Source organism: Aliiruegeria sabulilitoris (assembly GCF_001558155.1).
Lineage (GTDB): Bacteria > Pseudomonadota > Alphaproteobacteria > Rhodobacterales > Rhodobacteraceae > Tropicimonas > Tropicimonas sabulilitoris.
This window is the reverse complement of record NZ_LOAS01000012.1, coordinates 114,557-170,267: the sequence shown is the minus strand read 5'-3', so window position 1 is coordinate 170,267 and position 55,711 is coordinate 114,557. Positions and strand designations below refer to the sequence as shown.

Below are 55,711 nucleotides of genomic sequence, written 5' to 3'. Positions count from 1 at the left end.
GCTGGCGTGGCCCAGGATGCGCGCCCGCACCGGTATACCGCTGTCTTCCGAAGCCAGCACCAACGCCGCAGCACCGTCGGAAATCGAAGAGGCATTGGCCGGCGTCACCGTTCCCCCTTCCCGGAAAGCCGGCTTCAGGAGCGGGATCTTGTCGGGGCGGGCATTGCCCGGCTGCTCGTCAATGTCGATCACGCGGTCGCCCTTGCGGCCACGAACCGTGACCGGAACGATTTCGCCCGAAAAAGCGCCGGATTTCTGGGCCGCCAGCGCGTTGGAAAGAGAGCCAAGCGCATAGGCATCCTGCGCCTCCCGCGTGAACTGGAAATGCTCCGCGCAATCCTCGGCGAATGTCCCCATCAGCCGGCCCTTGTCGTAAGCATCCTCTAGCCCGTCGAGAAACATCGAATCCTGCACCTGGCCATGGCCGATCCGCGCCCCCGAGCGCATCTTTGGCAGCAGGTAGGGCGCGTTGGTCATGCTCTCCATGCCGCCGGCGACAATGGTTTCGGCCTGCCCCAACGCGATCTGGTCGAAAGCGATCATCGCCGCTTTCATGCCCGAGCCGCACATCTTGTTGAGCGTCGTCGCCGGAACATCCTCGCCCAGCCCCGCGCCAAACCCCGCCTGCCGCGCTGGCGCCTGACCCTGGCCATGCGGCAGGACGCAGCCCATCAGCAGTTCCTCCACCTGCTGCGTGCCCGCTTGCTCCAACGCGCCTCGAATCGCAACCGCACCGAGCTCCGGCGCGGAAAGCGAGGCGAAATCGCCCTGAAAACCACCCATCGGCGTTCTGGCGGCGCCCGCGATCACAACTTCTTGCATCAAAATCCTCCCTGTTCGCTCCCACACGCATACCGAATGGTAAGGTTTTTGGTCCAGCCTAGATGCAGATTTGGAAACAGGAGACAGGGCATGGATTTCGAGACCGTCCGGAAGGGCGATACCCTGAAGATCACCGTGCTTGCCGAACGCATTGATGCCGCCTGTGCCGTTCAGTTCAAGGATTGCATCCGGGATATTTGCGGCCAAGAACCAACGCGGGTGGTTCTGGACCTTCAAAGGGTCGATTTTCTCGATTCCTCTGGCCTCGGTGCCGTGGTTGCCGCGATGAAATTTCTTGGCAAGGACCGTCAACTGGAACTGGCCGGGCTTTCGGACAAGGTTTCACGCGTCTTTCGCCTCACCAGAATGGACTCGGTCTTTACGATCCATCCCACGGCAGACGCCGCGATGAGCGCCAGCGCAGCCTGATGAAAACCTTCGAGACCTCTTCCAGATTGTCCGGGAATGGCGGTGCCGATATTTCGGGTTCAAGTCTGGGCACGCCCGAAGGCCCCTCGGTCGAACATAGAACAGGCCGGGCGGAGATAATGGCGACAGATCACATGCTGGCGGAGTCTATCGGCAGCACGGCGGCGGATGTTCGCGATGCGCTGATACGGATCAATGATGAGCTGAAACAGCTGGGTGTCGCCCCCTCTGACAGGGACGCAATCGAAGTCGTCCTGGCCGAGTGTATGAACAATGTGGTGGAGCATGCCTATTGCGAGCGTCCCGGCAGCCGCTTTGAACTCAAACTCCACCTGTGTGCCGACAATCTGTTCTGCCGCGTCGAGGATGACGGCAAGCCGATGCCAGGCCTCGCCCTTCCCGCCGGAAAAACCCACAATCTCTCCGTGGACCTGTCCGACCTCCCCGAGGGTGGCTTCGGCTGGTTCCTGATCCGGGAATTGACGAGTGACCTGCGATACGCTCGGGAACGCGACCGCAACAACCTCATCTTCCAGATTCCTCTCAACCATGGCGAAGGCTAGCAGGGCGATTGCCTGAAACCCGCCCCATTCGTTCCACCTGCACAACAAAAACCTTCGCAATACTGTCTTTGTAGCTGAACAAGGCTTCCCTCGGTGCCGTGTGTCCAGGCCCCCACCCAGAGCACGGTGCCGAGGACCCTTTCTCCCCTCTGGACCTATCTTCTCCAAACGCTATGCATGGACGGCGAAGGAGAATGATATGAGAGATTTCCACAGGGCCGGCCGTTCGACCGTCCATGCCGATCGCGGCATCTGTGCAACATCGCACCCGTTGGCCGCCATGGCGGCAATCGACGTTCTGAAAAAAGGCGGCAACGCGGTCGATGCGGCGATTGCCGGCGCTGTTCTGCTGGGGATTTGTGAGCCGCAAATGACCGGCATCGGCGGCGACTGCTTTGCGCTGGTCAGCCATCCGCAAGACGGTCAGGTCCACGCGCTGAACGGATCGGGTCGCGCCCCCGCCGGGCTCGATGCCGAACAATTGCGCAGCTCGGGGCACAGCAAGATCCCGACGGAAGGCGCCCTCTCGGTAACGATTCCCGGCGCGGTCGCCGGTTTCGAGACCCTCTCCGCCCGCTTCGGTCGTCTCGGCCTTGCCGCGAGCCTCGCCCCCGCCATCGACTATGCCGAGGCAGGCGTCCCCGTGGCCCCCAGGGTCGCCTTCGATTGGGTGGAAGACGCACCCCGCCTCTTCGGCGATGCTCGCAGGCATTACCTCAAGAACGGCGCGCCGCTTGCGCTCGGAGACCTGTTCCGCGCGCCGGGTCAGGCCGAAGTTCTGCGTGCCATCGCCGAACTTGGCGCAAAGGCTTTCTATACCGGTGAGATCGCCGCCGACATGATCGGCGCACTCCGCGCGAATGGCGGCAGCCATACCGAGGAAGATTTCGCGGCTTGCCAAGCCGATTGGACCATTCCGGTCCAAGGCCATTACCGCGGGTTGGACGTGGTCGAGCATCCCCCCAACGGTCAGGGCGCCATTGCGCTGCTGATGCTGCATATGCTGGCCGAGCAGGACCTTTCCGGACTGGACCCGTTCGGCGCAGAGAGGGTGCATCTCGAGGCGCAAATCGCCCGTCTCGCCTATGACGCGCGTGACCGCCTGCTCGCCGATCCAGATTACATGGCGGACACCTCGCGCCTGCACGACCCCGCCTTTGCCCGCGAGCTTCTGAAAGAGTTGGACACGCAAACTGCGCCAGCGGGCATTCAAAGCCCCGACGAGGCCGTGCACCAGGACACGATCCTTATTACTGTCGTCGATCAGGACCGGATGGCGGTATCGTTGATCTATTCGATCTTCCACGGCTTCGGCTCCGGCCTGGCCAGCCCACGCTACGGGATCCTGCTCCAGAACCGTGGCGCAGGCTTCTCCCTCGTGCAGGGACATCCCAACGAGGCCGGCCCCGGTAAACGACCGATGCACACGATCATTCCCGGAATGGCCAAGCGGGACGGTAAGGTCTTCATGCCGTTTGGTGTCATGGGTGGACAATTCCAGCCGACGGGCCATTGCCGCCTGATCAGCAACATGGTCGATTACGGAATGGATCCGCAGGAAGCCATCGACGCGCCGCGGGCCTTTGCCATCGACGGGGAACTCAAGCTCGAACGCAGCTATGGCGCCGCTGTGCGGACGGAACTCGAACGGCTTGGGCACCGAACCGTCATCCCCTCGGCGGGGCTCGGTGGCGCCCAGGCGATCGTGATAGACCAGGAGACCGGCCGCCTGACCGGTGCTTCCGATCCCCGCAAAGATGGCATCGCGCTCGGATACTGAACCATAGGCGCGCGCGAAGCGCGCCACCCCCAACGCTTCAAGGCGCCCGCAAGGGCGTCGTGAAGGGGCGGGAGCGCCCCCGTCCGGCCGTTCGTCTGGATCAGTTCAGCTGGAAATGCAGCGGATAGATTCCGTCCTCGAATTCCCCGAACAGGTCGGGCAGATCGGGATGGTCCACCGGTTCGCCGGAATAATCCGCGACCAGATTCTGCTCCGAAACATAGGCCACGTAATAGCTCTGATCGTTTTCGGCCAGCAGGTGATAGAACGGCTGTTCCTTGGGCGGACGAGACTCCTCGGGAATGGCATCATACCATTCCTCGGTATTGGAAAACATTGCGTCCACGTCGAACACCACACCCCGGAAGGGATGCTTCCGGTGACGGACAACCTGTCCGAGATGATATTTTGCCTGACTCTTAAACATAATTGCAGTCCCCACCATTCCTGCCTAAGCCGTCGGGGCGCTGGAGTCCATCCGAGCGGGCCGAAAACATGGGAAACAGTCTGTGAACCTTGTCCTGACAGTCCTCGAAATCGTCTCACCCGTGTTTCTTCTCGCGGGGTTCGGAACCGCCTGGACACGGGCCGGCTGGGACTATCCCGTGGAGTTCGTGACCCGGCTTGCGATGACGCTCGCCGTGCCCTGCCTGATCTTCACCGCGCTGACGAAGACAGAGGTTGATCCCTCCTCATTGGCGAGCATTTCGTTGGCCGCGGCCCTCTGCTACGGCGCAGTCGCCCTTGCCAGCGCGCTTATCGTACATCTGATGAAACTGGATCAACCCAGCTACCTCGCGCCGCTGACCTTTGGAAATACCGGCAACCTCGGGCTACCTCTAGCCTTGTTCGCCTTTGGCAACGAGGGGCTCGGATATGCCGTTGTCGTTCTCGCCGTCACCACGATCGGAGTGTTCACGGTCGGGATCTGGATGGTTTCGGGCGGCGGAAAACCGGCCCGCGTCCTGCGAGAGCCGATGTTCCTTGCGACAATTCTCGGAGCGCTCTTCCTGTGGCAGGGGTGGCATACGCCGGTATGGCTTACGAACGGGCTCACGCTTGTCGGCCAGATGGCGATCCCGTTGATGCTGCTCACGCTCGGGGTCGCCGTTGGGCGGCTTCGGCCCGGCGAAATGGGTCGATCCCTTCTGCTTTCACTTCTGAAGACGGCGATCGGTGCAATCGCCGCGCTCGGCATCGGGCATGCCCTGGGGCTCTCCGCCATCCCGTTGGCCGTCCTTGTCCTACAGATGATCACCCCCGTGGCCGTAACCTCCTACCTCATGGCCGAACGTTATGGCACGGATTCCGGCGCCGCGGCCGGTCTGGTGGTCGTTTCGACCCTGATTTCGGTGCTCACGCTTCCGCTGGCCCTGGCCTTCCTGCTTTGAAACAAGGATGTGACCAGGTCCGCTAAGGTTGAATGTTTCCTCGCAAGCCGGATTGCCCTAAACTGGTCGCAATAAACGAGCAGAACACAAATTTAAAATCGGACAGGCGGATGACCAGACTTTTCTGCGCCTTTTGCATTCTCGTGGCCTTGGCCGGCTGCGGAGGGGGAAAGAGTTCCCCCAGAAACCTCGACAATGCCTGCAGCATCGTCGACCAGCGCCCGAAATACCTGCGCGCGATGAAAGCCACAGAGCGCAAATGGGATGTGCCCGTTTCCGTACAGATGGCCATCATCCACCAGGAGAGCAAGTTTGACGGCGATGCCCGTACGCCCTACCAGTGGTCGCTGGGCGTGATCCCGATGGGTCGACAAAGCTCGGCCTATGGCTACAGCCAGGCACTTGACGGCACCTGGGACCATTATAGGGACTCCACCGGCAACCGCGGCGCCAAACGCACCAATATCCGCGACGCAACGGATTTCATGGGATGGTACATGAACCAGACCCGGGAGAAGCTGGGCATCTCGCTATCCGACGCGCGCAACCAGTATCTCGCCTATCACGATGGCTGGACAGGCTACAAACGCGGCACCTACAATTCCAAGGGCTGGCTGCTCAACGTGTCGTCCAGAGTCGGAGAGCGTGCAACGATGTATGACCGGCAACTCCGCTCCTGCGGCAAGATCTGACACATCCAGGCCTCGCACGGCATAAATGTAGTGCGAGCCCCCAAGCTGGCATCACCGGATCGACGACGTTCATCGCCGTTCCAACTCCAGTTGGACGTTGAACAGGCTTGCCTGAAGCGCAACGCCCTTGGTCAATTGTCCGAGGATCACGGTCGTTTGCTGGCCACTGCCGTCCGTGATCACCCATTGGCGCAGCTCGATTGGGCTATCGGTGAAGACCAGACGGATATTGCCATATTCGGGATGCTCGGGATCCTGCGCGACAACCGTCGTCTTGCTTCCGTCACTGCTATGGCCAACGACCATGTTGCGGCGCGCCAGGTTCACGGTCTTCTCCAGGATCAGGTTGAGCGGTGTCTGACTCAGCGGAAATTGTTCCGCCGCACTGTTGGACTTCCCGTCAAAGACTGCAACCGTGCCGCCACCGGCGATCACCAGCGACTTCTCGGGAGGGTTGTATTCGAACCGGATGCGCCCGGGACGCTTGATGAACAGTTTCCCTGTCGAGATCGTCCCGTCCGAGTTGATCTGCGTGAACTCGCCCGCAGCGGTCTGGAACGAGTTGAAATAGTTGGAAATGCTGTTCAACGACAGTTTCTCGGCTGCCGCGGGACCCGCAAGCAGAACCGAGGCCGTCAGGGCAAGAAAGGCTCTTCTGATCATGCTTTTTTGCTTATGTCCTGGAGAGCGTCCTGACCAGAGCGAAATCCATCAAAGAGCCGTGACCGGCAAGGCGCCGCCACGTCGCGGGCGAAACAGATCTACAAACGTCACGAAAGGAAACTCCGCCGCTGAACGATCCTTCGGATCGTGCCTCCGGCGGGGATATTTCTTGTCAGAAGAAGTTGGAGAAAGCGCACGGAAGAGCGAGCGGTCAGTCCGGGACAGCCCGAATTGACCGACGCGTTGTCTCGTCAACCCTGCTCCGGAACCAGAATCTCACGCTTGCCGACATGGTTGGAGGCGCTGACCAGCCCCTCGTCTTCCATCTGCTCCACCAGCCGCGCGGCCTTGTTGTAGCCGATGGCCAGCTTTCGTTGGATATAGGAGGTCGAGCACTTGCGGTCCTTGATGACGATAGCGACAGCCTGATCGTAAAGCGCATCCTCACCGTCTGTGTTGCCGCCGAGGCCGAGCACGAGGTCAATATCGCTCTCCTTGTCATCGTCCGGACCATCGACCACCCCGCCGATATACTCTGGCGGACCGAAGGATTTCAGGTGATTGACGATCTCTTCGACCTCCTCGTCCGAGACGAAGGGTCCGTGCACGCGCGTCACCTTGGAGCCGCCAGCCATGTAGAGCATGTCGCCCATGCCCAGAAGCTGCTCGGCGCCCATCTCGCCGAGGATCGTCCGGCTGTCGATCTTCGAGGTCACCTGGAAGGATATCCGGGTCGGGAAGTTGGCCTTGATCGTGCCGGTGATCACGTCCACCGATGGACGCTGCGTGGCCATGATCAGGTGAATGCCGGAGGCCCGCGCCATCTGGGCAAGACGCTGGATGCATGCCTCTATCTCCTTGCCCGCGACCATCATCAGGTCCGCCATCTCGTCCACGACGACGACGATGAAGGGCAGAAGCTCGGGGGCGAACTCCTCGGTCTCGAACACCGGCTCGCCGGTCTCGTCGTCGAAGCCCGTCTGGACCGTGCGCGAGAACATCTCGCCCTTGGCCATCGCATCGCGCACCCGACCATTGTAGCCTTCGATATTCCGCACGCCCATCTTGGACATCTTGCGATAGCGGTCCTCCATCTCGCCCACGACCCATTTCAACGCCACAACGGCCTTTTTCGGATCGGTCACAACCGGCGAGAGCAGGTGCGGAATGCCGTCATAGACGGAAAGTTCCAGCATCTTCGGGTCGATCATGATCAGCCGGCATTCTTCGGGGCTGAGCCGGTAGAGCAACGACAGGATCATCGTGTTAATCGCCACGGATTTACCCGAACCCGTTGTACCGGCGATCAGCAGGTGGGGCATCTTGGCAAGGTTGGCCACGATCGAGGAACCGCCGATATCCTTGCCGAGCGCCAGCGGCAACGGCATGGAGGAATCGCCGAACTCGCGTGCGGCGAGGATCTCGCGCAGCAGCACCTTTTCACGATGTGCATTGGGCAGCTCGATCCCGATCACCGAGCGTCCCGGCACGGTGGAGACACGCGCGGAGAGCGCCGACATCGAGCGGGCGATGTCGTCGGCCAGGCCGATGACGCGGCTCGCCTTGAGGCCGGGCGCGGGTTCGAGTTCGTACATGGTCACGACCGGGCCGGGCCGGACCGAAACGATCTCTCCCTTGACGCCGTAATCGTCCAGTACGTTTTCGAGCATGCGTGCGTTTTCTTCCAACGCCTCGTCGGACAGGACATGGCGTTGGATCGCAACCGGACTGGTCAGCAGCGACAGGGGCGGATGTTCGTATTCCGCGGCCGCCCGCGGCTCCAGCGCCAGCGCGGGCTGGGCTTCGGCCTGAGCCTTTTTGGAAGGCTTCGGCGCGGAACGGTCGGGGTGTTGCACCATCGGGCGCGGCTCTTCGACCGCTGCCGGAACAACCCGCTGCTGGATGCGCGGCGCAACCTGCGGACCGACCATCGAGGGCGCCTCAACCGGTTCTTCGGCCATCGGCTCGATCACATCCGGCTCCGGCACGGATCGCGATGCGGACAGGGGATGTTTCAGGGCCGGCACCGGAACGGGCGGCATGTCGTCGATCTCGGCCATCGGTGCGGGCGGAACCGCTCCCGGCACCTTGAGGATCAGCGGGTCCGGCTTGCGCCGCCGCACGACCGGCGGCTCCGCGCGACCGATACCCGGTTGGGCCCGCGCCACGCCGCCACGGGCGCGCAGCCGGATCGCGTCGGCAATCCGGGCCTTGATACGATCCTCGGTCGGGGCTTCGACCCCTTCGAGCGCTTCGGTGGCCTCGGGATCGGCGGCCAGTTCTACCAGTTCGGGTTCGGGCTGACGCCGCACCAAAGTCGAGACCGAGGCAAGAAGTCCGCCGGTCGGCCGCGAAAGCGGAGGTTCGGACGACATCGCCCCGCCTTTCTCCGGCTCTTCGGTCAGAGCGAAATCGTCCTCGTCGGACAGGGGGTGCACAGCCGCCACGGCGCGCGCTTCGGCGCGGCGCGCACGGCGTTCACCCGATTTCTCGGCCACGCCACGCGCTGCCTTGCCAGCCCCGTTCAAGCCCGCGCCAAAGACCCGCAGCAACGCGGCATAGGTCAGGATCACGCCGACAAGAATGTAACGGCCAAGGCGCCTCAATTCGTCCCCGGTGAAACCGCACACAAAGAGCAGCATCCCGATTGCGAATAAAAGGATCGGCACAGAGAGAAGGCGCACGCCGAAACTGGCCGAGATCGGCAGAATGTTGAGCACCGCGCCGAGCACGGTATCGCCAAACAGCCCACCCAGCCCGAAGCTATGCGGCCAGGCATCGGTGGGGGCGATGCTGGAAGCAAAGACGGCGCCAGCGGCGATGGCGATTGGCGCGAAGATAACCCGCGAAATCGCCCGTTCGGAACCAGAATGAAGCAGCAGCCGCGCGCCCCAGACCAGCGTGATGGCCACCATCGCCCAGCTTCCGTAACCCACGACAATGAAGAGCGGCGAAGCGACCGAGGCGCCAAACTTGCCCAGCATGTTCTGTACCGGCGCGTCCGTGGCGGAGAAGAAGGACGGGTCCTGCGGCGCATAGGTGGCCAGCATGCCGCCAATCGCCAGGGCAAGGCCAAGCAGGGCCAGGCCGATCAATTCGCGGCCGCGCTTTTCGATGGCTTCCTGCATGTTGCTGTCAAGGAGCGGATCGCGCTGTCGTGTCTGATAAGCCATTGGATTTTTATCCTTATTCTTTATAAATGCAGTCGCGCAGCAGCGTCAGCCCGCGCTGCAACTCGTCCAGATCTGCCACCATTGCGACGCGGACGAACCCCTTCCCCGGGTTCCCTTCCACCACATCGCGCCCAAGATAGGCACCGGGCAGCACCCTTACGCCGGTTTGCTCAAAGGCCTTGATCGCCGCCGCTTCGCCATCCTCGACCGGCAGCCAGAGGAAGAACCCGCCCTCCGGGCCGGTATAGTTCGGCACCCCGGAAAAGATCTCGTCGGCCAGCCGGAATTTCTGCTGGTAGAGCGCGAGCGACGCCTCGACATGCGCCTCGTCCGCCCAGACGCGCTCGGCCACCCGTTGCAGGGGCAGCGGCAGGGGCGCTCCGGCATAGGCACGCAACTGGCGGATACGGAGCATGCATTCCGGCCCGCTGGCCACGAAGCCCGAACGCAGGCCGGGCAGGTTGGAGCGCTTGGAGAGCGAATGGAAGATCACCACGCGCTCTGGGTCGGCGCCGACTTCCTTTGCCGCCTGCAGCGCGCCTGTCGGCGGCGCGGTGCGGTAGATCTCGGAATAGCACTCATCGGCGAAGATGCGGAAATCGTGTTTCTCGGCCAGGGCCAGCAGATTGCGCCAATAGGCCATATCGGCCACCGCACCCTGCGGGTTCGAGGGCGAGCAGATATAGGCAATAGCCGTCCGGTCCAACGTTTCGGCCGGAAGCGCGGCGTAATCAGGCAGAAAACCGGTCTCGGCCGTGGCCGGAACAAAGATCGGGTCGGCGGCCGCTGTCAGCGCGGCGACGGCATAGACCTGGTAAAATGGGTTCGGCACCAGAATGGCCGGCTTCTTGCCGCCTTTTGTCTCCGGGCAGAGCGCGATTGCCGCCCCGAACAGCCCTTCGCGCGTGCCGTTCAGCGCCATCACCTGCCTGTCCGGGTCAAGCGCGACGCCGTAGCGCCGGCCGACCCAGTCGCAGATCGCCACCCGCAATTCGGGCGTTCCTTCATTGGGCGGGTATTTCGCGAAACCATCTACATTGGCCGCAAGAACCTCGGCCACGAAGCCGGGCATGGCATGGCGTGGCTCGCCGATGGTCATGTCGATGACCTCGCCGCCCGGTTGGGATGCGGCAAGGAGCTTCCGCAACCGCGGAAATGCGTATTCGGGAAGGCCCGCGAACCTCTCTGGGAACGTCATGCGCTCGATTTTCTGTACTGCCTCAGGGATCGGGGTCATTACGCCCCATTTTGCTGACAGCTTAGCCAGAGCAGCGGCTCCGGTCCAGAAAATGTCTCACTCCGCGCGGGGCTTGTGGCTTTTGCGCCAGAGGTGCGCCCTAGCGCAGGACCGGTTCCATGACCGTCCCGAGCCGCAGAAGGCGTTCCTCGCTCATCGGCGCGGCCATAACCATGAGACCGGCGGAGGGCACTGCGGTTGGCAACGTCAGTGCACACAGGCCAAGTACGTTGCCAATCCGCGTATTCCGCAACGTCAGAAGGTTTTCGGAGGCGAAGAATTCCCCGTCGGCCTCCAGCGCGGCCTTGTTCGGCGGCAGTAGCGGCACCGAAGGCACGAGGACCGCGTCATAGCCCGCCGTTTCAGCCAGGTATTGCGCACGCAACCTGTCGAGCTGCTGCCAGGCGTGCACGTATTCCGGCCCGCTGATATTGCGCCCGCCACGGAAGCGCGCGCAGACCTCGGCGAACATCAGCTCCGGCTTGGCCTCGATCACCTCCATCCAGGTGCCGTAAGCCTCCGGCGCAAAGAGCTTGGGCGAAAGCGCCAGGGCCTCGGCCACCACCGGCAGCTTGCGCCGTTCGATCTGTGCCCCCGCAGCGGCGAGGCGATCCACGGCCTGCTCGAAGCCCAGAAGGGGCGCTTCGCGCACATCGTCCAGCGCAGCCGTTTCCAGCACCAGAAGGCGCTTGCCGGACAGGCTTGCACCCTTGAGGTCGGCGGGCTTGCGCCCCTCCATGGCAGCGAGCAGGAGCGTGGCGTCTTCCACTGACCGGCAGAGCGGGCCCACTGTGTCGAAACGGGCGCAAAGCGGCACCACGCCCCTGAGCGAGAGACGGCCCGAAGTCGTCTTCAGCCCGACCAGATCGTTCCACGCCGAGGGAACGCGCACCGAGCCGCCCGTATCGGAGCCGATCCCGGCCGCAGCCAGCCCGAAGGCGACCGAGGTGGCCGCCCCGGAGGAGGACCCGCCTGAGACCGCATCAAGATCGTTCACGCAGGGCGGAGACTCGGTGATCGGGTTGAGCCCCAGCCCGGAAAACGCCAGTTCGGTCATGTGGGTCTTGCCGAGGCAGACGAGACCAGCGGCGGTGGCATTGCGCAGCACCTCGGCATCCGCCTCCGGCACCCGCCCTTTGAGCAGGGCGCTGCCAGCTTCGGTGGCGACGCCCGCGGTATCGAACAGGTCCTTCCAGCTGATCGGCACGCCATCGAGAAGCGACAGCCGCAAGCCTGAGCGCGCGCGGGCTCCAGCGGCGGCGGCCTCGGCGCGGGCACGTTCGGCGGTCGTGCGGGCATAGATTCGCGGCGAGAACTCGTGCCGGGCGATGGCATCGAGATAGCAATCGACAAGCGCCACCGGGTCGACATCGCCTACCCCGATCCCGCGCCCCAGATCCGCCGCGGTCATAGTCAGCCACTTGTCCATGCCAAACTCCAATTTTCTGCCCCGCGGCGACGGTAGCGGCAGGGCAGCGCATGGACAATCCTGCATCTCGGGGTATGTCTGTCGGCGATGACACATGATTGCGATATCCTGATCGTTGGCGGCGGGCTCAATGGCCCCTCGCTGGCGCTTGCCGCCGCTCAGGCCGGCCTTTCCTCCATCGTCGTGGACCGGTTGAGCTTCGAGGCCCGGGCAGATTCGGAATTTGACGGGCGCTCCTATGCCCTCGCGCTCGCTTCGCAACGGCTGCTCGCGGCCATCGGCATCTGGGAAAAGGTCGCCGAACATGCCCAGCCGATCCTGCATATCGTCACCAGCGACGGGCGTGCGGGTGAAGGCCCGATCTGGCCTTTTGCCATGCATTTCGACCATGGCGAGCTGGACGAGGGCGTCATGGGCTACCTGCTCGAGGACCGCTACCTGCGCAAGGCGCTGCTGGAGGCGATCGAAGCGAACCCGCTGGTGACCACTCGCTCGGGCGAAGATGTTGTTGCACAGGAGATCACGCCGCAGGCCGCCTCCATCACGCTGGCCTCGGGCGAGACCCTCACCGGCGCACTTCTCGTCGGCGCGGATGGACGGAAAACGGGTGTCGGCATGCGCGCGGGCATCCAGCGGACGGGCTGGGATTACGGGCAGACAGCGCTGGTTTGTGCCGTCGAGCACGAGAAACCGCATAACGGCACCGCGCACCAGTTCTTCATGCCGAGCGGACCGTTGGCGATCCTGCCCCTACCCGGCAATCGCAGCTCCATCGTCTGGAGCGAGAAGCCGGAAGCGGCTGCCCATATCGCCTCTCTCGATGACGAAGGCTTCCTGGAAGCGCTTCGCCCGCGTTTCGGCGATTTCCTGGGCGAGATCCGGCTGGCCGGCAAGCGCTTCAGCTATCCGCTGAACCTGACCATGGCCAACCAGACGGTGAAAGACCGGCTGGTGCTGATCGGCGACGCCGCACAGGGCGTGCACCCGATTGCCGGACAGGGCTTCAACCAAGGGCTTGTCGATGTGGCGACGCTCACGCAGGTGCTGGCCGAGGCGCATCGGCGTGGCGAGGATATCGGCTCGATCCTCGTTCTCGACCGTCACCGCCAGTGGCGCAGCTTTGACCGCGCCACACTTGCCATCGGCATGGACACAGTCAACCGACTGTTTTCCAATGACAACCCTCTCCTGCGCTTCGGCCGCAGCCTCGGCATGGCCGCCATCGACAGGATGCCGGCATTGCGCCAACGATTCATCCGCGAAGCCGCGGGCGTGACGGGGGACGTGCCCAACCTGTTGAAGGGGAAACCCGCCTGATCACGTGTCTGGCCCATGACCCAAGCTATCGAATATCGCCTTTTGTGTTCGCGGCGAAGCCGAGAGACAGCTAAAGGCGATGAGCGTAAATGGGCGAAATGCAGTACGAGCCGGTCAGTCCAGCACGCGGGCCTCGTCCACCAGCATGATCGGGATGCCGTTGCGGATCGGGTAGGCAAGCCGCCCAGCAACCGAGATCAGCTCCTGCCGCTCGGCATCATAGCGAAGGAGCGTCCGCGTTTGCGGGCACACCAACGCTTCGAGCATCTTGCGGTCATGCTGCGGCGGAGCGGGCCGATCGCTCATTGCATCACCTCGGATCCTTCTTCGCCCGAATGCAGGGCAATTTCCATCAAGGCGGTCAGGGTCTCGCGCCGGTCCACGAGACTCGGCGCTTCAAGCAGAGCCTGCTTGTCGCCGACATCGAAGGGCAACAGCATACCAAGCGAGTTGATCAGCAACTCATCATCCGCCTCGCGCAGATTTTCCCAGTCGGTCGACAGACCCCGCATCTCCAGGAAACGTGCAAGCAGTTCCATGAAGGCTTCACGGCGGAAATTCGTGTCCTTCTCCTGGCTGCCGAGGTCCCGGTCGAAACCGTTCCACTCCACATCTGCCCGGATATAGGGCGTGAAGCCCTCGATCTGACTGCGCAACCGGAAGCGCGAGATTCCCGTGAGGGTGATCATGTACCGCCCGTCCTCGGTCTCGGAGAACCCGGTTACCCGGCCAGCACAGCCGATGGCGGCAAGCCCGCCCCCCTCGCCTTCCTGCGGCTGGATCATGCCGATCAGCCGATGCGAAGTCTTGAGCGTATCGTCGAGCATGGCGAGGTAACGCGGCTCGAATATATGCAGCGGAAGCCTGGCGCGCGGCAGCAGCAGCGCACCGGGCAGGGGGAAGACCGGAATCCGATCTGGCAGGTCTGTTTGCGTGATCATACGCTTCAACCTAGCCGGAATGTGCCATCAGGCAAATATAAGCGAGCTTAGTTTGCGGCGGCCGTTGAGAACCACCGGGTCGGTCGGCTTCAACGCGTCGAAAATGGTGAAAAGCTGGGCCTTTGCGGCACCGTCATTCCACTCGCGGTCGCGCCGGAACAGCTCCAGCAATTCGGCAACGGCTTCTTCGATCTCGCAATTGGCATGCAGAGCGGTGGCAAGGTCGAAACGCGCCTGATGGTCGGCCGGATCGGCTTCCACTGCGGCCCGAAGTTCGGCAATCGGACCGGCATTCGCGGCCTGTCGCAACAACTCGAGCTGGGCACGCGCGGCCTCGACTTCCGGCTTTCCGGCCAGCTCAGCCGGAACGGAGTTCAGGAACTGCTCGGCCTTTTCCACTTCCCCAAGCGCGAGATAGGACCGCACCATGCCGCCATATGCCGCCGCATTGGACGGATCCTCCCCCAAGATCGCGGCGAAGGTCTGCGCGGCGTCTGCCGCAGCGCCTTCGGTCAGCATCGCTTCGGCAGCCTCGAGCGCTTCGCCCAGTCCGCCATCGCCGGCCAGCCCCGCGATCTTGTCGACGAAGGCCTTGATCTCGGATTGCGGCAACGCGCCCTGGAACATGTCGGCCACCTGCCCCTGGTAGAAGGCGACGACGGTCGGGATGGATTGCAGCGGAAGCCCCTGCTGGGCGAGCATCTGGGCAAGGCGCTGGTTCTGATCGACATCGATCTTGACCATCTTCACCCGGCCCTTGGCCGCGGTCACCGCCTGCTCCAGCATTGGACCGAGCGTCTTGCAAGGACCGCACCACGGCGCCCAGAAATCGACGATCACCGGCACTTCCTGGCTGGCCTCGACAACGTCGGGCATGAATGTCGCCTCTGTACCTTCCTTGATCAGGTCGGCGGCGGGTTGCGACGGGCTCTGGCCGAATTCCAGCATCGGTGGCTCCTCATGAACAATTCTTGGGGGTTAGATGGCCCATGGACCGTCCCCATGCAAGGGGCGGCGTCTCAGAGATCGAAGGTCGCCAGAACCGGAGCATGATCGGAAGGTTTCTCCCAGCCGCGCACATGACGCAGGATGCGGCTGGAATGAGCCGCGTTCGAGATATCCGCCGTTGCCCAGACATGGTCCAGCCGCCGCCCCTTGTCCGCCGCGTCCCAGTCTCGCGCACGGTAAGACCACCAGGAATAGAGCTTGCCCTCGGGAATGTCGGCGCGGGTCACATCGACCCATTTTCCGGATTCCTGCGTCTCGGCCAAGTGATCAACTTCGATCGGCGTATGGCTGACAACCTTGAGAAGTTGCTTATGGCTCCACACATCGTCTTCGCGCGGCGCGATGTTGAGATCACCGACCAGGATCGCCTTTTCCGGGCGATGCTCCCGGAACCAGTCGCGCATTCCAGTCAGGTAATCCAGTTTCTGGCCGAATTTCTCATTCACCTCGCGATCCGCCACATCGCCCCCGGCCGGGACATAGAAATTGTGAATCGTCACCCCATTTCCCAAACGCCCGGCCACGTGGCGAGCATGGCCGAGATCGGCGAAATCCTTGTCGCCCAGATCCTCGATAGGCTGCTTCGACAGGATCGCCACGCCGTTATAGCCTTTCTGGCCGCGCGCGATCATGTGGCAATAGCCGAGCTCGGCAAACACCTCCGCGGGGATCTTGTCCACCGGGCTTTTGCATTCCTGAAGGCACAGGACATCCGGGGCTTCCTCGGTCAGCAGTTGTGCGACGAGGGGCGCCCGCAGGCGAACAGAGTTGATGTTCCAGGTGGCAATGGTGAAGGACATGGGATTCTCCGCGTGAGGCCGCGCGACCGTAACGGGAGCTTGGCCGGGCCTCAAACGAAAAGCGCCTTGTCTGGGCAGGGCGAGCACGACTTGGAGGAACCCTCCAGTCGATGGTTGCAACTGGCTCGCTTCCCCTTCGAGGAATGTCTTGCACCAAAAAAAGACCCGGGCGAAGCGCCCGGGCCAGTCCAACAGGGAGGTTGCCACGCCATAACCCCGACGCGACAAGGGGATTGTAACCCGGCAATGGTTAATACATTCCTTAGCGTAAGGCTGCCCGGATGCGCGTTCAGGCAACCAGGCGGTATCCGCCCGATTCCGTTACCAGAAGGCGCGCATTGGAGGGGTCCGGCTCGATCTTTTGCCGCAGGCGATAGATATGGGTTTCCAGCGTATGGGTCGTGACACCCGCGTTGTAACCCCAGACCTCGTGCAGCAGCACGTCGCGCGCCACAACGCCCTCGGTCGCCCGATACAGGAACTTGAGGATGTTCGTTTCCTTCTCCGTCAGGCGGACCTTTCGGTCATCCTCGGTCACCAGCATCTTCATCGCCGGCTTGAACGTGTACGGGCCGAGCTGGAACACGGCATCTTCGGATTGCTCGTGCTGTCGAAGCTGCGCGCGGATCCGCGCCAGCAAAACCGGGAACTTGAAGGGCTTGGTGACGTAGTCATTCGCGCCCGCATCAAGGCCCAGAATTGTGTCGGCGTCGCTGTCATGTCCCGTCAGCATCAGCACGGGGCATTTCACCCCCTGCTTGCGCATCAGCCGGCAAAGCTCGCGCCCGTCGGTGTCGGGCAAGCCCACATCGAGGATAACCAGATCGTAGATTCCGGCCTTGGCTTTTTCCATCGCCTCATGGCCGCTGCCAGCTTCGAATACGTCGAAATCCTCGGTCATAACGAGTTGCTCGCTGAGCGCCTCGCGGAGGTCCTCGTCGTCATCGACGAGCAGGATCTTCTTCAGATTAGCCATCGTCATTCCTTCCTTTGCCTTCCTGCCCAGATGCGGAGCGTTGACGCTTTCGGCAAGAAATGCTGCAAACGGTTCACGGCGTTGTGTGAAGCAACGGGGAATTGTTTCAACTTCCGGGTCGTTTCGTTACATGCTATCGCGCTGCAGCCAAGCATTCGAGGCCCCATGTCGCTTTCACCGACCCCCGCCGAACGCCGTGCCCGCGCCCGCGCCGACCTGCGCATGGGCCTGCCCGTGTGCCTGCGCGCAGGCGGTGAGGCGGCTCTGATCGTTGCCACCGAAACACTCGACGAAGCACGTTTTTCCAATATGGCCGGAGATGGTAACGCGGTCCTTGCGATCACGGCCCGCCGGGCGGAGACGCTCAAGGCGCGCGCGTATGACGGTGACCTTGCAAGGATCTGCCTGCCCTCGGACGCGACACTCGAATGGGTGCAGACAGTGGCAGACCCGGCCGATGACCTCTCGGCACCGATGAAGGGTCCGTTTCGCACGGAACGCGGCGGGGACGCCGCCCTTCACCGCGCGGCGATTGCGCTGGCCAAGCAGGCGCGGCTTTTGCCCGCCGTTCTGGTTCGGCCATGCGCCGATCCGGCGCTTGCGCGCGAACTGAACCTGACCGAGCTGGATCTCGCGACCGACCTGCAACCCGCGGAAGGGGCCAGCTATGACGAAGTCGTCTCCGCGCGCCTGCCCATGGCATTGGCCGAGTCTGGGCGGTTGCATATCTTTCGCCCCGATGACGGCGCCGAAGAGCATTACGCGGTGGAAATCGGCCAACCGGACCGGTCCGCGCCCGTTCTGGCAAGGCTGCACTCGGCCTGTTTCACCGGCGACCTGCTGGGCTCGCTCAAATGCGATTGTGGCCCGCAGTTGCGCGGCGCTCTGGCCGCCATGGGGAAAGAGGGCAGCGGTGTTTTGCTCTATCTGAACCAGGAAGGGCGTGGCATCGGGCTGGCCAACAAGATGCGCGCCTATGCCCTGCAGGATCAGGGCTTCGACACGGTCGAGGCCAATCACCGGCTGGGTTTCGAGGATGACGAACGCGATTTTCGTATCGGTGCCGCTTTGTTGCGGGAACTGGGTTTCTCGTCCGTGAGGCTGATGACCAACAACCCTGCCAAGATCAAGATGATGCAGGCGCAGGGAATCGAGGTCACCGAACGCGTGCCCCTCAAGGTTGGCAAGACCGACGAGAATGCCGCCTACCTCGCAACCAAGGCGGCGAAATCGGGCCATCTGTTGTGACACCGCGGGACCTTGTCCTGACGCCGCGCGGCATCCGTTTCCGCGGAAGGCTTCTGCCAGCTGCCATCGGGCGCGGCGGCATCCGATCCAACAAGCGCGAAGGCGACGGCGCGACACCGCGCGGCACGCATGTCATTACCGGCTTGCTGTATCGCCCGGATCGCCTCCCGCACCCGGCGCCTTGGGCAGTTCCGATTGGCCCCCGCGACCTTTGGTCGGATGACTCTCGCGATCCGGCCTATAACCACCACGTCCAGGCACCGCATGGCTTCAGCCATGAAACCCTGCGCAGGGCCGATCCGCTCTATGACGTGATCCTGACGACAGACTGGAACTGGCCGGATGCGCAACCGGGACGCGGATCAGCGATCTTCCTGCATATCTGGCACAAGCCGCGCCATCCGACGGAAGGGTGCATCGCCTTTCGCCGCGATCGCCTGCTTGCCTTGCTTCCTGAGCTTCCCCCGGGAACCCGACTGATCGTTCCCTGAAGCTCAGCCGTAATCCCGGTCGCCAAAGATCGCCGAGCCGACGCGGACATGGGTCGCGCCAAGGGCAATCGCGCTCTCGAAATCGCTGCTCATGCCCATGGAAAGGCCCTCCAAGCCATTGCGCTCGGCAAGCTTTGCCAACAGCGCGAAATGCAAAGACGGCTCCTCGTCAACTGGCGGAATACACATCAAGCCACGCAGCGGCAGGCCGAGATCACGCACCTGCGTCACGAAGGCATCGGTCTCCGCTGGCAAAAGGCCGGCCTTTTGCGGCTCCTCACCGGTATTGACCTGGATGAAGACGGGCGGACAGTGCCCGGTTTCATCAGCAAGGCGGGCAAAGGTGGTGGCCAGCTTCGGACGGTCCAGTGAGTGGATGACATCAAACAGCTCGAAGGCCGCGCGGGCCTTGTTGGTCTGAAGTGGGCCGATCAGGTGCAGTTCCACGCCGTCGAAACGCTCCTTGAAATCTGGCCACTTGCCCTGCGCTTCCTGCACCCGGTTCTCGCCGAAGACGCGGTGGCCAGCCTCCAGAACAGCCTCTACCCGCTCCAGTGGCTGCACTTTCGACACCGCGATCAATTCGGTTGCCCCCTGCGGACGACCGGCTGCGATTTCTGCCGCCAGAATCCGTTCGCGAATCTCTTTCAACCCCATTTCAGAGCACCCCTTCCCGTTCAAGTGCGTCGACCAACGGCTGCAAGTCGGTCTCGTAGCGGCGCCAGGCCTGCGCCGAACTGCGGTAAATCGGTTGGCGAACCTGTTGAACCGACAAGGTTTTCACCGAACTGCGGCTCTTGTGGAATTCGAGGCATGCATCCTCCCATTCCAGCCCGGCCGCGGCAACCAGCGCGCGCGACTGCGTCTCCGGATCCGCCACGAGTTCCTCGTAATGGACCTCGTGAAAACCGCCCGGCAGGTTCTCCCGCCAGAAATCCAGCATCTGCAGAAAGCTCGCGTAGTATTTCGCGAGATCCTCCAGATCATAGGCGTAGCGATGCGTGCCCTGCGCGAACAGGTTCTTGTAGATGGAATAGAGCAGGTCGCGCGGATCACGGCGCACGACGATGAAACGCGCCGAGGGAATCGCCATCTTCAGCAGGCCCATTACCAAGTGCGACTGGATCGCCTTGTCGGTCACGATCCGGTCGAAGGAGACGCTGGAACGCGCCGCCGCTTCGTATTGTTCGGCAAGGCGCGTGATCTTGTCACCTGCCACCTTGGCCATCGGCGTGAAGCCCCGCCCCGGGTCCCCGATTGCGTCGTAACACAAGCGCAAGGCATAGGGCATCTCGCCGCCGCTCGTCACCTGCGAGTGGCTTGCCAGGATCTGCTCGACAAGGGTCGTTCCCGAACGGGGCAGGCCGGTTACAAAGATCGGTGCGAATTTGTCATCGACCTGCCTGGTGGGCGTGAAATCGAAATCACGAAAGGCCTCGATCAAACCGTTCACCTCCGCATGCCGGTCGGAAACGTCATAACCATAGGCCGATTTCATTGTCGCGTTGGCGGGAGACAGGTAGCGGAAGACCTCGCCATATTGTTCAGTGTCTTCCATCGCCTTGGCCAAGGCGAACTCGATCTCGACACGCGCGGACCGGGAGAGATTCTTTTTCCCGAGCGCCGCCTTCATCTTGCCGATCAACGGGTCGCCCGGCTTCACCTTCCGGTTGGCGGTGAGCATCCGGTAGGGTTCTCCCCGCAACGGGTCGAGCGCTTGCGCCTTGCGGAGCGTGGTTTCGGCCTTTTCGAACGCGCCGGTCCGCTGCAATACCAGTGCCTTGTCGATCAGGTAGCGCGCATCGCGCGGGGCGGCGCGGATCAGGATGTCGTGGATCTGGAGCGCTTCTTCGTCATCGCCATGGGCCGACAGCATGTCTGCGAGTGCCGCGAGGATAGCCGGTTCCTTGGGCTTCAACGCCCTGGCATCGCGCAAATGGGCAATTGCGGCTGCAATATCCCCGGCGCGGCGTTCGATCCGGGCGAGTTGGAAATGTGGCTCCACACGCTGCGGCGCCGCGGCGATCAGCCTGCGGCAAAGGTCGCGGGCCTCATCAAGCCGTCCGGCTTTCTCAAGCGCTTGAGTTTTGTGGAAAAGCTCAGAAAAACGCGCGGGATTGACTGGAAGCATAAGGGCCGACCTGCTGGATGTTCGACACCTGCTAACATTCTCCGGCCCAAAAAGAAAAGAGCGGGCAATGCCCGCTCTTCCCTAAACAGTCTCTGATCGAAGATCAGAAGGACATGGACAGACCGAGGGACCAGTTGCTGGTGTCGCCCTTCGACTTGTCGCCAGTAGCGCCGTCCTTGATCTCGAGCTCGGAGTAGCCGTAGCCAGCCAGAACGGACAGACCGCCGCCGAGGTCGTAACCAGCGGCAAGACCCCAACCGGACGCATCGATTTTGTCGCTGCCATCGGTTTTGAAGTAGTGCTCACCGTAGTTGGCGTGGACCGAGAAGGCGTCGAAGGCGTAACCAGCACCGATCGCCCAGTGCGAGCCGTCGTCGATACCGTCGGCGCTCCAGTCAGAGTAGGTACCACCGATGGAGAAACCGTTGTCCATGTAGTAGCCAGCGGACAGGCCCCAGACGGTAGCGTCTGTATTGAAGTTGAGCGTGATGTTGTTGTCGTCGGTACCCAGGGTCAGCGACGCATAGTCGGTGGCCTGGTAACCAGCGCCGACCTTGACAGTGCCGGGGCCAGCTTCGCCAGACCACTTGACACCAACGGCCCAGTTGTAGTCGCCGCGATCCAGATCACCCGCGGCGAGACCCGCGTCGATGGCGTCTTGGTCCAGTTCGGCGTCCGAACGGTCGTCCTGCTCGACGGACACTGCGAAGCCGAAGCCTTCGTAGGCGTAGTCGTAGCGGAGGATCTGACCGTCATAGGCACCGTCAAAGTAGGTGTCCTGACGACCGAGGTGGCCGGTTTCGTTGTCCGCGATGGAACCCGGGTTGCCAATCGAGGCAGCGTCGGTCATCGCCCAGTCGAGAGCGCCATCGGTGTCGCCCATGGTCACGGTGCCGAACTCGCCGGACACGAAGACCGTGAAGTCAGCAAAGCCGGTCTGGTCGCCCAGGCCCGACGGAGAGGACGTAGCGGAGTCGGCAACGTCGTCCAGATCGATGCTACCACCGAACGTCAGACCATTGTCGGTCTCGCCGGACAGCGAAAAGCGAACGTCGATCGACTGCAGGAACTGCGTCTCGATATTTTCGCCACCAATGACACCCATTTCGGCAGAGCCGGACATCGTAACTTCAGCGGCAGCTGCGCCTGCAAAGGCAACCAGAGCGGTCGAAGTGAGAAGAACCTTTTTCATCGTTTTCCCTCGTGTATCTCAAGAGTTCACCTCAACCCGGGAATCCGAATTGGGTATGAGGAGTGTCTCGCTCCCCAGAGCCTTGATTGCAAGTTAGCGATGAGTGCGCAGAGTCAGCTTGCGGAATTTGGTGCAGCTTTGCCACAGTGGCGAAACCCTGCCGAGGCTCTAAAGTCTTGTGAGGCCTTAAAGGCTCGGTTACACACTGCCAAAACAATGCTTCGGGGGGCAGAGGGCATGACCTTCGCATCGGTAACTAAGACCGCGACCGCTCTGGCCTGTGTGGCCATCGTTTCCGGCTGTGGCTGGGGCAGCAGGATATCCACGGATGTGGATACCAGCCAGCTTCCCAACGAGTACAACCCCGCAGTGGACGACGACGGCAACAAGCGCGACACGATCTGGGATCTGTTCACGAATCTCGACGACGCGAATACCACGCTGGAAGTGAACCGCTACATCTGGCTGGCGTCGATGGATATCCTGAATTTCCTGCCCGTCGAGCGAGTCGATCCTTTCTCTGGCGTGATCGTGACCGGATACGGCACACCTCCCGGTGGTGGCCGCGCCTACCGGGCGACCGTCTATGTCACCGATCCGGCGCTGGATGCGCGCTCGCTGAAGGTTTCGCTCAACACCCGCTCCGGCCCGGCCGATCCCGACACGGTGCGCGCCGTCGAGGATGCCATCCTGACCCGAGCGCGCCAAATGCGGATCCAGCACACCCGTCTCTGAGACTTCCGGGGCGGCAAAGCCGCACTGGACGCTGGGCGGGCACACGCTTATCAAGCCGCGGAACAGAAGTCTCCGTGAGCCGAGGTAAGCGATGTCCCGTCTGGACCCGTCCATCATCGAACCCAAATGGCAAGCTGCCTGGGAGGATGCCGGTATTTTCAAGGCCGTCCGCGACCCGGCCAGGCCCAAATACTACGTCCTCGAGATGTTCCCCTACCCGTCGGGGCGCATCCACATCGGCCATGTGCGCAACTACACGATGGGCGATGTTATCGCGCGCTACAAATCTTCCTGTGGTTTCAGCGTCTTGCACCCGATGGGCTGGGACGCGTTCGGCATGCCCGCCGAGAACGCCGCCATGGCTTCGGGCGGCCACCCGAAGGACTGGACCTACAGCAATATCGCCGACATGCGCGCGCAGATGAAGCCACTGGGGCTCTCCATCGACTGGTCGCGCGAGTTTGCCACCTGTGATCCGGAATATTACGCCCAGCAGCAACGCATGTTCATCGACATGCTCGATGCCGGCCTGATCTATCGCAAGAATGCCGTCGTGAACTGGGACCCGGTCGACATGACGGTGCTGGCCAACGAGCAGGTCGAGCAGGGGCGCGGCTGGCGCTCCGGGGCGCTCGTGGAGCGCAAGGAACTGACACAGTGGTTCTTCAAGATCTCGGATTTCTCCGAGGAACTGCTGGACGCGCTGGACGGTCTGGAAGACTGGCCCGAGAAGGTGCGCCTGATGCAGGCCAACTGGATCGGCAAGAGCCGTGGCCTGCAATTCGCCTTCGACACGGTGGATGCGCCCGAGGGTTTTGACAAGGTTGAGGTTTACACGACTCGCCCTGACACGCTGATGGGGGCGAGTTTCGTCGGCATCTCGCCCGACCACCCGCTGGCGAAAGCGCTGGAGACGGATAACGCGGAGATCGCCGCGTTCTGCGCCGAGTGCCGCCGCATGGGCACTTCGGAGGAGGAGCTGGAGAAAGCCGAGAAGCGCGGATTCGACACCGGGCTCAAGGTGCGTCACCCGCTCGACGAGAGCTGGGAGCTGCCGGTCTATATCGCCAACTTCATCCTGATGGATTACGGCACCGGCGCAATTTTCGGTTGCCCGGCCCATGACGCGCGCGACCTCGAATTCGCTCGCAAATACGGTCTGCCGGTGACCTCGACCTATGCACCGGTTGAACCGGCCGAAGGTTTCGCAGCGCCCGAGGATGGCGGTGAGGCTTATGTGCCGCTGAAGTCCGAAAAGGTAAGTTACGTCAAGGGCTTTGCCGGAGCGGAGACCCAGACGGGCGAAGAGGGAATCGCGACGGCAATCGACCTCTTCGAGGCGAAGGGTCTGGGCCAAGGCGTCACCAAGTTCCGCCTGCGGGACTGGGGGCTGAGCCGTCAGCGTTATTGGGGTTGCCCAATTCCGGTCGTGCATTGCGGTGATTGCGGCGTCGTGCCGGAGAATCGCGAGAACCTCCCCGTCGAGCTGCCCTATGATGAAGACGGCAAGCCGATCGACTTCTCCGTTCCCGGCAACCCGCTGGACCGTCACCCGAGCTGGCGCGACGTTCCCTGCCCCCGCTGCGGAAAGCCGGCAAGACGCGAGACGGACACGATGGACACATTCGTCGATTCGTCGTGGTATTTCGCCCGCTTCACCGCGCCGCGCGCGGAAACGCCGACCGTGGCCGAAGAGGCCGCCTATTGGATGAATGTCGACCAGTATATCGGCGGCATCGAGCACGCGATCCTGCACCTGCTCTATTCGCGCTTCTACGCCCGCGCGATGCACCTGACCGGGCACCTGCCGGAGAAATGTAAGGAGCCGTTCAACGCGCTCTTTACCCAAGGCATGGTCACCCACGAGATCTACCTGACCCGCGACGAGAACGACCGCCCGATCTACCATCTGCCCGAAGACGTCGAGCGGACGGAATCCGGCGTGGTGGTCAAGGGCACGGGCGAGGCTGTAGAAGTGATTCCCTCCGCCAAGATGTCGAAATCCAAGAAGAACGTGGTCGACCCGGTGTCCATCGTGACCCAATACGGCGCCGATACCGCGCGCTGGTTCGTCATGTCCGACAGCCCGCCGGAACGCGACGTGGAATGGACGGCCTCTGGCGCCGAGGCCGCCTACAAGCATCTCGGCCGGGTCTGGCGCCTGGCGGAGGAACTCCGCCAGCGGGCCGACGAGGCGGCCCCGGACGGGGCCTCCGAGGAGGACCGCGCCCTCGAAAAGGCCACCCATCGCGCGATTGCCGACGTGACCGACGGGATCGAGGGCTTCGCGTTCAACACCTCCATCGCCAAGCTCTATGGCTTTACCAATACGGTCGCCAAGTCTAAGGCCACCACCGGTGCCAAGGCACAGGCCATGCGCGTTATGGCGCAGCTCATGTCGCCGATGACGCCACATCTGGCCGAGGAAGTCTGGTCCATGCTCGGCGGCGAAGGGCTCGTTGCCCGCGCGCCCTGGCCGAAAGCGGACGCGGCCATGCTGGTGGATGACACCATCACCCTGCCGATCCAGATCAACGGCAAGAAGCGCGGCGAGTTGGAGGTTGCCAAGGACGCGGACAAGGCGACAGTGGAGGCGCTGGTGCTTGCTCATGACGCGGTGATCCGGGCACTGGACGGGGGCCAGCCGAAGAAACTCATCGTCGTACCGGGGCGGATCGTGAATGTCGTTGTCTGATCGCAGAAGTGTCCTCATCGCCCTCGCCGCCACCGGGCTTACGGCCGGTTGCGGCTTCACCCCGGCCTATGCGCCGGGTGGCGCCGGTGACCGGTTGCGCGGGCAGCTCACGACAAACCCGCCTTATGACAAGCCCAGCTATGCTTTCGTGGATCGGATCGAGACCCGGCTGAGCCGTAACGACTCCGCTCCCTATCGGCTGACCTTCACGGTCACTTACGGGTATGACGGACTGGCCGTTTCCCCCGACGATTCGACCTATCGCTACCACCTCACCGGCAAGCTGGATTATACCGTGGTCGACCAGGCCAGCCAGGCAACTGTCACCAGCGGAACCGTGCGCAATTTCGTGGCCTATTCTGCGCTCGGGACCACAGTGGCGACCGCCGCGTCCACGACCAACGCCCAGGAACGGCTGATGATCATCCTTGCCGATCAGGTCGTGACCGAGCTGATGGCAACGGCGCAGAGCTGGCTGCCGTGAAACTTTCCGGGCGCGACGCAAATGCCTTCTTCTCCAATCCGGACACGCGTCGTGCCGGCATCCTGATCTACGGGGCGGACGCGATGCGGGTCGCCATCAAGCGACAGGACCTGATTGCCACGCTGATCGGCCCCAATGGCGACGAGGAAATGCGCCTCGCCCGGCTCTCTGGGCCGGAACTCCGCCGCGACGGTGCCGCGTTGCTCGATGCGGTCAAGGCCGTGGGCTTCTTTCCCGGCCAGCGCGCCGTTTTGGTGGAGGACGCCGCCGACGGACAGCTCGACGCCATCTCCAGCGCCCTGGGCGAATGGCATGAGGGCGACGCGATGATCGTCGTGACCGCCGGTATGCTCAAGGCAAGCTCCAAGCTGCGCAAGCTGTTCGAAAGCCACAAGAACGCGCTTTGCGCCGCGATCTATGACGACCCGCCCAGCCGTGCCGAGATTGAGTCGGAACTGAAACGCGCCGGCCTCAATGAAATCGACCGCAACGCGATGACCGATCTCGAGGCACTTGGCCGCGCGCTCGATCCAGGCGATTTTCGCCAAACGCTGGAAAAGATCGCCCTCTACAAGATCGGCGACCCCTCCCCGCTCACCAGCGAAGAGATCGCCCAGCTTGCCCCCGCCACTATCGAGGCCGCCGTCGACGACCTGTTGCAATCCGTTGCCGAGGGCCGCGTGCGCGAGATCGGTCCGCTCATCCAGAAGCTCGACGGACAGGGCGAGGCGCCCGTTTTCCTCGTGATCAGCGCCACCCGCCATTTTCGCGCGCTGCATTCCGCCGCTTGCGACCCCAAGGGCCCCTCCTCCGGCATCGCACGCCAGCGCCCGCCCATTTTCGGGCCGCGCCGCGACCGCATGATCCGGCAGGCGCAGGAATGGGGCCGGGACAAGCTCGAAACCGCGCTGGCGCAGCTTGTCGACACCGATCTGGAGCTGCGCTCCGGCGGCCAGACGGCACCGCAGATGGCGCTGGTGGAGCGGCTTTTCATCCGCCTCTCTATGCTGAAATCCGCCCGCCGTTGACGCGGCGACGACGCTCCGCTTTCGATCTTTACCCTTCCCGCTGTCCGTGACAGCGTGGCGAAATCAAGGGGAGGGAAGCCAATGTACTCAGTGATCGGAAAGCTCCAAAGCCGCACGTTGCGCGTCGTTTGGATGCTCGAAGAGCTGGGACTACCCTACGAGCTTGTCGCCGCCGCGCCGCGTTCCCCGGATGTCGTTGCAGTCAACCCGACGGGCAAGGTGCCCGTGCTGGTCGTGGACAATACGCCGATCACCGATTCGACGGCGATCCTCGCCTATCTGGCGGATCATCACGACAACTTCACCTTTGCCGCCGGCACCCTCGAGCGCGCGCGGCAGGACAGCCTGACCCAGTTCCTGCTCGACGAGTTCGACGCGGCACTGTGGATGGCCGCACGGCACAGCTTCATCCTGCCCGAGGAGTTGCGCGAAAGCGCGATCAAGAAGAGCCTGAAATGGGAGTTCGAACGCAGCCAGCGAACGCTGGTCAGCCGCATGGGCGAGGGCACTTACCTGATGGGCGAGAGCATGACCGTGCCCGACATCATCCTGGCCCATTGCGGCATGTGGGCCCAGACCGCGCGTTTTCCCATCGTCGAGCCGAAACTGGCGGATTATCTGGAACGCATGTGCAACCGCCCTGCCCTGAAACGGGCGATGGCGGCGGAAGGCGGCGATGGGGATTGACCCCGTCCCCAGTCTTGGCGCCAATCCAAAGACCCTTGCGATGAAGCCCGATCTCTCCTTTGAAAAAGCCGCCTGGCAGGGTGGTGCGCGCCTCGTCGCCGGTGTCGACGAGGTCGGGCGCGGCCCGCTGGCCGGTCCCGTCACCGCCGCCGCTGTCATTCTGGACCCGGACGCCATTCCGGAAGGCTTGAACGACAGCAAGAAGCTGAGTGCGAAGAAACGCGATGTGCTGGCGGATCTGATCCTCGAAACCGCGCAGGTCGCAATCGTGCATGTCGGGGTGGAGGAGATCGACGCTGTCAACATCCTGCGCGCCTCCCACCTGGCCATGCTGCGGGCGCTGGAGCGCCTGCCCGCGCTCCCGGACCTTGCCCTGATCGACGGCAACATGACTCCCCGGGGACTCACCTGCGCGGGGCAGACCGTGGTCAAGGGAGACGCGAAATGTCTGTCCATCGCGGCGGCCTCGATCGTGGCAAAAGTGGCGCGCGACCGCCTGATGGTGGATTTGGCGCAACAGCATCCCGGCTACGGCTGGGAACGCAATGCCGGATACCCGACGGCTGAGCATAAAAAGGCACTCCGAGATCTTGGGGTAACCCCACATCATAGGCGTTCCTTCGCCCCGGTGCGCAATATCTTGTATCAAGAGAATTCGACAAGCCTTTGATTCAATAAAGAATTTGACGCCGAATCACCAATGAATCATTCTGTCTGCAACACGACGCCACCAAAAACAGGGCGCGGGACGAGGCAGACATGAACAAAACCACGACCAAGGCAGCGGCCAAGACCCTGCCGCTGAACACGATTCTTTCCGGCGACTGCATTGCGGAGATGAAAAAGCTCCCCGATGACTCGATCGATCTGATCTTTGCCGATCCGCCCTACAACCTTCAGTTGAAGGGAACGCTGCACCGGCCGGATAATTCACTGGTCGACGCGGTGGATGACGAGTGGGACAGCTTCTCCTCCTTCGGCGCCTATGACCGCTTCACCGAGCAATGGCTCGCCGAGGCCCGTCGCCTGCTGAAACCCAATGGCGCGATCTGGGTAATCGGTTCGTATCACAACATTTTCCGCGTCGGCGCCAAGCTGCAGGATGCGGGTTTCTGGATCCTCAACGACGTGGTGTGGCGCAAGTCCAACCCGATGCCGAATTTCCGCGGCAAGCGGCTGACCAATGCCCATGAGACGATGATCTGGGCCGGCAAATCCGAGGCCAGCAAATACACCTTCAACTACGAAGCGCTGAAGGCGCTCAACGAGGGCGTGCAGATGCGCTCCGACTGGGTGCTGCCGATCTGCAATGGCGGCGAGCGGCTCAAGGATGCCAATGGCGACAAGGCCCACCCCACGCAGAAGCCGGAATCGCTGCTGCACCGGGTGCTGATCGGTTCGTCCAACCCCGGCGACGTGGTGCTCGATCCGTTCTTCGGCACTGGCACCACCGGCGCCGTGGCCAAGATGCTCGGGCGGGATTTCATCGGCATCGAGCGCGAAGCGGCCTATCGCAAGGTCGCCGAGGCACGCATCGCCAATGTGCGCCGTCTCGACAGCGATGCGCTCAAGGTGACGACATCGAAGCGCGCCGAACCGCGCGTTCCCTTCGGCCAGCTCGTGGAGCGCGGCATGCTGCGTCCGGGAGAGATGCTGACCTCGCCCAATGGCAAGGCCGCCAAGGTGCGCGCCGATGGCACGCTGATCTCCAAGGACACGAAAGGCTCGATCCACCAGGTCGGGGCCGCGCTGGAAGGCGCGCCCTCCTGCAATGGCTGGACCTACTGGCACTTCAAGCGCGACGGCAAACCGGTGCCGATCGACGTGCTGCGCCAGCAGATCCGGGCCGAAATGCAGACCCGCCCGTCCTGACATAATTTCAATCAGTTACCGCCGGTGCCTGTGGCCTGACTACAGCGGCACCTACTTGCCCCGCCTTGTCCAAAGGCGGGGTTTTTTCAGTCCGTTTCAGGCTTCAAGGCACAAGGCTGGAATAGTGGAGCAACCCCCAACCGGCGAGCACGCGGTCGAGCTCGGCCCAGAGCGCTCCAAAGGCAAACGGGTCCATCCCGCGACGCTTTGCGATGGCGGAAAGTGAGGCCTTCCCGTCGATCCCGGCCAGCAGCGGGGCCGCCTTTTTCGGCAAGCTCAACCGCAGGCTTTCCCCGCCGAGCGTCATGTTGACCTGCCCCTTGGCCGCGATGGCTTTCGCCAGCGCCGACCCGGCCACCCCCTTGAGATGCGGAACCAGCGAAAGGTCCTTTGGGCGGGCCAGTGCGGCCTCGGCACGGTCCGGCCATGTCGCGTAGGCGATATGGACCTTGATCGTGCCGCGCAGGTTCTCGGCCGCCTGCATCGCGGCGCGCGGCCCGAGCTCGGGCGCAAGCCCTTTCGGCAGGAACGGCGCGGGGTCGTATTGCGCAGGCGGGATCATCGCCACGCAGGAAAGGCCCGCACCTTCGATGGCTTCCTGCAACTGGGTTACCGTGTAGGGGCGGTCGCGCCCGTGCAGCAGCAGGTCGAGAAAGCCCGCATCGCTCACCTCGTGGTCGACCAACTGCTGGTTGCGCTTGAACGGATGCCCCTCGGGAAGTTTGGCGAGGATCTTTCGAGCCACCGCGATGGCCTCTTCGGGCGTCATGCCATCGGTCAACGCGTTGAAGGCATCCTGCAACGGATACACGCCCGAACGGCCATGTGGCGCGTAGACCATGAGCCCCATGCCACCCTTGGGAGCGAGGGCTGACGCGAGCGCGTCGAAGCCAGCCTGCGGCTCTGGCAGGTGATGGAGCACGCCGCAGCAGTCGATATAGTCGAATTTCCCGTAATCGGCGGCATTTAGCAGGCTATCGGTATGAAACCGCACGCCCTTGAGCCCGCGCGTGGCGATTCGCGCCTCGGCGATCTCGCGGGATTTCTCCGACAGGTCGAGATAGGTGATCTCGTAGGGCGCACTGGCATTGGTCAGGATCTGCGCCATCTGCACCAGCCCGTCGCCCGTGCCACCACCGGCGACTAGAATCGAGGTTCCCGCCTTCCAGTCGCGTTTGCCACCAAACAGGTGGTGGTCGATCTCGAACGGATAGGAGGGGGAACCGACAACCAGCCGGCGTTTTTCGTCGGCCGGGTCGCGTTCCGGATAGGGAAAATCTTCGTATTGACGCTGCACCTTGTCCATGCCGGTCAAATGGCGTGGGCCAGCCCTTGGATGCAAGGGCTTTCTGGCGGCCCGCTATCGCGGCATAGGGTTGGTCGCGAATTTATAGGGTCTCCAGTCCTGAACATCCGGATAGAACTGCCGCCGCCACGCCCGCACCCTTGGATTCATCCGCCGCCGCCAGAGCGGCGGGATCATCGCCAGGAAAGCCATCACCGGGTAGCCATATGGCAATTGCGGCGCCTCCTCCTCGGAGTAGGTCTGCAACAGCGGGAAACGGCGCTGCGGCTTGTAATGGTGGTCCGAATGGCGCTGCAGGTTGATCAGCAGCCAGTTGGACGCGCGATGCGAGGCGTTCCAGCTATGCCGGGGCAGCACATGCTCATAGCGCCCCTCGCCCAGATGTTTCCGCGTCAGACCGTAATGCTCGACGTAATTGACGACCTCCAACTGCCAGACCGCAACCAGCGCCTGCCAGCAGAAGAGCAGCAGCCCACCCCAGCCGCCGACGAACAGCGCCAGCGCCAGAAACAGCGCCTGAAGGCTCCAGTAGCGCCAGAACGGGTTGGAGCGGTGATGCCAGGGCAGGCCCTTGCGGGCGAGCATGGCCTTCTCGGCGTGGAAGGCCGAGACCGCGCAACCGGGCAGGACCCGGAAGAAGAAGCGGTGAAAGCCCTCGTTATAGCGCGCGGTCACTGCATCGCGCGGCGTACCGACATAGCGGTGATGAACCAGCAAGTGCTCGGTGCGGAAATGGCCGTAGAGCACGCTCGCCATCAGCAGGTCTCCCAGCCAGCGTTCGAGCCGGTTGCGCTGATGCATCAACTCATGGGCATAGACGATGCCGGTCGTGCCGGACACGATGCCCATTCCGAAGAACACCATGAATTTCTCCGGCCAGGTCAGGTGCGCGGCGTCGGGCACGTAGGAGATCAACCAGAACAGCGTTCCGAATTGGACCGGGAACCAGATCAGCGTGATCAGCCGATACCAGAACAGCTCGTCATCACGCGTGGCCAGATCGGCGTCTTCCTCGTAGAGGCCTGTGATCTCGTCCAGAATCGAGAACATGCCCCAGGAAAAGAGCGGCAGGACAAAGACCCAGACCCCGCCCCGCGTGGCCGACAGATAGGCCAGTGGCACCATGAGCAGAGAGAGCCAGAACGGCAGGGCATTCTGGAAACGGGCAACCTGGGAAGCGGGGATCATCGTCGGACCTGCCGTCTGGAAAACTGCACCGAGCATACGCCTTCGGCGTCGGCGATCAAAGCGGCGGCAGGGAGGATTCCGCGAGCTTCCAGACTTTTCGCATCAGGGTTGGCAACGAAGACGGCTCAAATTCCGCTTTGTCCACGAAATCACCGCGACTTGCACCAACCTCATGGCTGACACATGCCACGCGAATGGCCAGCCGGAGATGGAAATGGGTGAATGTGTGGCGCACTTCGCCTGGCACCTCCTGCCAATCAGCGGCGAATGGCGGCGCCTCTGTGGGTGAGTCGCCCCAGTCGCTCCCCGGCCAGCCGAGCATCCCCCCGAGCAGCCCGCGCGGTGGACGGCGTTCCAGCAGCAACGCCCCATCGCTTCGGCGGGCAACATAAGCGTACCCCAGCCGCACCGGCTTGGGCGCCTTGCGGCTCTTTCGCGGTAGTTCGGCTGCATTGCCTGCAGCCCGCGCACGGCAGGGCGTCACGAGCGGGCAGATTCCGCAAGCAGGTTTCGTCGGACTGCAGATCGTCGCGCCGAGATCCATCATCGCCTGCGCGTGATCGCCGGGCCGCCGCGCCGGCGTGAGCTTGCCGGCCAACTCGGTCAGTTCCGGCTTGGCCTGTGGCAGCGGTGTTTCGACGGCAAAGAGCCGCGACACGACGCGCTCGACATTGCCATCCACCACCACTTCCGGGCGGTCAAAGGCGATCGCCGAGATCGCGGCCGCCGTGTAGGGTCCGATCCCCGGCAGGGTGAGCAGTTCCGCGCGTTCGCGTGGAAATTCTCCTTCCCACTCACCGGACACAGCCCGCGCGCATTTCAACAGGTTCCGCGCCCGCGCATAGTATCCAAGCCCCGCCCATTCGGCCATGACATCGGCATCCGCCGCCCCGGCCAGAGCGTGCACATCCGGCCAGAGCGACAGGAAACGTTCGAATTTGGGTCCGACGGCCGCAACTGTCGTCTGCTGCAGCATCACTTCGGACAGCCACACCCGGTAAGGGTCCGGCCGGACCCCGGCGCGCAAATCCGCTGGCGCAACCCGCCAGGGCAAAACCCGCGCATGGCGATCGTACCAATCCAGCAGCGCACCGCCCGCCGCCTTGACGTCATCGTCACGCAATATTTATTCTCCGTCGCCGCGTAGTGCTGGTTCCTGTCGCACAGACGGGTAAGATAGTGCGGAACAGGAGATTTGTCAGGCATGAAGCCGCGTCAGGACAGCACGAAACCAGCCCCGCGCCGCAAGCGCGGCTTCGAGCGGACATCCGGTCTGCTCGCGCAGCGGATTCGCAAGGCCTCCGAGAGCCGTGGCTTTTCGGAGACGCGCCTGCTGACCCATTGGGCCGAGATCGTCGGCGCCGAGTTTTCCGAGGTTTCCCGACCTGTATCGGTCTCCTACACCAAGGGCGGTTTCGGCGCGACGCTGACCGTTCTGACCACGGGTGCCCAGGGGCCGATGCTGCAAATGCAAGAGCCGCGCCTGCGCGAGAAGATCAACGCCGTCTACGGCTACAACGCCATCGCGCGCATCCGTTTTACCCAGACATCGCCCACCGGTTTCGCCGACGGCCAGGCGGAATTCCGGCCTGTCGCGAAGCCGGCGCCAAAGCAGCCGGACGCGGCCTGTTTCGAACAAGCAGCCGACCTTGCCGCGGACGTGGCCGATGACGGGCTTCGCCGCGCATTGGAAGCGCTCGGCGCCGACGTATTCCAGAAATCCAAAAAGACCTGATCGGAGACCCCTGAATGAAGCGCTACCTCACCATGACGGCCCTGGCCGCCGTAGCAGCCACCGGTATCGGCTACTGGATGAGCCAAAACGCCAGCACGCCACAACTGCCCGCGCTGGTGGGTGCCGCACAGGCCGCCGAGGGCCATGAAGTTGTCGAGATGACGCTGGGCAGCCCGGACGCCAAGGTGCAAGTGATCGAATACGCGTCCTTCACCTGCGGCCATTGTGCGAATTTCGAGAAAACGGTCTTTCAGGAAATCCGCAAGAATTACATCGACACCAACAAGATCGGCTTCACCTTCCGGGATGTCTATTTCGACCGCCCAGGCCTCTGGGCCTCGATGGTCGCACGCTGCGATCCTATGCGTTATTTCGGCGTTCAGCACCTTCTGATGGACGATATCTCCGCCTGGGCTTCCGGCGAGCCGGCGCAGATTGCCGACAACCTGCGCAAGGTCGGCCGCAAGGCGGGCCTGACCGACGAGAAGGTCGATGCCTGTCTGCAGGATGCCGACATGGCACAGACCCTCTACGCGTGGTGGGAAGCCAACTCCGAGGAGCATGACATCAACTCCACGCCGAGCTTCATCATCAATGGCGAGAAATACTCCAACATGAGCTACGCGGATTTCTCCAAGTTGCTCGACGAGAAACTGGCCGAGTAAGCGCTAGCAGGTGGGCGTCAGCAGCCGATCCAGCGGCGCCCAATCCTCCAGCTCCAGTCGCACGGGAACACTCAACACGTTCCGCCTGAAGGACGCCGGCATCCGCACGGCGTCCTTTTCCGTTGTCACCAGTTGAGCGCCAAGCCGTTGGGCCTCTGTCTCCAGCCGGGAGATCAGGGCGGGGGTCAGCGGCTGGTGGTCTTCCAACGCCTCGGCCCGCAGGATCTCGGCCCCCAGCCCGCGCAGGGTGTGAAAGAATTTCTCCGGGTAGCCGATCCCGGCAAAGGCCAGCACCCGCAGCCCCTCCCAGTCCATGCCCGTCTGCAGCGGCACCAGCGCGCCGCGCGCCCGGGGCACTCTGGCCGCCTCGACCGCCGCTCCCCAGGTTTCGGAGAACCGCAGCTGCATCTCTTCCGACCCGATGGTCAGGACGAGATCGGCCCGGGCCAGCCCCGCAGGAACGCTTTCGCGCAGCGGGCCGGCGGGAATGCAACGGCCATTGCCAAAGCCACGCGCGGCATCGACAACGACAATGGAGGCCGCTTTCTCGACCCACGGATTTTGAAAACCGTCATCCAGCAGGACGCATTTTGCCCCAGCGGCCTCGGCGGCCCGCACACCCGCAGCCCGGTCCTTGGCTACCCAGACCGGCGCGAAAGCCGCGATCAGCAAGGGTTCATCACCAACGTCGTCGGACTCATGCTGGGTCGGGTCGACCTCAACAGGGCCTTCCAGGCGCCCGCCATGCCCCCGCGTGACGACATGAGTACCCTCGCCCAGCCGCTGGGCCAGTGCGATGACAGTCGGGGTCTTTCCGGTGCCGCCAGCGCTGATATTTCCGACACAGATCACAGGGATTTCGCTCAGATACCCCCTCGCCCCGCTCAGGCGGCGCGCGGTTGCGGCGCCGTAGAGCGCACCAAGCGGCGCGAGAAGCCGTGCCGCGAGCCCCGGGCTCTCGGGTGGCCTGTTCCAGAATTCCGGTGCGCGCATCAATCCGTCCTTGATCTCAGTGCCTCGGACACAACCCTCACCAACCGCTCCAGAACCTGGGTTCCGTCCGATGCAATATCCCAGGCGTTGAGCGCGAGGAGCGCCGCACGGTCCGGTGCCAGAAGCTCGGTCAGGGCCGCCCCCAGACGCTCGCTGTCGGCGACAAGCCGGCAAGCGCCGCCGCGGCGCAGCCTGCGCAGGGTCTCGCCCTCGGCCCCGGAATAGGGTCCAGACAGGATCGCAGACCCCAGAGTAGCGGGGTGAATGGCCGCCGGAACAGTCGTATCCGAGAAGGTTCCGCCCAGAAAGCTCACCGGCGCGAGCCGATAGAACAGGCCGATCTCCTCCTTGCTGTCGGCAACGAAGATATCCGTTGCCTCGTCCGGCTCTTCATCCGCATCCCGCCGCGCCACGTTCCATCCTTCGGAGCGCAGCATCCTGGTCAGGGCCGGCCCCTCCGAATCCTCTCGTGGCATCAGGATCAGAAGCAGCCGATGCGCTGAGCGCCGGGCCACCCGGTGCGCTTCGAGAATGGCCGGAATCTCGCTGGGATCGGGCGCCGCGGCCAGCCAGCTTGGCCGCCCCCGCAGCGCCTCCGCCAACGCCATCCGCTCGGCTTCGAGACAGTGCGGCGGATGCGCGATCCGGGTCAAACGGCCGGTGACTTCGACCCGCGCAGGCACCGCTCCCAGGGACCGAACCCCCTCGAATTCGTGCGAATCCAGTACGAAGATCCGTTCGAACAATCCCAATTGCCGGCGTTCGATGGCGCGGGATCGCGGCGTCGTGGCTTCGGGAGCCACACCGTTTTGCAAGAAGAGCGGCACGGAGCGCCGCGCGGCTGCGTCCAGCAGCATAGGCGAATCCACCCGCTCGAACCATATCCCGGCATCGGGGGCCCAGTGGTCCAGGAAACGCAGGTTTATGCGGGGGCTGTCAACCGGCGGCAATTGACAAATAAACTGACCGGTATTCATCGCGCGCCTGCAACGCACGGCGTCGGGAGAGGTGACAAGCATGGACGTGCCCGCTACCTCAGCATTCAGGCCTTCGACCAGCGACGCCAGAGCACCCGTCTCGATACGCCCCGGAACATGGCACCAGACCAACGGCCCATCGGGGCGAGTCATCTCGCTGCGGGCAAGCTGTTCGGCTGCATTGCGGCCTTGCTCTCCCCCGTGCGCAAGCTCGTTGGAAAGCTTGCGCACCTGCCCTGAGGCGCGCAAATGCGCACGCAGGCGTGGAAGGGTCAGGCCATCCAAGGGTGGCCTCAGCCGAGTTCCTCGGTGGAAGAGGCTTCCGTCTCTTCGTCCCGCAGGCGGTGCAGATGTGCTATGAAGTAGCGCATGTGCGCGTTGTCCACGGTTTTCTGCGCATTTTCCTTCCACGCATCATGGGCCGAGGCGTAGTCCGGAAACATGCCGACTATGTGGATGTCGTCGATATTCTTGAACTGGTTCTTGGACGGATCGACAAGTTCGCCACCAAAGACGAGGTGCAGGCGCTGTGCCATGGGGATCTCCCTGTTCGTTCGTGCATTTTGGCGGCACCCTAGCCGGATGCTGCGGCGCGTCAAGGCAGGGGGCGCTAACGGTGGACGACAAGGCAGGCCGTCACGCATTTACGCCGAACAACATGGCCGAATGTCAGTGTCGCGGAAAATACTTCCATTCGGTGGCGCGCGCTTCGCGCGCGTGAACGATCCTGCGGCTCGTGCCTCCGGCGGGGATTTTTTTAGCCAGAAAAAATCACGCATGCAGACCCTTCTTCTGACATCAAATATCCCGGAAGTTTTGAGGGCAGCGCCCCTAATGACACGTCAATCGCCGCTTTTCGATAGGATCTGGGTTCAGTTCGCCAGACGGGCCAGGATTTCGCCGTGCACGCCCGGTGTTGCGCAAACGATGCCCTTTGCGCATCGCTCGACGGTGTTGAAACGGATTGGCGCGCCGTGGCGATCGCTCACCCTGGCTCCGGATTCGGCGGCAATGAGGGCGCCCGCGGCAATGTCCCATTCCCAGCTGTCGCGCAGGGTCAGCATCCCATCGAACCGCCCCTCGCCCACAAGCGACAGACGGTAGGCGAGCGAGGACCGGAAGTGTCTTTTGACGACCGGGGCTCCCCCTTTCCAATGCCGCGCATTGAAGGTCGGGTGCGCGGCGAGAATATCGGCGCCGTCGAAGCTCTGCCTTGGGCTGGCGGCAATCGGATGGTCGTTGAACCGCGCGCCCTTGCCATCCTCGGCGGAATAGAGCTTGCCCAGCATCGGCAGGTAGACGACAGCCGCCACGGGACGCCCGTGCTCGACCACGGCAAGCGAATGCGCCCAGGTCTTGCTGCCTTCGATAAAGGCCCGTGTGCCGTCGATGGGATCGACCACGAAGACGCAGGCGCGTGCGAGACGCTCCGGATCGTCCTCGCTCTCCTCCGACAGCCAGCCATAGCCGGGCCGCGCGCCCGTCAGCCGATCCCGCAGCATCGCGTCAACTTCGAGATCCGCTTCCGTCACGGGCCCCTGCCCGTCATCCTTCTCCCAAACGCGATGTCCGGACGTGAAGTGCCTGCGGCCAATCTCGCCCGCCGCCCTGGCAGCCTCGACAAGCAGGCTCAGGTCACTGTCCGGCAAGCGTCAACCCTTCCACAAGCAATGAGGGCACAACCCGGCTCAGATGCGTCCGCGCGTCATTGGCCGGCACGAGGCTGCGCAGCATCTCGCGCAGGTTGCCGGCAATGGTGCATTCATTGACCGGATAGGTGATCTCGCCATTCTCGACCCAGAAACCGAAGGCGCCGCGCGAGTAATCGCCCGTCATCGGGTTGATCGTGGCGCCGATCATCGAGGTCACGAGCAGCCCGGTTCCCATCTGCGCAAGCAACTCATCGCGGCTTGCGCTGCCTTGGGTCAGCGACAGGTTGGTCACCGAGGGCGACGGCGGCGCGGAGGTGCCGCGCGCGGCATTGGCGGTGCTTTCCAGTCCGAGTTTGCGGGCGGTGGCGATGTCCAGCACCCAGCGTTTCAGCACACCGTCCCGGACGATGTCGCGGCTTGCCGTCGGCAGGCCCTCGGCATCGAAAGGGCGCGCGGCGGCGGTGCGCGGGCGCAGAGGTTCTTCCACCACGGACAGCCCGTCGGGCAGCACGCTCTCGCCCATCGCGCCGCGCAGCCAGGAGCCACCGCGCACGATGGCGTTGCCGTTGATCGCATTGAGCAGATGCGCGATCAGCGAGGAGGAAATGCGCTCGTCATACAGCACGGGAAAGGCACCGGTGGGCGGCTTGCGGGCGCCACGGCGCGCGATCGTACGCTCCGCGGCCGTCAGGCCGACGTTCTCCGGCGAGTCCAGGTCGGACCGGAACACGCGCGAATCGCCGTAATAATCGCGTTCCATCCCGGTGCCCTCGCCAGTGATGGCCACCGCGTAGAGGCTCGACTCGCTGCGCGCATAACCACCGGCGAAACCGGCGGAGGTGGCGATATGCATGCGCCGCCGTCCATAGCCCGCACCGACCGTGTCGACCCGCGAGATATCCTTGACCGAGAGCGCTGCCGCCTCGGCCTCGCGCGCGGCTTGTTCCAGCGCGGCCGGATCGGGCTCATCGGCGGGATCGAAAAGCTGCAACGCAGAGGCATCCACATCTTTCGCGAATTGCTCCGGCGTGGCCTGGGCGACACCGGGGTCTTCCGGCGCCTCGCGTGCCATGGCGACCGCGCGTTCGGCCATTTCCGCAAAGGTCGCGGGCGAGAGATCCGAGGCCGAGACGCAGGCCTGCCGCTGCCCGAGCATCACCCGAAGGCCGACATCGACCCCTTCGGACCGTTCCGCTGTCTCCAGCGCGCCACCGCGCACCTCGATGGAAAGCGAAGTGCCATCCACGGCGATCGCGTCCGCGGCATCGGCTCCGGCGCGCGCTGCCGCATCCAGAAGCGCCTGGGTCAGGGATTCGAGCGGCTGGTCCATTTTCTATGCCTCGTATGCTTGCCTCACCCATCCGAGCTAGGGCGGATTGTCGCCCGGCGCAAGCGCTCCCCGACTTGAAGATCCCCCGAGTGAAGACATATCTCGGCAGCATTCCGGAGCCATCCCCAACGGAGCCTGATAAATGCGTGTCCTCCCCCTGTTACTCTGCCTCTGCCTTGCCGTGCCTGCCACCACGCAGGAGCGCCCTCCTGTCAACGAGGCCGAGATCCAGCTCTCCTTTGCCCCTGTCGTGCGCGCAACCGCGCCGGCCGTGGTCAATATCTATGCCAGCTGGGTCACCGAACGCAGCGCCAGTCCTTTTGCCGACGACCCGTTCTTTTCGCAGTTCTTCGAGGGCTTCGGCCGGTCGAGCCCGCGCGTGCAGAACTCGCTCGGATCGGGCGTGATCGTCGACGAGAGCGGTATCGTCGTCTCCAACTACCACGTGGTGCGGAAGGCAACCGATATTCGCGTCGTGCTCGCCGACCGGCGGGAATTCGATGGCGAGGTGCTGCTGAGCGACCGCGAGGCCGATATCGCGGTGATCCGCCTGCATGACGCCGAAGACCTGCCCGCACTGGATCTGGCCGATTCCGAAGCAACCGAAGTGGGAGACCTCGTGCTCGCCATCGGCAACCCATTCGGCGTCGGCCAGACGGTGTCCTCCGGCATCATCTCGGCCACCGCGCGCACCGGGGCCGCCACGCGGACGGGATCGGGCTATTTCCTGCAAACGGACGCGCCGATCAATCCAGGCAATTCCGGCGGGGCACTGGTGGATATGAGCGGGCGGCTCGTCGGGCTGAACACGTCGATCCTCACCCGCTCGGGCGGCTCGAACGGGATCGGTTTTGCCATTCCGTCCAATCTCGTCGCCCAATATGTCGCCCAGGCGCAGGTCGGAAACGAGGCGTTCGTGCGCCCATGGTCCGGCATGAGCGTGCAACAGGTCGATGGCGCACTGGCTGCCGCGCTTGGGCAGGGCGTGCCCGCCGGCGTGCTGGTGAGCGAAATCCACCCGGAGAGCCCCTTTGCCAGCTCGGGACTGCGGACAGGGGATGTGATCCTGTCGATTGCAGGCCTGTCCGTGAACACGCCCGACGAGTTGGATTACCGGATGGTGACGCTCGGCGCGGGAACCGAGTCCGAGATCGAGCTTTTCCGCGATGGCGAGACGATGACCGTTTCGGTGACACTGGCCGAAGCGCCGGGCGATGACAGCATCGAGCCGGTGCGGCTTGGCGGCGGCTCGGCGCTCTCGGGCCTCGTGCTGGCCGATGTCACGCCGCGCCTGATCGACGAACTGGACCTGCCGATGAGCGCCACCGGCGTCATCATCCTGCGGGCCGGCGGTGCCTCGGCGCGACTGGGCCTGCGGCCGGGAGATGTGGTTGTGAATCTCAACGGGGTCGACATCGAGACCGCGGCCCAGCTTGAGGCGCAAGTGACGCAGGGGGCGCGGGGCTGGGAAATGGTGGTCGAACGGCGTGGCAAGCTGCTGCGGCTTCGGGTGCGCGGCTGACAGGCGGGACCTTTCGGCGCCATTGGTCCGGTTGGCATGGACCATGGCGCTGGCCTGCTCTAACAGTTTTGCAACATCCGCGGCCGGTTGCGATCGGCCGCGCAGGATTGCTGGAGACCTCGCGTGCCCATCCCCCCCGGCTCCCCGAGCGAATTGCGCCGACTGACCGAACTCTCGACCATCCTCATCCGCTACGGATTCGGGGACCTGCTGCGCTATGCCGGGGTCGACCAGATCCTGGAGAAAGCCGGAGAACTCCTTCACCGGGGCAAACAGGAAAGCGTTGCCGACGAGCCCGCCCCGGTGCGAATGCGCAAGGCCCTGGAAGAGATGGGCCCGAGCTTCATCAAGCTGGGCCAGATCCTGTCGACGCGGGTGGACCTTTTTCCACAGGAATACATTCGCGAGCTGGAAAAACTGCGCGACCACGTGCCGACCCTGAGCTTCGACAAGCTCGTGGTCGAGATCGAGGAAGAGCTGGGCCGCCCCCTGAAAGAGGTTTTCGAGCGGATCGACATCGTACCGCTGGCCGCTGGCTCCATTGCCCAGACCCACCGGGCACAACTGAAAACCGGCGAGGACGTGGTGGTCAAGATCCGCCGCCCCGGCATTCGCGGCGTGATCGAGGCCGATCTGCGCCTGCTCACCCGAATCGCCCGCTTCGCGTCCCGCCGCTTTGAAGACGTGGCGCGCTTCCACCCGGAGGCGATCATCAAGGAATTCGCGAATTCCATCCATTCCGAGCTGGATTTCGCCATCGAGGGTCGCAACGCCGAGACCATCGCCACGAATTTCGCCGACGATCCCGACATCTCCTCGCCCAAGGTCTTCTGGGAGTGGACGAACGAGATGATGAACGTGCAGGCGTTCATCGATGGCATTGCCGGCAGCGACCGCGCGGCGGTGGAAAGCGCCGGTTTCGACAAGAAGGAAATCGCCCTGCGCGGCGCCAATGCCGTGCTGAAGATGATGTTCGAGGACCGGTTCTTTCATGCCGACCCGCATCCGGGCAATGTCTTCTACCTGCCCGGCAACAAGATCGTCTTCATCGATTTCGGCATGGTCGGACAGTTGTCGCGCCAGCGCCGCGACGAGATGGTGGACCTGCTGCACGGCATGGTCGAGCGGCGGGCCGACAAGGTCACCGAGATCCTGCTCACCTGGGCCGATGCCGACGCCAAGCAGAACCTGCAACTGGAAAGCCGGATCGACGCCTTTATCGACCGGGTGCATGGCGTGGCGCTGGAACGGCTGGATATTGCCTCTCTGACGCGCGACCTGTTCTCGGCCATGCGCGATCATGACCTCGCGCTGCCGTCGGATCTGACGCTGATGGCCAAGGCCTTTGCCTCGCTCGACGGGATGGGCCGGCAGCTCGACCCGGAGTTTGACATGGTCGAGGCCGCCCGCCCCTTCCTGCGCCGGCAGATGCTGCGCCGCTATGCGCCAGACCGACTGGCCCGCAAGGCCCGCGAGGGCGCGGCCGAAGGGCTGGACCTTGTGACCGGCCTGCCCAAGGATCTCAAGAAGCTGCTGCAAATGGCGCAGCGCGGCCAGATCCGCCTCGGCATCGATGTGGTTCAGATGGAGCACTATCTCGACCGGATCGACCGCTCCGTCACCCGGCTGACCATGGCCATCGTCACGGCGGCGCTCATCATGGGCTCTTCCATGGTGATGAGTTTCTCCGGCGCGAAACTGCCCATCGGCCTGTCTGTCTTCGCCATGATGGGCTTCATGGCCTCCATCCTGGGCGGGCTTTGGCTGATCTACACCACCTGGCGCAGCCGCGGCGGCGGCGGCCGGCGTTAACCTTCGTAGGGCTCGACTTCGTCGGCCGAGATCGCGTAGCCGATATCGGCGAGGTCCGTTGAAAGCGCCGCCCGGCCGAACACGCCCGTCACCCAGACAGGCTCGAACAGGCCCGAGAATTCCAGCGGTGTCTCGCTCGTCACCAGGATGAGCTGGTTTGCGGGCGGCGGCGGTACGTGGATGCAGGCGCCGACATAAGGAACCAGGATGAAGGTTGTCACGCCGGTGGAGAGGTACTCCAGCGGCACGACAAAGCCCGGGATCCTGACCAGCTTGCCGTCATAGGCGTCGGTGGTGGGGGCATCCTCGGATACCTCGGGCATGGAGCTGATCTGGTCATGCGAGATCACGCCCATCCTCTCGGCCGCCGCCTCCAGCGCGCCGCCCTCATGCGGGATCAGGTCATCCCAGTCCAGCTCGATCACGTCTTCTGCCCGCAGCGGGCTGGCCGCAAAAAGCATTCCCGCGAGGGTGACGCCCAAAAGGCTGCGCCGCGTATGATCTGTTGTCATCTCGTCTCTCATTCACTCACGGCGCCAAACGCGCCCGTAACTTCTCCGGATGTCGCTACATAGGCGGCGACGGGAATCAGATCCGTGGCCGATTTGATCTTGCCGGCAGTCATCACCTCCCGCAGAGGCTCCACCATTCCGTAGTCGTAACGAAAAACAAACTGTCGGGCCACCGCATCGGCGTGCTCCGGGAAGGCATGCACGAACCCGCTCAGGGTTTGGAGGATATAGGTGCGAAGCGCGTCATCTCCGCCCCCCGCGTGGATCGCCAGCGCTTCAATCGCGCTTTCCGCTGCATCCGGATCGGTCTGCCCGGACAGGTATTCCGTCACCAGCCACTCCACACCCGCTCTCCCATCAAGCTCGATCAGGGCGACGGCGAAGGGGCCGAGATACATGGCTCCACCTCTCTTCGCGCGGTCCAGGCCCTTGACCACCGCCTCTCGGGCTGCGTCATCGCCGCTTCGACCAAGCAGGAGGATCCGGATCGGAACGAACGGGATCTGGTCGATCTGCCAGATCTCCTGCAGGATCGGGGCTGCTGCGGGCGACATGTCCAACTGACGAAAGATGTCATAGGGCGCGCGATCGAGTTCGCGCAGCGCGAGGCCGCGAATGGCCTGGTCTTCGCTCTCCAGACGGTCGGCAAAAAACTGGTAGCGGGCCAGATCGTCGCCCATGATCCAGTCCTCCTTCCGGGCCATCACCTCCTCCAGCAACGCACGATACACTGGGTCGACATAGGCCAGCCGCATGAACGGCCCATAGCCGCCGCCGTCGCGGGCAAACAGAACGGCGTCCTCCGGATTGGCCGCGAGCCGTCGCCGTGTGGAACTGTCGACAAGTGTCGGAAGATCGGCCTGCTCCAGGGTGCCTTCCAGTGCCTCGACGGCCTCGAAACGAAAGGGATCGTCGGCAGCAGGCCGCGCCAGGACGACGTTTTCCGTCATCATCAGCCGGTCGATCACCGTCATCTCCGGCAAATAGGTATGGAAGCTGCAGGCATGGACCGGGCTGGAATACCCGATCACCAAAGCCACGAGAGCTGCAATGCCCCTTTTCACGCGCGTTTCCTTGTCCAGTTCAGTTCCGAACAGTCATGCCATCGGCAAGCGACATTCGATAGGCCCGAATGGCGGGGAACAACCCCACCAGCCCGCCGGCCAGCACGATTACGCCGATCCAGCTTGCCTCGAACCTGCCCGGCGCCGTGAGCGGCAGGTAGAGCCCGAAGGCTGCGTCCACCCACGGGCGCGCCACCACTAGCCCCAGATAGAGCAGGGCCAGCCCGAGCAGCGCCCCCGCTAATGCGATGAGCAGCGCCTCAAGCATCAACATGCCAAGGATCACCCCCGGTCGCGCGCCGACGGATCGAAAGATCGCCATTTCCCGCCGCCGTTCGTTCAGCCCGGCAAAGATCATCGCCGCCATGCCTAGAAGTGCTGTCGCAACCACCATGGCGGAAACGCCGACCAGCGCGGATTCGGCCACGCCGACGATCTGCCAAAGCTCCTGCAGCGCAACGCCGGGCAGAATCGCCAGCAACGGCTCGGCCCCGAACTCGTTGATGTCGCGTTGCAGGCGGAACACCTGCATCCGCGATTTCACGCCCAGCATCGCCGCTGTGATGCTGTCGGGCGCAAGATCCATCGCCCGCACCTCGTCGGCGGAGAGCGGATTGGCCGATCTTGCGCCATTTTTCCAATCCAGATGGATCGCGCTTATTGCTTCAAGGCCGACGATGACCGTGCGGTCCACCGGGGTGCCGGTTTTCTGCAAAATGCCAGCGACGCGAAACGGTTTGTCGTCATGCTCGGTGAAGGAAGCCAGCCCGTGCGAGACCACGATGGGATCGCCGATCCGGTAGCCCAGATCCCGCGCCACATCCGCGCCGATCACTGTGTCGAACAGATCCTCCAGCCCGGCGCCCTTGGCAAATTCGAGCGACCGGCCGCCGCGATACCGGTAGCGGGCGAAGTATTCCGCGCTGGTGCCCATCACCCGGAAGCCGCGATGCGAATCCCCCAGTGAAATCGGCACGATCCAGTCCACTTCCGGGCGCGCGGCGATTTGTTGGTAGCTGTCCCAGCCGATATTGTTGGTCGCATTGCCGATACGAAAGACCGAGTAGAGCAGCAATTGCACACCGCCCGTACGCGCACCGACGATCAGGTCCGTCCCCGAGATCGTGTCGGCAAAGCTGGTGCGCGCGCCGGTTCGGACCTTTTCCACTCCGAGGAACAGCGCCACGGAGAGCGCGATGGCAAAGACCGTCAGCCCGACGGTGAAACGCCGGCTGAAAAGCGACCGGATGGCGAGGCGGAGGAGGATCATGTGGTGTCTCTCCGAACGACGGCGATATCTTGAATGTCGAGACGCCGGTCAAACCGTTCGGCCAGGCGGATATCGTGGCTGACGAGCAGCAATGTCGCGCCCATCTGGTGTACCTGTTCAAAGAGCAGATCGAGAAAGGCCGTTTGCGCATTGGCATCGAGCGCCGAGGTCGGCTCGTCGGCAATGATGATCTGCGGCTGGCCTATCAGTGCTCGGGCGACCGCGACGCGCTGCTGTTGGCCGGTGCTGAGCGCGGCTGCCTGCGTGCGTTCGACAAGCGCCGTCGGCAGACCGAGCGCCTCGGCCAACCGCAGCGCTTCACCGCGCCCGTCGGGGCAACGCCGCCGCCGTTCCGGGGCAAAGCGCAGCGGCAACAGGATGTTGTCGAGCGCCGTTGCATAGGGCAACAGGTTGAACATTTGGAAGATCACGCCGATCTGCTCGGCGCGAAACCGGTCCCGCGCCGCGCCTTTCATGATGACGATATCCTGTCCGGCGACCTCGATCCAACCATCCGAAGGCTGGTTGATCCCGCAGATGAGGCTGAGAAGCGTCGATTTCCCGGAGCCGCTCTCTCCCAGCAGGAACACCGTCTGGCCCGAAGGAACGGCCAGTTCGGCAATCGACATCTGAAAACGCGGCGTGCCGCTCCATGCGAACTCCACGCCGGACATGTAGATGGCGTTTTCTGTCCCCGTTTCGCTCGCCGTCATGTCCGAAATCAGATCCGCCCTTCCAGCTTCAGCACCGGTGCATCGCGTGTCAGTTCGGCACCGAAACTACCCTTGTCCGAGATCGCCTGAACCTCAAGCGCTTGCGCACGTTCGAAGGCCTTGAAGTAATTCAGGGAGACGGTTTCAAGCCGATCGATGCGTTCGCAAATCAGAACGTATTCGGCGTGAAACTCCGAATGCTCGCCTGCGCCTTCCTCGTGGGCATGCTCGTTCTCTTCACCTTCGCCCTCGTCATGGGCATCGTCTTCGGACGTTTTGCCGTGTAACTCCGCTTCCGCGGCGACGAAATCGCAGCCTGCCGCCACGTCCAGAACGAACAGGTCCCCAGGGTTGGACAAAAGGTTCAACGCCAGCGCAACGGCGGCCTTGTCCTCGACGTCCCGCGCCGGATGCTCGAAACCCACGATATCGGCACCGGGAGCGCGCAATTCCATGAGGATGTTCTTGCCTTCGACCGCGATATCGAGCGCGCCCGTGCCATGCACATGGGCCTCGTGCTGGTGCATATCCTGAGCGAGGGCTGCCCCGGCTGCGGAAATAGCGAAAACCGAAAGAACGGTAAATCTCATCGACGCCTCAAAATGAAATGTTATCTCGTAACGCTTATGCAGGGCAGCTCATGCCCGGTCAAGCGTGGCGAGAGGAAAACGGCCGACCTCTCTGGCCGGCCGCTCTCGATTGGTTGAAATACGCTCAGAAGGGCAGCGGTGCGCCGTTGATCAGAACCTGCCCGTTTGCGTCGATGGTGATCTCGGAGAGGAGTTCATCCGGCTGTGAACCGGGCTTGGCGAGCATGCCGGACATCATCCGGACCATCATCACCTGATCCTGCGGCACGAGCCCCATCTGGGTCAGCTTGTCGAGCAGGCCGTTGCCGCCGAGCAGGCGCAGATTCGCCGTGCCTTCGGGCCGCGGCATGCCGTCAAATGTCTGAAGGTCCGTATTGTCGAGGGTGAAGGCACCATTGCCGGTCAGTTCGGCACCGCCGATGGCCAGCTTCAACTCCTTCACTTCCACCGTTTCGACCTCGCCGGGCGCCTGCGCGTCGTCAAGCGCCATCATGGCTTCTTCGTCGAAGATATCCATCATCCAGCGGCCGGTTCCAGCCATATCCACGATCAGGCTGGCCGGATCGCGTGGCAGGACCGCAGCCGGATCGATCATTGACCAGATCTCCTCGCCCACCTGCAAACCTTCGATAGCCACGCGGAAAGCAAAAGGCGAAACGGCCTCGCTGACCAGAACCGGGAAGGCAAAGGAGGTCGACAGCACATCGGCCTTTGCCGTCACTTGCGGCATCGGAATTTCGGAGCCGGACAGCTTCAGATCCAGCCCTTCATACCCGATCTCGTAGCTGATTCCGTCGCCATTCATGGTGATGCCGACGCCCCCACCCGTGAGCGAGCCCGTCGCCAGCATGCTGGTGCCATCTTCCTCGAAAGCCATGTCGAAATTGACCGGCCCGTATTTGCCGCCGCCCTCGACCGCGAAGCCCTGGTTCAACATCCTGGCCATGTCCTCGGGATCGAGGTCGTTGAAGCCTTGAGCAAGCGAACTCGTGGTCAGCCCTTCCATATTCGCCGTGAAGACCATCTTTCCCGTGCCTTCGGGATCGGCAACGTCCATCTTCAGGTCGACACCGGCGGCCTCGAAAGCGGATTCGACGGGCGTGCCTGCCCCCGAACCGACGGAATAGGTCCCGGACGTGTCCGTAAGCGCCACTTCCAGAACCATCGGGAAGGCCTCATCGTCGATCTTCATGTCGGCGATTTTCATCATCAGCGAGGGTGCGTCATAGGCAAAATCCGTGCCGCCATCGGCATCGGAGGCCGTCATCGCAAGGCCCGACTGCTCGATCATCAACGAGACATCGAGTTCCTCGCCCGAGTCCGGATCGACACCAGATGCAGTGACCGGGATGGTTTCGGACATGGTAATCATGACTGACCCATCGCCCTGCTCGGCGAATACGAGCTCCTCGACCCTCATGTCCAGGCGTGTACCCTCCATGTCGGTCGACATGGCGACACCGCGGACGGTGAGCTTGCCGTCCATCATCGCTTCGCCGTCATTGGTCAGTTCCTGGCCGTAGCTCTGGGCGGCGTCCTGCCAGCTCTGCCAGGCCTCCTGCGCCGTGAGGCTCCACCCCGCACAAGGAATCGTAATCAATGCTGCGGCCGATACACCGCCGAGAATCCACGGTTTCATATTGAAACACCCTTCCTTTGGAAAACCCTCCTCGACTGTCGGACAGAGGGCGAACACGGTCAAGGGCATAGGCCGAAAGCTCTTTCTTTGTAATAATAAAATTGGCATGGGTAACGGAAGCGCGAGCAATTTGGTGAGGAAAAACATGACCGACATGACCGGCAAGGTGGTGCTGATTACCGGCGCGAGCCGGGGCATAGGAGCGGCCGCCGCCCGGGTTTTTGCCCGCGCCGGCGCGAAAGTGGCGCTGGTGTCGCGCAGCCGGGACGAACTGGCCACGCTGGCGGGCGACATCGGAGAGGCGGCGCTGGCAATTCCCTGCGAGATCAGCCGCTACTGGGAGGTTGAAGCGGCGGTGCAGGCCACCGCGAGCACCTTCGGCCGCGTCGATGTGCTGATAAACAATGCCGGTGTGATCGATCCGATCGTGCACTTGGCCGACGCGGATCCCGAAAGCTGGGGCCAGGCAATCGACGTGAACCTCAAGGGGGTATTTTACGGTATGCGGGCCGTTCTGCCCGTGATGCTGTCGCAGGGCGGCGGCACCGTGATCACCATCAGTTCCGGCGCCGCGCACGGGCCGGTCGAGGCATGGAGCGGCTATTGCGCCTCAAAGGCGGGCGCGGCGATGCTGACCCGCTCGCTCGACAAGGAATATGCCCAGGCAGGTATCCGCGCGATGGGGCTGAGCCCCGGCACCGTGGCTACCGAGATGCAGCGCGTGATCAAGAAGAGCGGCATCAACCCGGTGAGCAAGCTGGACTGGAACGACCACATCCCACCCGAATGGCCCGCCGAGGCGCTGCTATGGATGTGCGGCGTGGATGCCGACGAGTTCATCGGACAGGAAATTTCGCTGCGCGACGAAGCGATCCGTCGCCGCGTGGGAGTAATCGAATGATTGACGTAATCCGCGAAACGCAGGGCGAGGCCCAGGTCTGGACCCTGCGGATCAACCGCCCCGACAAGGCCAACTCGCTCACCCGCGACATGCTGCGCGCTGTTGAGACCGCCACCGCCGAGGCCGAGCAGGCCGGCGTTGCCGCACTGGTTCTGACCGGCGAGGGCAAGGTGTTCTCCGCCGGGGCCGACCTTGAGGAGGCGCGTGCCGGACTGGCGACGGACGGCATCTGGGAGCGGGTGTCCTCCCGTATCGCCAGCATGCCCTGCCTGACCATTGCGGCACTGAACGGCACGCTTGCCGGTGGCGCCTTTGGCATGGCGCTGGCTTGTGACCTGCGCGTGGCCGTGCCGGAGGCCAGGTTTTTCTACCCCGTGATGAAACTGGGTTTCCTGCCGCAACCCTCCGATCCGGGTCGCCTCGCCGCCCTCATCGGTCCGGCGCGCGCGCGGATGATCCTGATGGCCAGCCAGAAGATCGACGCCGCCACGGCCTGTGACTGGGGCCTCGTGGACAGGATCGTCGAGAAGGAGGCGCTTGCGGAGACGGTGAATGCGCTGAGCGAAGCCGTCTGCGCCGCGCCGCCCGAGATCCGTAAGGGGATCAAGGCGATGATCCCCGGCTGACGCTAGCGGCGGCGCGGACCCGGGGTTCTGGAATAGAATTCCGGCGGCCGACGGCTGATCCAACGAATGAATTTCTCGATCCGGGGATGCGCCCGGAGCGCCTCGATGCTGCTGTAGTTGCGCGCCAGTTCGGTCTCGGAGAGCGTGGCATGGATCTCGTTGTGACAGATCTGGTGCAGCAGCACCGTCGCCCCACCCTTTCCGCCACGCAGTTTCGGCACGAGGTGGTGGAGGCTTTGACGCACATCCGCCGGGATGGGCCGGCCGCAGAGCGGGCAGACGGGAGCGCCCGTCTCATGCGTCATGGCTGCGTTCCAGCCATTCCGCCGCCCCTCGCCCAGCCCATAGCCCGGTCGACAGGCACGCCGTCAGCAGGTAGCCGCCCGTGGGCGCCTCCCAGGACAGCATCTCGCCGGCACAGAACACGCCCGGTCGCTGTTTCAGCATCAGATGATCGTCCAGCGCGTCGCGCCGCACGCCGCCGGCCACCGAAATCGCTTCATCCATGGGCCTCGGCCCGTCATGGGCAAGTGGCAGCGCCTTGATCCGTTGCGCCAGCGCCGCGCCATCGGGAAGCGGTCCGCCGAACTCCCGCAACAGCGCGACTTTCACCGCATCGAGATGCAGGCTCTTGCGCAGATGATTGCTGATGGAGGCCTTGCCGCGCGGGCGGGACAGCCGTTCCTGAACCTTCTCCACGGGCCAGTCCGGCAGCAGGTCGATCAGGATCGGGCGCCCTTCGCGCGCCGGACGGCTGACCGCATAGATGCCGCTCCCTTCAAGACCATGGCGGGAAATAACGAATTCGCCGCGATAACGGGCCTCGCCGACCACCAAGGCCACTCCTTTTACCGGCGCGCCGAAATACCGCTCAATATGCGGAGACCAGTCGACGCAAAGCCCGACATTGGACGGGGCGAAGGGGTCAAGGCCGATCCCCGCTGCCTGCAGTTTCGCGGCCCAGGCACCGTCCGACCCCAGTCGGGCCCAGCTTGCGCCGCCGAAAGCCAGAACCGTCGCATCGGCCCGAACCCCTTGCGGCCCATCGGGTGTATCGAACCGGCATTCGGCTCCGTCCCAGCCGGTCCACCGCCAACGGGTCCGAAGCGCGACACCTTTCTCTCCCAGCCGCCTGAGCCAGGCGCGCAGCAGCGGCGAGGCCTTCATCTCCTTCGGAAAGACGCGGCCCGCAGATCCGGTAAAGATCTCGCTGCCAAGCGCTTCGGCCCAATCCTTCACGTCTTGCTGGCCGAACTGCGCGAGCATCGGCGCCAACCACGCCGCTGCCTCTGCATAGGCGTAGAGGAATCGCCCGGCTGGCTCATCCTTGGTCAGGTTCAGCCCGGATTTGCCCGCCATCAACAGCTTGCGCCCCGCCGAGGGCTTGGCTTCGGCCACGATCACGGAATGGCCGGCATCCGCCAGCGACTCGGCCGCCATCAACCCCGCCGGTCCGGCTCCGACGATCAACGCATCCACCCGTTCGTTCACGACAGGCTCCAGCCTCTTGCTTCATTTCCGATGCATCGCTTCTACGCGAGCCCTGACCGGCTTTCCACCGAACCGGCCCAAATAGAGCCGGGGCGACGAGGAGGTCCCCGTCGCCCCGGCCCCGGCTTGGGCAAGGCCGCCCTCGCCTGCTGCTCACGCGATTGCCACGCCCATATCTTCAGCCTCAACGAAACCGGTAGCCCTCTCGGTTCAGACAGCCCTGGAACCATCCGGTCTGGCTCGGGCCGCGGCCTGGCATGTCGATCGAGCGTTCGCAACGCCCCGGAAGGCTGGACACGCGCACCCCGTTCCGCTCCAGGCAATCCTTAATAATGAAGTTGCGCTGGCCGTCATGTGTATTGAACTGCCGGGAACACTGGCCGGGAAGGGTATGGCTCCGATTGACCTCCACCCGCTGGGGCGGTTGCACGGTCACGACAGGGGCGGGTTGGTATTGCACAACCGGGGGGCGGGCCTTGCGATCCTTGTCGTCATCGTCGTTCATCGCGGCGGCAGCCACGATAGCAAGAAGGCTCGCCCCGAAAAGGACGGCCGCGAGGTCTTCACGATCCCCCGCCACGGCCTGTCCGGGAACAAAGCTTGTGGCCGCGAGGGCCATGGAAAGGGTCACGGCGGTCAGTGTCTTGCGCATTTTCTGTCTCCTGTCATTCGTCGCCTTGACCAGCGACGCTGCTCGCGCCGGTCCTGCTGCGAACACCCTCGCTCCGGAGCCCGAAATCATGCAATAACGGCGGGATGTTATCGAATAACGAGCGCATAGATGCCTGTCGTTATTGAATTTTGCAGGGATTCCGCCCACTGTTCCCGCATGATGACCAAACCCCGGATAATGGCCTGCGCCGCCGCTCTCATGCTGCTAGCTCTGCCCGCACAAGCGGCCTGCTACGCCGACTACAAGGCCAAGCAAGACAACCCGTTGCGGCTGCATTACGGCACCATCCGCATCGACGGAAATGCCTGCAATCCCGGCGCCGCGGCCGCGCAGATACGACAGCGCATTGCCCGCGATGGCTGGACCCTTCTGAACGTGCTGGGCGTCTTCGACGAGTCCGGCCTTGCCGAGAGGAAAGCGAGTGCCGGACAGTTCCATCTCCGTTATTGAAGCGCGGCGCGCCGGTGTCCGGGCGGTCCTGTTCGGCGTTGTCGGCATCGTCGGTGTCCTTGCCCTGGCCGCAGTGCTGCTATTTGCCAACCTCCCGGATGCGGATGCGTTCAACGCGCGGGTCGAGCGGATCTTTGTCGAGAATAACGACCTGACCTCGGAGGCCGAGATCCGGCTTCTGGAGATTCTCGCCGCGAGCGGAACCTCCTTTTCGGACGTGCTGCAGAGCTACCGGCAGATCATCTTCGTGCTGCTGATCTTTGCCGCTGCGCTGCTGGTTGCGGCGCTCTCCCTGCTGGTGGCGATCGTCATCCTCAACCGCCGCATGGGCGAGATCGAGCGGCAGGGCATCCAGGTCACAGACCTGATCATCAGCCGCCAGGAGCGTCTGGTGCTGATAAACAACATGGAATTCAAGCTGACCGAAGCCGCCATCGAGACGCTGGCTGCCTTGGCCGAGGCGCGCATGGACGAAGAGTTCCTGACAGGGGCGGAACTGGAAGCCGTGATCCAGGGACGGCGCCCGGAGGATTGCGAGGAAGCTGCCGGGGCCACGCGCATCAAGCGGCTGCGCGATTCTCTTGGAAACCAGATGGTCAGCGAGTTGCTGGTGCGGAATATCGCCCGAAAGGGCTACGTGCTCGCGATCAACAAGGATGTCATACGGATGGTGTGACGGCGGCCTGCCCAATGAAAAGGGCCCAGGATTGTCTCCTGGGCCCTCTTTTTCTTGATAGCTCAGACGCCATCTTGACGCCGCGCAGTTGGGATCAGTTCGTGCTGGAGGTGCCTGACGGTCCGGTGCCCGAGGTACCGCTGGAGCCTCCATCGTCGCCGCCGCCAAGACCGAGACCAAGCAGAAGAACCCCGGCACCGATAGCCGCGCCAGTCGCGGGATCAATGGCTGCGACCGAGTTACAACGGTATCTCAGTCCCTTTGCCGGGTTTCCCGCATTGTCTGTGGTATCGAAGAACTCTGCTTCTGCCAGACCGCCACGGTCTTCGCAGAGACCTTTGCTTTCGGCATATTCGCGGGCGGTCTCAGCCTGTGCCGTCGCCGCAAAACTGATGAGGGCGACACAAAGGGTCGCTCCGAGGTGCATAAATCTTTTCATAGCCAATCTCCTGAAGCCATTCTGACTTACCGGTACCATATCGAAAGATTCAAAACAACGCTGTGAATGGGCCGCTTCAGGCGCAAGTTCGCTTTCTTTTTTGCGATCGACACCGCTAACACCTTGCCCGGTAACCGCTCGTAAACCCTGTCGAGATAGCCAGAAGCCAAGTGAAGCAGAAAGGCTTTCGCATGAACACCTTGCCGGGATTTGCCGTCTACCTGGGCACTATGCTCAGAAAACTGGCGGTCACGATAGTCATGGCAACGAGTCTGTTCTGTCCGCAAGGCGCATTGGCAGCACCGACAGGCGCCGAAATATGCAATGAGTCGGCGAACGCCGCCGCGCTGGCCCATGTAATTCCCCCATCTGCCTTGCTCTCGCTTGCCATTGAGCAAAGTGGGAAGTTGCAGGATGGCAAGAAACGCCCCTGGCCTTGGACGGTCGAAACCGGCGGGATACGGCGTTGGTTCTCGGATCGGCAATCGGCAGCAGATTTCGTGGAGCGCTTGCGCGAGCAGGGCCATCACGGCGTGAAGATGGGCTGTTTCCTCCTCGGACCGCCACAAGAGCCGACAGAGTCCGATAATCTAGAATCACCGATGGACCCGGTGAGGAATGCGGAAATGGCCGCGCGCCAACTGGCCGGGACTTTCAGCCAGACCAAGTCCTGGGACGCAGCGATCCGCAGGTTCAGAGCAATCTCGGAAATCCCAGCCCCTGAAAGCGCCGCGCCGGAACGTTCCGAACCTCTGGAGCCAACTCCCGCCGCGGCCACGCCCGTATCGGTCAAGGCACAAAGCGGCGCGGGCTCTCTCGTGTCTCTCGGGGCAAGCGGCACCGTGCATTCCTTCTGGCAAGAGAATGAATGACATGGGCGGATTTGAGCTGAAGAACCTTTTCAATCCCACGGTCGCGCTTGCTGTCGCCCTGATGGCGGTGATCGTCATGATGGTCCTGCCCATGCCGGCATGGGTTCTGGATATCGGCTTGGCCAGTTCCTTTGCACTCGCGATCCTGATCTTCACGGTTACGCTGTTCATAGAGCGGCCGCTGGATTTCTCGGCTTTCCCGACGATCCTGCTGGCCTCGCTGATGCTGCGCCTCTCGCTCAACGTCTCCTCGACCAAGCTCATCATCGGGCAGGGTCACACCGGTACGGGCGCGGCCGGGGATGTGATCGAGGGCTTCGCCATGTTCGTGATGAGCGGCAGCGTCTTTCTCGGTCTCGTCGTATTCTGCGTCCTGCTGATCGTGAATTTCATTGTCATCACCAAGGGGGCGACCCGCATGGCGGAAGTCGGCGCCCGCTTCGCGCTGGACGGGATGCCGGGCAAACAGCTTGCGATCGACAGCGACATGTCCTCCGGGGCCATCAACCACGAGCAGGCCCGCGCAAGGAGGGAACAGGAACAGGCCGAAACGACCTTTTTCGGCTCGCTCGACGGCGCGTCCAAATTCGTTAAGGGTGACGCAATTGCCGGCCTGCTGATCACCCTGATGAACCTCGTGATGGGCATGATCATGGGCCTGGCGGTCCATGGCATGCCGGTCGGGCAAGCCTTGGAAACCTATGCAATCCTAACGGTCGGAGACGGGCTGGTATCCCAGATCCCCGCCGTCATCATTTCCGTCGCCTCTGCGCTGCTGCTGGCGCGTGGCGGGGAAAAGGGTGCAACGGATTTGGCGGTCTTTGCGCAGCT

General features: G+C 63.4%; 57 protein-coding genes (2 of these 57 cut by a window edge). 25 read left to right on the top strand and 32 right to left on the bottom strand.

Translation table 11 applies throughout. From position 1 onward, the window contains the following. A protein-coding gene (locus AX756_RS13205) for an acetyl-CoA C-acyltransferase (protein ID WP_068312069.1) crosses the window boundary here: on the bottom strand, positions 1–822 show its 5' portion. The gene continues 339 nt to the left of window position 1, outside the view; the window shows 822 of its 1,161 coding nt (coding positions 1–822); the start codon lies at positions 820–822; its stop codon lies beyond the left edge, outside the window. Positions 823–912: 90 nt separating this feature from the next. On the opposite strand from AX756_RS13205, the gene AX756_RS13200 reads away from it, so the two are divergent. The 3 genes from AX756_RS13200 (at position 913) to AX756_RS13190 (ending at position 3,594) form a co-directional block, all read left to right on the top strand. Then, positions 913–1,251, top strand: coding sequence for an STAS domain-containing protein (locus AX756_RS13200; RefSeq protein WP_068312067.1), 339 nt, complete (start codon positions 913–915; stop codon positions 1,249–1,251). Between the two features lie 119 nt (positions 1,252–1,370). Further along, the gene (locus AX756_RS13195) at positions 1,371–1,814 is read left to right on the top strand and encodes an ATP-binding protein (RefSeq protein WP_197431077.1); all 444 of its coding nucleotides are present in this window, start codon (positions 1,371–1,373) and stop codon (positions 1,812–1,814) included. 199 nt (positions 1,815–2,013) lie between these two features. Then, positions 2,014–3,594, top strand: coding sequence for a gamma-glutamyltransferase family protein (locus tag AX756_RS13190; protein WP_068312061.1), 1,581 nt, complete (start codon positions 2,014–2,016; stop codon positions 3,592–3,594). Positions 3,595–3,694: 100 nt separating this feature from the next. Here the strand turns inward: AX756_RS13190 and hspQ are convergent, their stop codons facing one another. After that, positions 3,695–4,021, bottom strand: coding sequence for a heat shock protein HspQ (hspQ, locus tag AX756_RS13185; protein ID WP_068312059.1), 327 nt, complete (start codon positions 4,019–4,021; stop codon positions 3,695–3,697). 82 nt (positions 4,022–4,103) lie between these two features. Between hspQ and AX756_RS13180 the strand changes: the two genes are divergently transcribed. Continuing rightward, complete coding sequence (locus AX756_RS13180) at positions 4,104–4,985, top strand: AEC family transporter (protein WP_068312056.1); 882 nt, start codon at positions 4,104–4,106, stop codon at positions 4,983–4,985. A 110-nt stretch (positions 4,986–5,095) separates the two neighbouring features. Next, positions 5,096–5,677 carry a transglycosylase SLT domain-containing protein gene (locus AX756_RS13175; RefSeq protein ID WP_068312052.1) on the top strand — a complete coding sequence of 194 codons (582 nt, stop codon included), beginning with the start codon at positions 5,096–5,098 and terminating at the stop codon, positions 5,675–5,677. Between the two features lie 69 nt (positions 5,678–5,746). On the opposite strand, the gene AX756_RS13170 is transcribed toward AX756_RS13175, so the two are convergent. The 4 genes from AX756_RS13170 to AX756_RS13155 form a co-directional block, all read right to left on the bottom strand. Then, entirely contained in the window at positions 5,747–6,340 is a 594-nt protein-coding gene (locus AX756_RS13170; RefSeq protein ID WP_068312049.1) for a LolA family protein, read from the bottom strand. Between the two features lie 251 nt (positions 6,341–6,591). Further along, entirely contained in the window at positions 6,592–9,513 is a 2,922-nt protein-coding gene (locus AX756_RS13165; protein WP_068312046.1) for a DNA translocase FtsK, read from the bottom strand. A 13-nt stretch (positions 9,514–9,526) separates the two neighbouring features. Further along, a complete protein-coding gene (locus AX756_RS13160) occupies positions 9,527–10,711 on the bottom strand; it encodes an aminotransferase class I/II-fold pyridoxal phosphate-dependent enzyme (protein WP_068312188.1) in 1,185 nt (394 codons plus the stop codon). Positions 10,712–10,850: 139 nt separating this feature from the next. Further along, positions 10,851–12,179, bottom strand: a complete 1,329-nt coding sequence (locus AX756_RS13155; RefSeq protein WP_068312043.1) for an amidase — start codon at positions 12,177–12,179, stop codon at positions 10,851–10,853. A gap of 87 nt (positions 12,180–12,266) precedes the next feature. Here AX756_RS13155 and AX756_RS13150 point away from each other — a divergent pair, with 87 nt between their 5' ends. Then, positions 12,267–13,496 (top strand): UbiH/UbiF/VisC/COQ6 family ubiquinone biosynthesis hydroxylase, encoded by a 1,230-nt coding sequence (locus AX756_RS13150; protein WP_068312040.1) that lies wholly within the window; start codon positions 12,267–12,269, stop codon positions 13,494–13,496. A gap of 114 nt (positions 13,497–13,610) precedes the next feature. Here AX756_RS13150 and AX756_RS13145 read toward each other — a convergent pair whose 3' ends face one another. The 5 genes from AX756_RS13145 to AX756_RS13125 form a co-directional block, all read right to left on the bottom strand. Continuing rightward, on the bottom strand, positions 13,611–13,802 hold the full coding sequence (locus AX756_RS13145; protein ID WP_068312036.1) for a Trm112 family protein: 192 nt from the start codon (positions 13,800–13,802) through the stop codon (positions 13,611–13,613). After that, positions 13,799–14,437 carry an LON peptidase substrate-binding domain-containing protein gene (locus AX756_RS13140; RefSeq protein ID WP_068312033.1) on the bottom strand — a complete coding sequence of 213 codons (639 nt, stop codon included), beginning with the start codon at positions 14,435–14,437 and terminating at the stop codon, positions 13,799–13,801. The genes AX756_RS13145 and AX756_RS13140 overlap by 4 nt, the downstream gene beginning before the upstream one ends. A gap of 27 nt (positions 14,438–14,464) precedes the next feature. Continuing rightward, entirely contained in the window at positions 14,465–15,385 is a 921-nt protein-coding gene (locus AX756_RS13135; RefSeq protein WP_068312030.1) for a thioredoxin family protein, read from the bottom strand. 71 nt (positions 15,386–15,456) lie between these two features. Then, positions 15,457–16,245: an exodeoxyribonuclease III gene (locus tag AX756_RS13130; RefSeq protein WP_068312027.1), complete on the bottom strand. Its 789-nt coding sequence runs from the start codon at positions 16,243–16,245 to the stop codon at positions 15,457–15,459. Positions 16,246–16,534: 289 nt separating this feature from the next. Next, positions 16,535–17,221, bottom strand: a complete 687-nt coding sequence (locus tag AX756_RS13125) for a response regulator transcription factor (RefSeq protein WP_068312185.1) — start codon at positions 17,219–17,221, stop codon at positions 16,535–16,537. A gap of 165 nt (positions 17,222–17,386) precedes the next feature. Between AX756_RS13125 and ribA the strand changes: the two genes are divergently transcribed. Further along, positions 17,387–18,469 (top strand): GTP cyclohydrolase II, encoded by a 1,083-nt coding sequence (gene ribA, locus AX756_RS13120; RefSeq protein WP_068312024.1) that lies wholly within the window; start codon positions 17,387–17,389, stop codon positions 18,467–18,469. Further along, a complete protein-coding gene (locus AX756_RS13115; RefSeq protein ID WP_068312021.1) occupies positions 18,466–18,960 on the top strand; it encodes a L,D-transpeptidase family protein in 495 nt (164 codons plus the stop codon). The genes ribA and AX756_RS13115 overlap by 4 nt, the downstream gene beginning before the upstream one ends. A 3-nt stretch (positions 18,961–18,963) precedes the next feature. Here the strand turns inward: AX756_RS13115 and AX756_RS13110 are convergent, their stop codons facing one another. The 3 genes from AX756_RS13110 to AX756_RS13100 all read right to left on the bottom strand — a co-directional run bounded on the left by AX756_RS13110 (position 18,964) and on the right by AX756_RS13100 (position 22,283). Further along, positions 18,964–19,617 (bottom strand): YggS family pyridoxal phosphate-dependent enzyme, encoded by a 654-nt coding sequence (locus AX756_RS13110; RefSeq protein WP_068312018.1) that lies wholly within the window; start codon positions 19,615–19,617, stop codon positions 18,964–18,966. Between the two features lies 1 nt (position 19,618). Beyond that, positions 19,619–21,091, bottom strand: a complete 1,473-nt coding sequence (locus tag AX756_RS13105) for a tetratricopeptide repeat-containing sulfotransferase family protein (RefSeq protein WP_068312014.1) — start codon at positions 21,089–21,091, stop codon at positions 19,619–19,621. A gap of 103 nt (positions 21,092–21,194) precedes the next feature. Next, on the bottom strand, positions 21,195–22,283 hold the full coding sequence (locus tag AX756_RS13100; RefSeq protein WP_068312011.1) for a porin: 1,089 nt from the start codon (positions 22,281–22,283) through the stop codon (positions 21,195–21,197). Between the two features lie 237 nt (positions 22,284–22,520). On the opposite strand from AX756_RS13100, the gene AX756_RS13095 reads away from it, so the two are divergent. The 7 genes from AX756_RS13095 to AX756_RS13065 all read left to right on the top strand — a co-directional run bounded on the left by AX756_RS13095 (position 22,521) and on the right by AX756_RS13065 (position 29,784). Beyond that, entirely contained in the window at positions 22,521–23,018 is a 498-nt protein-coding gene (locus AX756_RS13095; protein ID WP_068312009.1) for a DUF3576 domain-containing protein, read from the top strand. A 91-nt stretch (positions 23,019–23,109) separates the two neighbouring features. After that, positions 23,110–25,713, top strand: coding sequence for a leucine--tRNA ligase (leuS, locus tag AX756_RS13090; RefSeq protein WP_068312007.1), 2,604 nt, complete (start codon positions 23,110–23,112; stop codon positions 25,711–25,713). Then, positions 25,700–26,197, top strand: a complete 498-nt coding sequence (locus AX756_RS13085; protein ID WP_068312003.1) for a hypothetical protein — start codon at positions 25,700–25,702, stop codon at positions 26,195–26,197. Before leuS ends, AX756_RS13085 begins: the two co-directional genes overlap by 14 nt. Next, positions 26,194–27,225, top strand: coding sequence for a DNA polymerase III subunit delta (holA, locus tag AX756_RS13080; RefSeq protein ID WP_068312000.1), 1,032 nt, complete (start codon positions 26,194–26,196; stop codon positions 27,223–27,225). Before AX756_RS13085 ends, holA begins: the two co-directional genes overlap by 4 nt. Positions 27,226–27,306: 81 nt before the next feature. Continuing rightward, complete coding sequence (locus AX756_RS13075; protein WP_068311997.1) at positions 27,307–27,912, top strand: glutathione S-transferase family protein; 606 nt, start codon at positions 27,307–27,309, stop codon at positions 27,910–27,912. Next, the gene (gene rnhB, locus AX756_RS13070; RefSeq protein WP_438938401.1) at positions 27,902–28,582 is read left to right on the top strand and encodes a ribonuclease HII; all 681 of its coding nucleotides are present in this window, start codon (positions 27,902–27,904) and stop codon (positions 28,580–28,582) included. The genes AX756_RS13075 and rnhB overlap by 11 nt, the downstream gene beginning before the upstream one ends. 89 nt (positions 28,583–28,671) lie before the next feature. Beyond that, positions 28,672–29,784, top strand: coding sequence for a site-specific DNA-methyltransferase (locus AX756_RS13065; protein ID WP_068311994.1), 1,113 nt, complete (start codon positions 28,672–28,674; stop codon positions 29,782–29,784). A gap of 103 nt (positions 29,785–29,887) precedes the next feature. Here the strand turns inward: AX756_RS13065 and AX756_RS13060 are convergent, their stop codons facing one another. From AX756_RS13060 to mutY, 3 genes are read right to left on the bottom strand one after another with little or no spacing between them, the layout of a single operon-like run. Next, the gene (locus AX756_RS13060) at positions 29,888–31,090 is read right to left on the bottom strand and encodes a class I SAM-dependent methyltransferase (protein WP_068311991.1); all 1,203 of its coding nucleotides are present in this window, start codon (positions 31,088–31,090) and stop codon (positions 29,888–29,890) included. Positions 31,091–31,144: 54 nt separating this feature from the next. Beyond that, positions 31,145–32,278 (bottom strand): alkane 1-monooxygenase, encoded by a 1,134-nt coding sequence (locus tag AX756_RS13055; protein ID WP_068312179.1) that lies wholly within the window; start codon positions 32,276–32,278, stop codon positions 31,145–31,147. A gap of 55 nt (positions 32,279–32,333) precedes the next feature. Continuing rightward, on the bottom strand, positions 32,334–33,401 hold the full coding sequence (gene mutY / locus AX756_RS13050) for an A/G-specific adenine glycosylase (RefSeq protein WP_068311988.1): 1,068 nt from the start codon (positions 33,399–33,401) through the stop codon (positions 32,334–32,336). An 81-nt stretch (positions 33,402–33,482) separates the two neighbouring features. Here mutY and AX756_RS13045 point away from each other — a divergent pair, with 81 nt between their 5' ends. Next, positions 33,483–34,013, top strand: coding sequence for a DUF721 domain-containing protein (locus AX756_RS13045; RefSeq protein WP_068311985.1), 531 nt, complete (start codon positions 33,483–33,485; stop codon positions 34,011–34,013). Between the two features lie 14 nt (positions 34,014–34,027). Then, a complete protein-coding gene (locus AX756_RS13040) occupies positions 34,028–34,678 on the top strand; it encodes a DsbA family protein (protein ID WP_068311982.1) in 651 nt (216 codons plus the stop codon). A gap of 3 nt (positions 34,679–34,681) precedes the next feature. Here the strand turns inward: AX756_RS13040 and lpxK are convergent, their stop codons facing one another. The 5 genes from lpxK to AX756_RS13015 form a co-directional block, all read right to left on the bottom strand. Further along, the gene (gene lpxK, locus AX756_RS13035; RefSeq protein ID WP_068311979.1) at positions 34,682–35,671 is read right to left on the bottom strand and encodes a tetraacyldisaccharide 4'-kinase; all 990 of its coding nucleotides are present in this window, start codon (positions 35,669–35,671) and stop codon (positions 34,682–34,684) included. Next, complete coding sequence (locus tag AX756_RS13030) at positions 35,671–36,933, bottom strand: 3-deoxy-D-manno-octulosonic acid transferase (RefSeq protein WP_068311976.1); 1,263 nt, start codon at positions 36,931–36,933, stop codon at positions 35,671–35,673. Before AX756_RS13030 ends, lpxK begins: the two co-directional genes overlap by 1 nt. An 8-nt stretch (positions 36,934–36,941) precedes the next feature. Further along, positions 36,942–37,184, bottom strand: coding sequence for a DUF4170 domain-containing protein (locus tag AX756_RS13025; protein ID WP_068311973.1), 243 nt, complete (start codon positions 37,182–37,184; stop codon positions 36,942–36,944). A 336-nt stretch (positions 37,185–37,520) separates the two neighbouring features. Next, positions 37,521–38,297, bottom strand: coding sequence for an inositol monophosphatase family protein (locus AX756_RS13020; protein WP_068311970.1), 777 nt, complete (start codon positions 38,295–38,297; stop codon positions 37,521–37,523). Further along, positions 38,284–39,630 (bottom strand): TldD/PmbA family protein, encoded by a 1,347-nt coding sequence (locus tag AX756_RS13015; protein WP_068311967.1) that lies wholly within the window; start codon positions 39,628–39,630, stop codon positions 38,284–38,286. Before AX756_RS13015 ends, AX756_RS13020 begins: the two co-directional genes overlap by 14 nt. 142 nt (positions 39,631–39,772) lie before the next feature. Between AX756_RS13015 and AX756_RS13010 the strand changes: the two genes are divergently transcribed. Continuing rightward, complete coding sequence (locus tag AX756_RS13010) at positions 39,773–41,152, top strand: trypsin-like peptidase domain-containing protein (protein ID WP_068311964.1); 1,380 nt, start codon at positions 39,773–39,775, stop codon at positions 41,150–41,152. 123 nt (positions 41,153–41,275) lie between these two features. After that, the gene (locus AX756_RS13005) at positions 41,276–42,964 is read left to right on the top strand and encodes an ABC1 kinase family protein (RefSeq protein ID WP_068311961.1); all 1,689 of its coding nucleotides are present in this window, start codon (positions 41,276–41,278) and stop codon (positions 42,962–42,964) included. On the opposite strand, the gene AX756_RS13000 is transcribed toward AX756_RS13005, so the two are convergent. The 6 genes from AX756_RS13000 to AX756_RS12975 all read right to left on the bottom strand — a co-directional run bounded on the left by AX756_RS13000 (position 42,961) and on the right by AX756_RS12975 (position 48,752). Next, positions 42,961–43,476 (bottom strand): DUF3299 domain-containing protein, encoded by a 516-nt coding sequence (locus tag AX756_RS13000; RefSeq protein ID WP_068312177.1) that lies wholly within the window; start codon positions 43,474–43,476, stop codon positions 42,961–42,963. The genes AX756_RS13005 and AX756_RS13000 overlap by 4 nt on opposite strands. Positions 43,477–43,484: 8 nt before the next feature. After that, positions 43,485–44,540 carry a hypothetical protein gene (locus AX756_RS12995; RefSeq protein WP_156461491.1) on the bottom strand — a complete coding sequence of 352 codons (1,056 nt, stop codon included), beginning with the start codon at positions 44,538–44,540 and terminating at the stop codon, positions 43,485–43,487. A gap of 19 nt (positions 44,541–44,559) precedes the next feature. Beyond that, a complete protein-coding gene (locus AX756_RS12990) occupies positions 44,560–45,807 on the bottom strand; it encodes an ABC transporter permease (RefSeq protein ID WP_068312174.1) in 1,248 nt (415 codons plus the stop codon). Beyond that, a complete protein-coding gene (locus AX756_RS12985; protein ID WP_068311956.1) occupies positions 45,807–46,523 on the bottom strand; it encodes an ABC transporter ATP-binding protein in 717 nt (238 codons plus the stop codon). The genes AX756_RS12990 and AX756_RS12985 overlap by 1 nt, the downstream gene beginning before the upstream one ends. Positions 46,524–46,531: 8 nt before the next feature. Then, positions 46,532–47,113, bottom strand: a complete 582-nt coding sequence (locus AX756_RS12980; protein WP_082739094.1) for a DUF2796 domain-containing protein — start codon at positions 47,111–47,113, stop codon at positions 46,532–46,534. A gap of 124 nt (positions 47,114–47,237) precedes the next feature. Further along, positions 47,238–48,752, bottom strand: coding sequence for a DUF2125 domain-containing protein (locus tag AX756_RS12975; RefSeq protein ID WP_156461490.1), 1,515 nt, complete (start codon positions 48,750–48,752; stop codon positions 47,238–47,240). Between the two features lie 145 nt (positions 48,753–48,897). Between AX756_RS12975 and AX756_RS12970 the strand changes: the two genes are divergently transcribed. Next, entirely contained in the window at positions 48,898–49,653 is a 756-nt protein-coding gene (locus AX756_RS12970) for an SDR family oxidoreductase (protein WP_068311947.1), read from the top strand. Continuing rightward, positions 49,650–50,279 (top strand): enoyl-CoA hydratase/isomerase family protein, encoded by a 630-nt coding sequence (locus tag AX756_RS12965; protein WP_068311944.1) that lies wholly within the window; start codon positions 49,650–49,652, stop codon positions 50,277–50,279. Before AX756_RS12970 ends, AX756_RS12965 begins: the two co-directional genes overlap by 4 nt. A 2-nt stretch (positions 50,280–50,281) precedes the next feature. Here the strand turns inward: AX756_RS12965 and AX756_RS12960 are convergent, their stop codons facing one another. The 3 genes from AX756_RS12960 to AX756_RS12950 form a co-directional block, all read right to left on the bottom strand. Continuing rightward, the gene (locus AX756_RS12960) at positions 50,282–50,584 is read right to left on the bottom strand and encodes an HNH endonuclease family protein (protein ID WP_068311941.1); all 303 of its coding nucleotides are present in this window, start codon (positions 50,582–50,584) and stop codon (positions 50,282–50,284) included. Next, complete coding sequence (locus AX756_RS12955) at positions 50,574–51,770, bottom strand: TIGR03862 family flavoprotein (RefSeq protein WP_082739092.1); 1,197 nt, start codon at positions 51,768–51,770, stop codon at positions 50,574–50,576. Before AX756_RS12955 ends, AX756_RS12960 begins: the two co-directional genes overlap by 11 nt. A gap of 184 nt (positions 51,771–51,954) precedes the next feature. Then, positions 51,955–52,422 carry a hypothetical protein gene (locus tag AX756_RS12950; RefSeq protein WP_068311938.1) on the bottom strand — a complete coding sequence of 156 codons (468 nt, stop codon included), beginning with the start codon at positions 52,420–52,422 and terminating at the stop codon, positions 51,955–51,957. Between the two features lie 180 nt (positions 52,423–52,602). Here AX756_RS12950 and AX756_RS12945 point away from each other — a divergent pair, with 180 nt between their 5' ends. Further along, positions 52,603–52,893 (top strand): hypothetical protein, encoded by a 291-nt coding sequence (locus AX756_RS12945; RefSeq protein ID WP_068312168.1) that lies wholly within the window; start codon positions 52,603–52,605, stop codon positions 52,891–52,893. Next, the gene (locus AX756_RS12940; RefSeq protein WP_068311935.1) at positions 52,865–53,569 is read left to right on the top strand and encodes a winged helix-turn-helix domain-containing protein; all 705 of its coding nucleotides are present in this window, start codon (positions 52,865–52,867) and stop codon (positions 53,567–53,569) included. The genes AX756_RS12945 and AX756_RS12940 overlap by 29 nt, the downstream gene beginning before the upstream one ends. Before the next feature lie 94 nt (positions 53,570–53,663). Here AX756_RS12940 and AX756_RS12935 read toward each other — a convergent pair whose 3' ends face one another. After that, positions 53,664–54,008 (bottom strand): hypothetical protein, encoded by a 345-nt coding sequence (locus AX756_RS12935; protein WP_156461489.1) that lies wholly within the window; start codon positions 54,006–54,008, stop codon positions 53,664–53,666. 191 nt (positions 54,009–54,199) lie between these two features. Here AX756_RS12935 and AX756_RS12930 point away from each other — a divergent pair, with 191 nt between their 5' ends. Continuing rightward, entirely contained in the window at positions 54,200–54,880 is a 681-nt protein-coding gene (locus AX756_RS12930) for a hypothetical protein (RefSeq protein ID WP_068311929.1), read from the top strand. 1 nt (position 54,881) lies between these two features. Further along, positions 54,882–55,711, top strand: the 5' end (the start) of a protein-coding gene (gene flhA / locus AX756_RS12925) for a flagellar biosynthesis protein FlhA (protein WP_068311926.1). The gene runs 1,261 nt beyond the window's last position; 830 of the gene's 2,091 nt are visible here — the first part of the coding sequence; it begins with the start codon at positions 54,882–54,884; the stop codon falls past the right edge of the window.

What these genes read in the sequence shown, in the direction of transcription:
- AX756_RS13200 (WP_068312067.1), top strand. Translation starts at nt 913, where the DNA reads ATGGATTTCGAGACCGTCCGGAAGGGCGATACCCTGAAGATCACCGTG.
- AX756_RS13195 (WP_197431077.1), top strand. Translation starts at nt 1,371, where the DNA reads ATGGCGACAGATCACATGCTGGCGGAGTCTATCGGCAGCACGGCGGCG.
- AX756_RS13190 (WP_068312061.1), top strand. Translation starts at nt 2,014, where the DNA reads ATGAGAGATTTCCACAGGGCCGGCCGTTCGACCGTCCATGCCGATCGC.
- hspQ (WP_068312059.1), bottom strand. Translation starts at nt 4,021, where the DNA reads ATGTTTAAGAGTCAGGCAAAATATCATCTCGGACAGGTTGTCCGTCAC.
- AX756_RS13175 (WP_068312052.1), top strand. Translation starts at nt 5,096, where the DNA reads ATGACCAGACTTTTCTGCGCCTTTTGCATTCTCGTGGCCTTGGCCGGC.
- AX756_RS13170 (WP_068312049.1), bottom strand. Translation starts at nt 6,340, where the DNA reads ATGATCAGAAGAGCCTTTCTTGCCCTGACGGCCTCGGTTCTGCTTGCG.
- AX756_RS13165 (WP_068312046.1), bottom strand. Translation starts at nt 9,513, where the DNA reads ATGGCTTATCAGACACGACAGCGCGATCCGCTCCTTGACAGCAACATG.
- AX756_RS13160 (WP_068312188.1), bottom strand. Translation starts at nt 10,711, where the DNA reads ATGACGTTCCCAGAGAGGTTCGCGGGCCTTCCCGAATACGCATTTCCG.
- AX756_RS13155 (WP_068312043.1), bottom strand. Translation starts at nt 12,179, where the DNA reads ATGGACAAGTGGCTGACTATGACCGCGGCGGATCTGGGGCGCGGGATC.
- AX756_RS13150 (WP_068312040.1), top strand. Translation starts at nt 12,267, where the DNA reads ATGACACATGATTGCGATATCCTGATCGTTGGCGGCGGGCTCAATGGC.
- AX756_RS13145 (WP_068312036.1), bottom strand. Translation starts at nt 13,802, where the DNA reads ATGAGCGATCGGCCCGCTCCGCCGCAGCATGACCGCAAGATGCTCGAA.
- AX756_RS13140 (WP_068312033.1), bottom strand. Translation starts at nt 14,437, where the DNA reads ATGATCACGCAAACAGACCTGCCAGATCGGATTCCGGTCTTCCCCCTG.
- AX756_RS13135 (WP_068312030.1), bottom strand. Translation starts at nt 15,385, where the DNA reads ATGCTGGAATTCGGCCAGAGCCCGTCGCAACCCGCCGCCGACCTGATC.
- AX756_RS13130 (WP_068312027.1), bottom strand. Translation starts at nt 16,245, where the DNA reads ATGTCCTTCACCATTGCCACCTGGAACATCAACTCTGTTCGCCTGCGG.
- AX756_RS13125 (WP_068312185.1), bottom strand. Translation starts at nt 17,221, where the DNA reads ATGGCTAATCTGAAGAAGATCCTGCTCGTCGATGACGACGAGGACCTC.
- ribA (WP_068312024.1), top strand. Translation starts at nt 17,387, where the DNA reads ATGTCGCTTTCACCGACCCCCGCCGAACGCCGTGCCCGCGCCCGCGCC.
- AX756_RS13110 (WP_068312018.1), bottom strand. Translation starts at nt 19,617, where the DNA reads ATGGGGTTGAAAGAGATTCGCGAACGGATTCTGGCGGCAGAAATCGCA.
- AX756_RS13105 (WP_068312014.1), bottom strand. Translation starts at nt 21,091, where the DNA reads ATGCTTCCAGTCAATCCCGCGCGTTTTTCTGAGCTTTTCCACAAAACT.
- AX756_RS13100 (WP_068312011.1), bottom strand. Translation starts at nt 22,283, where the DNA reads ATGAAAAAGGTTCTTCTCACTTCGACCGCTCTGGTTGCCTTTGCAGGC.
- AX756_RS13095 (WP_068312009.1), top strand. Translation starts at nt 22,521, where the DNA reads ATGACCTTCGCATCGGTAACTAAGACCGCGACCGCTCTGGCCTGTGTG.
- leuS (WP_068312007.1), top strand. Translation starts at nt 23,110, where the DNA reads ATGTCCCGTCTGGACCCGTCCATCATCGAACCCAAATGGCAAGCTGCC.
- AX756_RS13085 (WP_068312003.1), top strand. Translation starts at nt 25,700, where the DNA reads ATGTCGTTGTCTGATCGCAGAAGTGTCCTCATCGCCCTCGCCGCCACC.
- AX756_RS13075 (WP_068311997.1), top strand. Translation starts at nt 27,307, where the DNA reads ATGTACTCAGTGATCGGAAAGCTCCAAAGCCGCACGTTGCGCGTCGTT.
- rnhB (WP_438938401.1), top strand. Translation starts at nt 27,902, where the DNA reads ATGGGGATTGACCCCGTCCCCAGTCTTGGCGCCAATCCAAAGACCCTT.
- AX756_RS13065 (WP_068311994.1), top strand. Translation starts at nt 28,672, where the DNA reads ATGAACAAAACCACGACCAAGGCAGCGGCCAAGACCCTGCCGCTGAAC.
- AX756_RS13060 (WP_068311991.1), bottom strand. Translation starts at nt 31,090, where the DNA reads ATGGACAAGGTGCAGCGTCAATACGAAGATTTTCCCTATCCGGAACGC.
- AX756_RS13055 (WP_068312179.1), bottom strand. Translation starts at nt 32,278, where the DNA reads ATGATCCCCGCTTCCCAGGTTGCCCGTTTCCAGAATGCCCTGCCGTTC.
- AX756_RS13045 (WP_068311985.1), top strand. Translation starts at nt 33,483, where the DNA reads ATGAAGCCGCGTCAGGACAGCACGAAACCAGCCCCGCGCCGCAAGCGC.
- AX756_RS13040 (WP_068311982.1), top strand. Translation starts at nt 34,028, where the DNA reads ATGAAGCGCTACCTCACCATGACGGCCCTGGCCGCCGTAGCAGCCACC.
- lpxK (WP_068311979.1), bottom strand. Translation starts at nt 35,671, where the DNA reads ATGCGCGCACCGGAATTCTGGAACAGGCCACCCGAGAGCCCGGGGCTC.
- AX756_RS13025 (WP_068311973.1), bottom strand. Translation starts at nt 37,184, where the DNA reads ATGGCACAGCGCCTGCACCTCGTCTTTGGTGGCGAACTTGTCGATCCG.
- AX756_RS13015 (WP_068311967.1), bottom strand. Translation starts at nt 39,630, where the DNA reads ATGGACCAGCCGCTCGAATCCCTGACCCAGGCGCTTCTGGATGCGGCA.
- AX756_RS13010 (WP_068311964.1), top strand. Translation starts at nt 39,773, where the DNA reads ATGCGTGTCCTCCCCCTGTTACTCTGCCTCTGCCTTGCCGTGCCTGCC.
- AX756_RS13000 (WP_068312177.1), bottom strand. Translation starts at nt 43,476, where the DNA reads ATGACAACAGATCATACGCGGCGCAGCCTTTTGGGCGTCACCCTCGCG.
- AX756_RS12985 (WP_068311956.1), bottom strand. Translation starts at nt 46,523, where the DNA reads ATGACGGCGAGCGAAACGGGGACAGAAAACGCCATCTACATGTCCGGC.
- AX756_RS12980 (WP_082739094.1), bottom strand. Translation starts at nt 47,113, where the DNA reads ATGAGATTTACCGTTCTTTCGGTTTTCGCTATTTCCGCAGCCGGGGCA.
- AX756_RS12975 (WP_156461490.1), bottom strand. Translation starts at nt 48,752, where the DNA reads ATGAAACCGTGGATTCTCGGCGGTGTATCGGCCGCAGCATTGATTACG.
- AX756_RS12970 (WP_068311947.1), top strand. Translation starts at nt 48,898, where the DNA reads ATGACCGACATGACCGGCAAGGTGGTGCTGATTACCGGCGCGAGCCGG.
- AX756_RS12965 (WP_068311944.1), top strand. Translation starts at nt 49,650, where the DNA reads ATGATTGACGTAATCCGCGAAACGCAGGGCGAGGCCCAGGTCTGGACC.
- AX756_RS12960 (WP_068311941.1), bottom strand. Translation starts at nt 50,584, where the DNA reads ATGACGCATGAGACGGGCGCTCCCGTCTGCCCGCTCTGCGGCCGGCCC.
- AX756_RS12950 (WP_068311938.1), bottom strand. Translation starts at nt 52,422, where the DNA reads ATGCGCAAGACACTGACCGCCGTGACCCTTTCCATGGCCCTCGCGGCC.
- AX756_RS12945 (WP_068312168.1), top strand. Translation starts at nt 52,603, where the DNA reads ATGACCAAACCCCGGATAATGGCCTGCGCCGCCGCTCTCATGCTGCTA.
- AX756_RS12935 (WP_156461489.1), bottom strand. Translation starts at nt 54,008, where the DNA reads ATGAAAAGATTTATGCACCTCGGAGCGACCCTTTGTGTCGCCCTCATC.
- AX756_RS12930 (WP_068311929.1), top strand. Translation starts at nt 54,200, where the DNA reads ATGAACACCTTGCCGGGATTTGCCGTCTACCTGGGCACTATGCTCAGA.